At 68.4% G+C, this 56,998-nt stretch carries 49 protein-coding genes and 3 pseudogenes (1 of these 52 cut by a window edge); 28 read left to right on the forward strand and 24 right to left on the reverse strand.

Annotated features, from left to right (window positions below):
- The 3 genes from ACH4UM_RS12770 to ACH4UM_RS12780 all read left to right on the forward strand — a co-directional run.
- On the forward strand, window positions 1–33 hold the end of the coding sequence (locus tag ACH4UM_RS12770; protein ID WP_398177029.1) for a CocE/NonD family hydrolase. Its footprint begins 1,686 nt before the window's first position; 33 of the gene's 1,719 nt are visible here — the last part of the coding sequence; its start codon lies off the left edge, out of view; its stop codon occupies window positions 31–33.
- A 198-nt stretch (window positions 34–231) separates the two neighbouring features.
- Window positions 232–645: a DUF6069 family protein gene (locus ACH4UM_RS12775; protein WP_398177031.1), complete on the forward strand. Its 414-nt coding sequence runs from the start codon at window positions 232–234 to the stop codon at window positions 643–645.
- 97 nt (window positions 646–742) lie between these two features.
- Window positions 743–2,242 carry a long-chain fatty acid--CoA ligase gene (locus ACH4UM_RS12780; protein ID WP_398177033.1) on the forward strand — a complete coding sequence of 500 codons (1,500 nt, stop codon included), beginning with the start codon at window positions 743–745 and terminating at the stop codon, window positions 2,240–2,242.
- 210 nt (window positions 2,243–2,452) lie between these two features.
- Here the strand turns inward: ACH4UM_RS12780 and ACH4UM_RS12785 are convergent, their stop codons facing one another.
- Window positions 2,453–2,938 (reverse strand): MarR family winged helix-turn-helix transcriptional regulator, encoded by a 486-nt coding sequence (locus ACH4UM_RS12785; RefSeq protein WP_398177035.1) that lies wholly within the window; start codon window positions 2,936–2,938, stop codon window positions 2,453–2,455.
- 426 nt (window positions 2,939–3,364) lie between these two features.
- Here ACH4UM_RS12785 and ACH4UM_RS12790 point away from each other — a divergent pair, with 426 nt between their 5' ends.
- On the forward strand, window positions 3,365–3,934 hold the full coding sequence (locus ACH4UM_RS12790; RefSeq protein ID WP_398177037.1) for an isochorismatase family protein: 570 nt from the start codon (window positions 3,365–3,367) through the stop codon (window positions 3,932–3,934).
- A gap of 137 nt (window positions 3,935–4,071) precedes the next feature.
- Window positions 4,072–4,836: a GntR family transcriptional regulator gene (locus tag ACH4UM_RS12795; RefSeq protein WP_398177039.1), complete on the forward strand. Its 765-nt coding sequence runs from the start codon at window positions 4,072–4,074 to the stop codon at window positions 4,834–4,836.
- A 74-nt stretch (window positions 4,837–4,910) separates the two neighbouring features.
- On the opposite strand, the gene ACH4UM_RS12800 is transcribed toward ACH4UM_RS12795, so the two are convergent.
- The 7 genes from ACH4UM_RS12800 to ACH4UM_RS12830 all read right to left on the reverse strand — a co-directional run bounded on the left by ACH4UM_RS12800 (window position 4,911) and on the right by ACH4UM_RS12830 (window position 10,713).
- A complete protein-coding gene (locus ACH4UM_RS12800) occupies window positions 4,911–5,813 on the reverse strand; it encodes a VOC family protein (RefSeq protein ID WP_398177041.1) in 903 nt (300 codons plus the stop codon).
- A 46-nt stretch (window positions 5,814–5,859) separates the two neighbouring features.
- Window positions 5,860–6,555, reverse strand: a complete 696-nt coding sequence (locus ACH4UM_RS12805) for a class II aldolase/adducin family protein (RefSeq protein ID WP_398177043.1) — start codon at window positions 6,553–6,555, stop codon at window positions 5,860–5,862.
- Window positions 6,552–6,989, reverse strand: coding sequence for a nuclear transport factor 2 family protein (locus ACH4UM_RS12810; RefSeq protein ID WP_398177045.1), 438 nt, complete (start codon window positions 6,987–6,989; stop codon window positions 6,552–6,554). The genes ACH4UM_RS12805 and ACH4UM_RS12810 overlap by 4 nt, the downstream gene beginning before the upstream one ends.
- A 47-nt stretch (window positions 6,990–7,036) precedes the next feature.
- Complete coding sequence (locus ACH4UM_RS12815; RefSeq protein ID WP_398177047.1) at window positions 7,037–7,498, reverse strand: SRPBCC family protein; 462 nt, start codon at window positions 7,496–7,498, stop codon at window positions 7,037–7,039.
- Window positions 7,499–7,673: 175 nt separating this feature from the next.
- Window positions 7,674–8,573, reverse strand: a complete 900-nt coding sequence (locus ACH4UM_RS12820; RefSeq protein ID WP_398177049.1) for a VOC family protein — start codon at window positions 8,571–8,573, stop codon at window positions 7,674–7,676.
- Entirely contained in the window at window positions 8,570–9,766 is a 1,197-nt protein-coding gene (locus tag ACH4UM_RS12825) for an NADH:flavin oxidoreductase (protein WP_398177051.1), read from the reverse strand. Before ACH4UM_RS12825 ends, ACH4UM_RS12820 begins: the two co-directional genes overlap by 4 nt.
- Window positions 9,763–10,713: a fumarylacetoacetate hydrolase family protein gene (locus ACH4UM_RS12830; protein WP_398177052.1), complete on the reverse strand. Its 951-nt coding sequence runs from the start codon at window positions 10,711–10,713 to the stop codon at window positions 9,763–9,765. Before ACH4UM_RS12830 ends, ACH4UM_RS12825 begins: the two co-directional genes overlap by 4 nt.
- Window positions 10,714–11,005: 292 nt before the next feature.
- On the opposite strand from ACH4UM_RS12830, the gene ACH4UM_RS12835 reads away from it, so the two are divergent.
- Genes ACH4UM_RS12835 through ACH4UM_RS12860 form a run of 6 tightly spaced genes read left to right on the forward strand, consistent with a single transcriptional unit; the run spans window position 11,006 to window position 16,204 of the window.
- Window positions 11,006–11,800 (forward strand): 2-keto-4-pentenoate hydratase, encoded by a 795-nt coding sequence (locus ACH4UM_RS12835; RefSeq protein ID WP_398177054.1) that lies wholly within the window; start codon window positions 11,006–11,008, stop codon window positions 11,798–11,800.
- Window positions 11,797–12,702 carry an acetaldehyde dehydrogenase (acetylating) gene (locus ACH4UM_RS12840; RefSeq protein ID WP_398177056.1) on the forward strand — a complete coding sequence of 302 codons (906 nt, stop codon included), beginning with the start codon at window positions 11,797–11,799 and terminating at the stop codon, window positions 12,700–12,702. The genes ACH4UM_RS12835 and ACH4UM_RS12840 overlap by 4 nt, the downstream gene beginning before the upstream one ends.
- Window positions 12,699–13,754, forward strand: a complete 1,056-nt coding sequence (dmpG, locus tag ACH4UM_RS12845) for a 4-hydroxy-2-oxovalerate aldolase (RefSeq protein ID WP_398177058.1) — start codon at window positions 12,699–12,701, stop codon at window positions 13,752–13,754. Before ACH4UM_RS12840 ends, dmpG begins: the two co-directional genes overlap by 4 nt.
- Window positions 13,751–14,530, forward strand: a complete 780-nt coding sequence (locus ACH4UM_RS12850) for a 2-keto-4-pentenoate hydratase (protein ID WP_398177060.1) — start codon at window positions 13,751–13,753, stop codon at window positions 14,528–14,530. Before dmpG ends, ACH4UM_RS12850 begins: the two co-directional genes overlap by 4 nt.
- Before the next feature lies 1 nt (window position 14,531).
- Window positions 14,532–14,750, forward strand: coding sequence for a tautomerase family protein (locus ACH4UM_RS12855; RefSeq protein ID WP_398177062.1), 219 nt, complete (start codon window positions 14,532–14,534; stop codon window positions 14,748–14,750).
- Entirely contained in the window at window positions 14,750–16,204 is a 1,455-nt protein-coding gene (locus ACH4UM_RS12860; RefSeq protein ID WP_398177064.1) for an aldehyde dehydrogenase, read from the forward strand. Before ACH4UM_RS12855 ends, ACH4UM_RS12860 begins: the two co-directional genes overlap by 1 nt.
- 447 nt (window positions 16,205–16,651) lie before the next feature.
- Here the strand turns inward: ACH4UM_RS12860 and ACH4UM_RS12865 are convergent.
- The 3 genes and pseudogenes from ACH4UM_RS12865 to ACH4UM_RS12875 all read right to left on the reverse strand — a co-directional run.
- Window positions 16,652–18,352 (reverse strand): annotated as a pseudogene (locus ACH4UM_RS12865) (SpoIIE family protein phosphatase); the annotation flags it as partial.
- Between the two features lie 1,911 nt (window positions 18,353–20,263).
- Window positions 20,264–20,470: a hypothetical protein gene (locus ACH4UM_RS12870; protein WP_398177066.1), complete on the reverse strand. Its 207-nt coding sequence runs from the start codon at window positions 20,468–20,470 to the stop codon at window positions 20,264–20,266.
- A 1,162-nt stretch (window positions 20,471–21,632) separates the two neighbouring features.
- Window positions 21,633–21,803: a hypothetical protein gene (locus tag ACH4UM_RS12875; protein WP_398177068.1), complete on the reverse strand. Its 171-nt coding sequence runs from the start codon at window positions 21,801–21,803 to the stop codon at window positions 21,633–21,635.
- Between the two features lie 86 nt (window positions 21,804–21,889).
- Here ACH4UM_RS12875 and ACH4UM_RS12880 point away from each other — a divergent pair, with 86 nt between their 5' ends.
- Entirely contained in the window at window positions 21,890–22,216 is a 327-nt protein-coding gene (locus ACH4UM_RS12880) for a tyrosine-type recombinase/integrase (protein ID WP_398177070.1), read from the forward strand.
- 860 nt (window positions 22,217–23,076) lie between these two features.
- Here the strand turns inward: ACH4UM_RS12880 and ACH4UM_RS12885 are convergent.
- The 7 genes from ACH4UM_RS12885 to ACH4UM_RS12915 form a co-directional block, all read right to left on the reverse strand.
- A complete protein-coding gene (locus ACH4UM_RS12885; protein WP_398177072.1) occupies window positions 23,077–24,705 on the reverse strand; it encodes an NACHT domain-containing protein in 1,629 nt (542 codons plus the stop codon).
- Between the two features lie 426 nt (window positions 24,706–25,131).
- Complete coding sequence (locus tag ACH4UM_RS12890) at window positions 25,132–25,905, reverse strand: YceI family protein (RefSeq protein ID WP_398177074.1); 774 nt, start codon at window positions 25,903–25,905, stop codon at window positions 25,132–25,134.
- An 874-nt stretch (window positions 25,906–26,779) separates the two neighbouring features.
- Entirely contained in the window at window positions 26,780–27,238 is a 459-nt protein-coding gene (locus ACH4UM_RS12895; RefSeq protein ID WP_398177076.1) for an SRPBCC family protein, read from the reverse strand.
- Window positions 27,235–27,984, reverse strand: a complete 750-nt coding sequence (locus tag ACH4UM_RS12900; protein WP_398177078.1) for an SDR family oxidoreductase — start codon at window positions 27,982–27,984, stop codon at window positions 27,235–27,237. Before ACH4UM_RS12900 ends, ACH4UM_RS12895 begins: the two co-directional genes overlap by 4 nt.
- Before the next feature lie 23 nt (window positions 27,985–28,007).
- Window positions 28,008–28,646, reverse strand: coding sequence for a hypothetical protein (locus ACH4UM_RS12905; RefSeq protein ID WP_398177080.1), 639 nt, complete (start codon window positions 28,644–28,646; stop codon window positions 28,008–28,010).
- 54 nt (window positions 28,647–28,700) lie between these two features.
- The gene (locus ACH4UM_RS12910; RefSeq protein ID WP_398177082.1) at window positions 28,701–29,468 is read right to left on the reverse strand and encodes an SDR family NAD(P)-dependent oxidoreductase; all 768 of its coding nucleotides are present in this window, start codon (window positions 29,466–29,468) and stop codon (window positions 28,701–28,703) included.
- A gap of 362 nt (window positions 29,469–29,830) precedes the next feature.
- Window positions 29,831–30,616, reverse strand: a complete 786-nt coding sequence (locus ACH4UM_RS12915) for an IclR family transcriptional regulator (RefSeq protein ID WP_398177084.1) — start codon at window positions 30,614–30,616, stop codon at window positions 29,831–29,833.
- A gap of 187 nt (window positions 30,617–30,803) precedes the next feature.
- Between ACH4UM_RS12915 and ACH4UM_RS12920 the strand changes: the two genes are divergently transcribed.
- From ACH4UM_RS12920 to ACH4UM_RS12955, 8 genes are all read left to right on the forward strand, one after another.
- Window positions 30,804–32,933: a hydantoinase/oxoprolinase family protein gene (locus tag ACH4UM_RS12920; RefSeq protein WP_398177086.1), complete on the forward strand. Its 2,130-nt coding sequence runs from the start codon at window positions 30,804–30,806 to the stop codon at window positions 32,931–32,933.
- 101 nt (window positions 32,934–33,034) lie between these two features.
- Entirely contained in the window at window positions 33,035–35,173 is a 2,139-nt protein-coding gene (locus tag ACH4UM_RS12925; RefSeq protein WP_398177088.1) for a hydantoinase B/oxoprolinase family protein, read from the forward strand.
- A complete protein-coding gene (locus ACH4UM_RS12930) occupies window positions 35,170–36,297 on the forward strand; it encodes an iron-containing alcohol dehydrogenase family protein (RefSeq protein WP_398177090.1) in 1,128 nt (375 codons plus the stop codon). The genes ACH4UM_RS12925 and ACH4UM_RS12930 overlap by 4 nt, the downstream gene beginning before the upstream one ends.
- Complete coding sequence (locus tag ACH4UM_RS12935) at window positions 36,294–37,751, forward strand: aldehyde dehydrogenase family protein (RefSeq protein WP_398177092.1); 1,458 nt, start codon at window positions 36,294–36,296, stop codon at window positions 37,749–37,751. The genes ACH4UM_RS12930 and ACH4UM_RS12935 overlap by 4 nt, the downstream gene beginning before the upstream one ends.
- Window positions 37,748–38,476, forward strand: a complete 729-nt coding sequence (locus ACH4UM_RS12940) for a class II aldolase/adducin family protein (protein WP_398177094.1) — start codon at window positions 37,748–37,750, stop codon at window positions 38,474–38,476. Before ACH4UM_RS12935 ends, ACH4UM_RS12940 begins: the two co-directional genes overlap by 4 nt.
- A 298-nt stretch (window positions 38,477–38,774) precedes the next feature.
- Window positions 38,775–39,062 carry a hypothetical protein gene (locus ACH4UM_RS12945; protein WP_398177096.1) on the forward strand — a complete coding sequence of 96 codons (288 nt, stop codon included), beginning with the start codon at window positions 38,775–38,777 and terminating at the stop codon, window positions 39,060–39,062.
- Window positions 39,063–39,104: 42 nt separating this feature from the next.
- A complete protein-coding gene (locus tag ACH4UM_RS12950) occupies window positions 39,105–39,281 on the forward strand; it encodes a hypothetical protein (RefSeq protein WP_398177098.1) in 177 nt (58 codons plus the stop codon).
- A 116-nt stretch (window positions 39,282–39,397) separates the two neighbouring features.
- Entirely contained in the window at window positions 39,398–40,003 is a 606-nt protein-coding gene (locus ACH4UM_RS12955; RefSeq protein ID WP_398177100.1) for a hypothetical protein, read from the forward strand.
- Window positions 40,004–40,331: 328 nt separating this feature from the next.
- On the opposite strand, the gene ACH4UM_RS12960 is transcribed toward ACH4UM_RS12955, so the two are convergent.
- Window positions 40,332–41,087, reverse strand: a complete 756-nt coding sequence (locus ACH4UM_RS12960; RefSeq protein ID WP_398177102.1) for a TetR/AcrR family transcriptional regulator — start codon at window positions 41,085–41,087, stop codon at window positions 40,332–40,334.
- 499 nt (window positions 41,088–41,586) lie between these two features.
- On the opposite strand from ACH4UM_RS12960, the gene ACH4UM_RS12965 reads away from it, so the two are divergent.
- Window positions 41,587–42,606: an alcohol dehydrogenase gene (locus ACH4UM_RS12965; protein ID WP_398177104.1), complete on the forward strand. Its 1,020-nt coding sequence runs from the start codon at window positions 41,587–41,589 to the stop codon at window positions 42,604–42,606.
- A gap of 221 nt (window positions 42,607–42,827) precedes the next feature.
- On the opposite strand, the gene ACH4UM_RS12970 is transcribed toward ACH4UM_RS12965, so the two are convergent.
- A complete protein-coding gene (locus ACH4UM_RS12970; protein ID WP_398177106.1) occupies window positions 42,828–45,062 on the reverse strand; it encodes a SpoIIE family protein phosphatase in 2,235 nt (744 codons plus the stop codon).
- Between the two features lie 834 nt (window positions 45,063–45,896).
- On the opposite strand from ACH4UM_RS12970, the pseudogene ACH4UM_RS12975 reads away from it, so the two are divergent.
- Window positions 45,897–46,543: pseudogene (locus ACH4UM_RS12975) on the forward strand (aldehyde dehydrogenase family protein).
- Here ACH4UM_RS12975 and ACH4UM_RS12980 read toward each other — a convergent pair.
- From ACH4UM_RS12980 to ACH4UM_RS12995, 4 genes are read right to left on the reverse strand one after another with little or no spacing between them, the layout of a single operon-like run.
- Window positions 46,540–47,787 carry an FAD-dependent oxidoreductase gene (locus tag ACH4UM_RS12980; protein WP_398177108.1) on the reverse strand — a complete coding sequence of 416 codons (1,248 nt, stop codon included), beginning with the start codon at window positions 47,785–47,787 and terminating at the stop codon, window positions 46,540–46,542. The pseudogene ACH4UM_RS12975 and the gene ACH4UM_RS12980 sit on opposite strands and share 4 nt — an antisense overlap.
- A 38-nt stretch (window positions 47,788–47,825) precedes the next feature.
- Complete coding sequence (locus ACH4UM_RS12985; protein ID WP_398177110.1) at window positions 47,826–48,527, reverse strand: maleylpyruvate isomerase family mycothiol-dependent enzyme; 702 nt, start codon at window positions 48,525–48,527, stop codon at window positions 47,826–47,828.
- Window positions 48,524–49,366: a fumarylacetoacetate hydrolase family protein gene (locus tag ACH4UM_RS12990; protein ID WP_398177112.1), complete on the reverse strand. Its 843-nt coding sequence runs from the start codon at window positions 49,364–49,366 to the stop codon at window positions 48,524–48,526. The genes ACH4UM_RS12985 and ACH4UM_RS12990 overlap by 4 nt, the downstream gene beginning before the upstream one ends.
- Window positions 49,363–50,526, reverse strand: a complete 1,164-nt coding sequence (locus tag ACH4UM_RS12995) for a cupin domain-containing protein (protein WP_398177682.1) — start codon at window positions 50,524–50,526, stop codon at window positions 49,363–49,365. The genes ACH4UM_RS12990 and ACH4UM_RS12995 overlap by 4 nt, the downstream gene beginning before the upstream one ends.
- Window positions 50,527–50,609: 83 nt before the next feature.
- On the opposite strand from ACH4UM_RS12995, the gene ACH4UM_RS13000 reads away from it, so the two are divergent.
- From ACH4UM_RS13000 to ACH4UM_RS13025, 6 genes and pseudogenes are all read left to right on the forward strand, one after another.
- Window positions 50,610–51,383: an IclR family transcriptional regulator gene (locus ACH4UM_RS13000; RefSeq protein WP_398177114.1), complete on the forward strand. Its 774-nt coding sequence runs from the start codon at window positions 50,610–50,612 to the stop codon at window positions 51,381–51,383.
- A 445-nt stretch (window positions 51,384–51,828) separates the two neighbouring features.
- Window positions 51,829–52,206 (forward strand): hypothetical protein, encoded by a 378-nt coding sequence (locus tag ACH4UM_RS13005; protein WP_398177116.1) that lies wholly within the window; start codon window positions 51,829–51,831, stop codon window positions 52,204–52,206.
- A 122-nt stretch (window positions 52,207–52,328) separates the two neighbouring features.
- Window positions 52,329–53,302, forward strand: a pseudogene (locus tag ACH4UM_RS13010) (IS481 family transposase).
- 397 nt (window positions 53,303–53,699) lie between these two features.
- A complete protein-coding gene (locus tag ACH4UM_RS13015) occupies window positions 53,700–54,161 on the forward strand; it encodes an AMP-binding protein (protein WP_398177118.1) in 462 nt (153 codons plus the stop codon).
- A 74-nt stretch (window positions 54,162–54,235) separates the two neighbouring features.
- Window positions 54,236–54,544: a hypothetical protein gene (locus ACH4UM_RS13020; protein ID WP_398177684.1), complete on the forward strand. Its 309-nt coding sequence runs from the start codon at window positions 54,236–54,238 to the stop codon at window positions 54,542–54,544.
- A 327-nt stretch (window positions 54,545–54,871) separates the two neighbouring features.
- Window positions 54,872–56,944, forward strand: a complete 2,073-nt coding sequence (locus tag ACH4UM_RS13025; protein ID WP_398177120.1) for an AAA family ATPase — start codon at window positions 54,872–54,874, stop codon at window positions 56,942–56,944.
- Window positions 56,945–56,998: the final 54 nt, after the last annotated feature.

Raw genomic sequence — 56,998 nt, forward strand, 5'->3', positions numbered from 1 at the left:
CGACTTCTCCTCCCGATCCTGGAAGGAGAATGACCGGCGCCCGACGTCCCGCCCGGTCGGCACCCTCGCCTACGACCGGACACGGCAAGAGCACACCGGTGCCTGGCGGCACCCCGGCCCACGGACATCACGGCGGCCCACTTCCTCCCCGAACTCCGATGGCGCGCCGGGCCGTCGAGCTCGCCCGCACAAGCGGTGCGACCGTCCTCCCACCCATGAAGGAGCATTCTGATGACCACCTCTCCCTCCCGCCCGGCCACCCCGGACCTGCGCCGCACCGCATACGCGATCTGCGGCGCTGTCCTGGCCACGGCTCTGCTGTGGGCCGTCGCAGACGGTATGGGCGTCGATCTTCGCGTCGATCCCGGTAACGGACTGCCGACCCAGACCGTCGGCCTGCCCCTCGTCGCCGGTAGCACACTCTTCGCCTCCCTGCTCGCAGCGCTGACGCGAAAGGGACTGGACCGGTTGACCGACCGGGCCCGGACCGTGTGGACCCGACTGGCCGTCACCGTGTTGCTGGTGTCACTCGCGCCACTGACGTTCGTTCAGGCATCCGACGGCGCCAAGGCCACCCTTGCGCTGATGCACCTGGCCATCGCCGCCGTACTCATTCCGCTCCTGGGCCGCAGAGACGGCGATTGATCCAGGACGTGGCAACACGCCCGCAGCACCACGTCGATTCGTCGAAAGTTCGCAGCGTCTGCGGCCGTAGGCCGGAGACGCCGAAGGAGCCATGCACATGCCTTCCACAGCGCACGCCAACCTCGCCTCGATCCTGGTGGACTCGGCGGCGCGCCATCCCGACCGCCCGGCCGTCCGGCTCGACGGCGCCACCCTCACGTACGCCGAGCTTGACGAGGCGAGTGCCCGGGCCGCGTCCCTCCTGCTCAGTGTCGGGGTGAAGCCGGGCGACCGGGTCGGTCTGATGCTGCCGAACGTGCCCGCCTTCGCCGTTCTGTACTACGGGATCCTGCGCGCCGGGGCTGTCGTGCTGCCGATGAATCCGCTGTTGAAGGCGCGCGAGGTGGAGTACCACCTGGACGACTCCGCAGCCTCCCTCCTGTTCGCCCCGCATCAGGCCCAGGACGCGCTCCAGGGCGCACAGGCCGCCGGAACGGCGCACGTCGCGGTGCCGGCAGACGGAGTCGACGAGCTGGTGGCGGCCCACGACCCGGTGTGGGAGGTGGCCTCCCGGAAGCCGTCCGACACGGCGGTGATCCTCTACACCTCCGGCACGACGGGCCGGCCCAAGGGTGCCGAGCTCACCCACGACAACCTGGCGCGCAATACCGCGGTCACCCGCACCACGCTTCTGCAACTCACCGAGCGGGACGTGGTCTTCGGCGGCCTGCCGCTCTTCCACGCCTTCGGTCAGGTCGTCGGCCTCAACTGCGCTGTCGCCGCCGGTGCCTGCCTGACCCTGCTGCCCCGCTTCGACGCCGCCAGGGCCATGGAGATCATCGAACGGGACCGGGTCACCGCGTTCCTCGGCGTCCCGACGATGTACGGCGGCCTGCTCGCCGCGGCAGGCCGCGCGGACACCGCCTCGCTGCGAGTCTGCGTCTCCGGCGGCACCTCACTCCCGGTGGAGATCCTGCACGCCTTCGAAACGGCCTTCGACTGCGCGATCCTCGAAGGCTACGGCCTGTCCGAGACGTCTCCGGTCGCCTGCTTCAACCACCCCGACCGCCCCCGCCGCCCCGGCACCATCGGCACCCCGATCGAAGGAGTCGAGATGCGGGTGCTCGACCCGGACGGCGCCGAGGTGCCCGACGGCACCCCCGGTGAGATCGTCATCCGCGGGCACAACGTCATGAAGGGGTACTGGCGCAACTTTCAGGCCACCGCCGAGGCCGTCCCGGACGGCTGGCTGCGCACTGGCGACATCGGCGTGCGCGACCCCGACGGCTGTTTCCGGATCGTGGACCGGAAGAAGGACCTCATCATTCGCGGCGGATTCAACGTCTACCCGCGGGAGGTCGAGGAGGTCCTCTACGAGCACCCGGCCGTGGCCGAGGCCGCCGTCATCGGCGTGCCGCACCCCGTTCACGGTGACGAGGTCGCCGCCGTCGTCACCCTCAAGCCCGGCAGCGGGGCGGGGACCGATGAACTTCGCGAGTTCGTCAAGTCCCGCATCGCCGCCTACAAGTACCCCCGCGTGGTCCGGATCGTCGATGTCCTGCCCAAGGGCGCCACCGGAAAGATCCTCAAGCGTGAGATCGTGCTTCCGCCGAACTGAGGGACAACCGGCCCGGCCCCTGCGGCCCGGACGGGCCTGCCGGCGGCGGAGCCGGTTCCTGCTACCGGGCCCCGGGCCGGGCCCTCTCGTGAGATTGGGTCCGCAGCCGTAAGTGACGGCGCGTGCTGCCGAACAGCGCAGCCCGGACCCGTGACCCGCCGGAGTGGCCCGGACGACCGGGCCCCGTGGTCACGACGAAGCCGAGGGCTCTCAGTCAGCGGACGGCGTGCGGCTGAGGTTGGCCTCGATCCGGGTCAGGGCGCGCATCGCCTGCTCGTACTCCTTCTGCGTGAACCCCGCAGCGGTGATCGCCTCCAGGCCGCGCCAAGCCTGTTGGACCTGGTCTCGCAGGGCCTGGCCGGCCCGGGTGGGCTTCACCACGGCTGCCCGCCGGTCGTCCGGGGAGGGGCTGCGGGTGACGAATCCGGACTGCTCGAGGCGCTGGAGCATTTTGGTGACGGTGGAGGGATCAAGACCCAGCGTCTTGATCAGATCGGCCTGGCGCTGTTCACCCTGCGCCCAGAGCTGCATCATCAGCAGTTCCTGCCCGGGGTACAGGCCCGTTTCACGCAGCAGGTGGCCCGCCATGATCCGGTGCACACGGGCAGCGCGGAAGAGTGCCTCGCTCATCGGAGCGTCGGCGACGGTCGGTACCGCGTCGTCCTTGTTCCGGACCGATTCGGACGCTGGCGGCATGGTGGCTGTTCCTCCATGAAGGGCGGGCGAGTCGTTGGTCGACACATCATCCCATCCCTGTTGAATTGGCCGACCAACAGAGTGTGTCGCAGTGCAACTCCGACTGGCGGAGTGGCTCACCACCCTGTCTGTGCTCTTCGGTGTATCCGTCGATCCTGCGCGGGGGGCGGCCGCTGGGTCGGGTGCTCGGTTCCCGTGGTGGTCGGCCTGGCGTCGCGTCCACACGTGACGCCTGCGAAGGCTGCGGCCGGTCTCGACCCGTTTGTCGGGCGGCCGGCCCCGTACCGACCTCTGGGTGGGGGAGTTCCGCAGCGTGATCGCGGTCAATCAGCGGCGTCTGACGGTGAGATAATTGGTCGGCTAAATAATCGCGTACCGGTCCCCGCCCACCCGTGCGGTTGATCGGCTCGGCAGAGCGGTCTCCTCGTGTCCGCACCGTCCTTCACCGCCGGCAACACGGCGATGCTGCTCATCGCCCACCAGGTGGGCGACGTGGGGAGGGTCCGCGCCATCCCCTTTGAGCGGATGGAGGCCAACGCCATGGCTCTTGCCAGGACCGCCAAGGCCAATGGCATCCCCCTGCTCTTCGCCTCCACCATGGACGCGTACGTCCCGGGCCCGCTGCCGGCCGCACTGGAGGAGGACTCTCCCGAGGGGGTGAAGGCGCGCATCGAGCGTCAGGGTGGGGTCCATGTCGTGGACGAAGAGGACTTCGCCTCCGTCGTAGGGGAGACCGGGAGAAAGAAGCTGATCACCGCGGGCGTCAGCAACGACGTGTGCACCGTCCACCTCGCCCTGACGGCACTGCGCCCGGGGTACGAGGTCGAGGTCGTCGCCGACGCGGGCGGCCCCCCGCCGAAGATCGGGCAAGATTTCGCCCTGCGCCGTATGCGCGGGGCGGGGGCCGCCATCACCTCCACCGCCCAGATCATGGCCGAGCTTCTCCATGTCTGGGCCGGTCGGCGCGACGGAAAGATCGTCCCGTTCGTCATGTAGCTGATGCCGCAGCAGTGACGAAGTGGAGTGGCGAGCGGGTGGCCGCACCCGTCCGTCACTCCGCCAACACCTTCCCCTCCTCCCCATGCCCGGAGCCGTCGATTCAATCTGTATGCAGATACGCCATAATGGAGGGCATGCCTCAACCGATCATCGTCATCGACGGCATCGAGCCGCTGAACCTGACCGGCATCCGGCAGTCGATCGGACCGCTGCACGCCCTGCTGCGGGAGTGCATCCTCGACGGCCGGCTGGCGCCGGGCACCGTACTGTCACAGGTGGCGCTCGGACGCCAGCTGGGGGTGAGCCGCACCCCGGTGCGGGAGGCGTTGCGCATGCTCCAGGAGGAGGGCTTCGTCGAGGCCGAACCCAACCAGCGGATGCGGGTGGCGGGCCTCGACCCGAGCGCGCTGGACGCCGACTACGCGATGCGCATCACGCTGGAGTGCCTGGCCCTGACCATGACACTGGGCGGCTTCAGCACCCGGGCGAAGCGAGAGGCCAAGGCGCAGCTGACGGCGATGCGCCGGGCCACCCGCGTGAAGGACGTCGAGGGCTGGTTCGCCGCGCACCGTGAGTACCACCGCCTCCTCACCGCCGGGGCGGGCGAACCGCTGCGGCGCCAGCTGGAGGCCCTGGCCGACCGCAGCGTGCGCTACATCCGCATCACCCAGCGGCTCGACGCCGAAAGCTGGTCCGAAGCGGGCGACACCGAGCATCCCGCGATCCTGGACGCGGTGACCGCCGGCGACCGTGACGCCGCGGTGGCCCGCCTGGCTCATCACCTGGAGCGCACTGCGCTGAGGGTGCTCGGGGAGCAGGCCCCGGACTACGAGCCGGAGGCCGTGCCCAGGGCCATGGCTCTGGTCAGTGCCGGTCCGTCGCCCTGGGGTCGCAGCTGACCTCCGCGCAGCCCTCGGCGACAGCTGTGCGGGCGGCCCGGTGGCAGGAGCCAAGGCCCGCTCGCCCATGTCGACTACGGCTTCGGCTCGAGGTTCTTCAGGAACTGCTCCGGCATCAGCGGGCACCACACCGCGGGCGGGACGTCCCAGTCCTGCGCCTTCCAGTCCGCGGTGATCTGGTCGATGTCGGAGAAGTACTCGATCCAGCTGCCCCAGGGGTCCCGGACGTAGTGGAACAGGTTGGAGCCCAGGGTGTGCCGGCCCAGGCCCCAGCCGACGCTGTGGCCCTTGTCCGCCATCACGCGGGCGCCCATCGCCAGTTCGTCGATGCCCGCGACCTCCCAGCTGGAGTGGTGCAGGCCCGGGTGGCTGCTCTGGATGAAGCCGAAGACATGGTGGTCGCCGGGGCCGGGGTTCATGAAGACGACCTTGCCGGTGATCCGGTCGGACACTCTCAGGCCGAGGGCGCGCTCGTAGAAGTCCTGCGAACGGTTCACGTCCGAGGAGAAGACCAGCATGTGGCCCAGCCGCCGGGGGCGCGGCACCGTGTCCGCCTTGAGCCAGCTGGGCTCGTCGACTCGCCGGTAGTCACCGGCCACGTTCTGCTTGACGGGTTCCACCGGGCGTGGCGCGGCGAGTTCCTGCTCGCGCACGTTGACCGCGGTGCCGTCCGGGTCGCGGAACCACAGGCCGCCCTCGGGACCGCCGGCCGGGGCGTCCTGCAAGGGGATGCCGAGAGACTCGAGGTGACGCTGCAGCTCGGGCAGGGAGCCGTCCGGCGCCGCGAAGGCGACGTGGTGCAGACGCTTGTCGTGTCCCTCGACGAGCAGCGTCTGGTCCTGGTCGCGGCCGTCGCAGCGTACGACCAGCCGGTCGTCGCGTTCGTCGACCGTGAGCCCGAAGTCGGTGTAGAAGTCCTTGCCCTGGGCCAGGTCGGGCAGTTGCAGGCCGTAGTGGAGAAGTCCGCTGACGCGCATGGTGCTTTCCTTCGTTGGTCGCATGGGTTCCGGAGGGCCTCGTCGCTCACCGTGGTGGCGGGCCGCCTGGGTTTCGCACATGTGCCCAGAGCCGGTCGAGCAGGGGTGGGCCGGCGGCCCGCCAAGCCGTGATCTCTTCGCTGGTGAGGGCGTGGATCGCCCCGGCCTGCCGCGCCGCGAGGTGCAGTCGGCAGGTGGTGTCGAGCAGCCACATACGGGCGACGGCGTGCCCGGGTGTGCCGCCGGTGGTGAGGGCGCCGTTGCCGCGCAGGACGACTGCGTCGGCGTGGCCCAGCGTGCGGGCGGCACTTTCGGCGATGCCGGCCGAGCGCATGAGCCGCGCGTCGTCGTGGACGGGTACCGCTGCTCCGAGCAGTGCGCCCTGCCCGTGCAGGGGCGGGATGGCGCCGGATGCCACCGCACCGGCCGCGAAGGCGGTTTCCGGGGTGGCGCGGGCGACGGCACGTACGTCGGGTCGCACCCGGTAGACGGCCAGGTGCGCCCACGCCTCGCCCGGTGCGTGCGCGGGCAACGCCGTCGAGTCCAGCGGGATGTCCAGGAGAGTGCCGGCGGTGGCCCCGGCGAGATCGATCGGGGGTGTGATCAGCATGCGGTCGCCGTGCCGTGCCGATACATGCCCGAATGCCGAGACCAGGCCCAGTGCCGCGAGGGTGCGTGCCGCGACGGCCACCTCCCCGGGCAGGGTGGCTGCGTACGGCTCGGCCGCCGTCCGCTCGCTCATGCCGCGAGCCCGCCGGCGGCCTCGGGCGGCGCGGCGGCCGACTCGGCGGCGAGTGCCGCGAACAGCGGAGCGGGGTCGATGTGGATCCGCAGCGAGGTGACCGCTCCCGAGGGGGCGCGTGCGATGACCGTGACGCAGGGGAGCGTCAGCTCGGTGCCGCCGCGCGTGGTGTAGTGGACGCGGGCTTCGAACAGCACGGTTCCCCGGTCGTCCGCCTGCCAGCAGTTGCGCCACTCGTGTCGTATCCCGGAGAGTGCCGCGCGCAGGTTGTCCAGCAATTCACGTATCGCGACATGCCCGACTGCGGGTGGGTTGTTGCCGAACACCATCTCCCCGTCGGGGGCGAACCGGTCGAGGACGCGCTCGATCAGCTGTGCGTCGATGTCGGCGTAGAAGGAGTCGGTCCAGCCGATCCAGTCGGGCGTGCCGGGCATCCTTGTTCCTTTCGTCCGTGTCGGTGGGTTCCGCCGCTCGTGTCAGGTCAGGCGGTGTCGGTCGCGGAGCGGCGGCGCATGGCGTCGCGGGTCGCGGTGAGGGCCTGGAGGTAGTCACCGGTCATCGTCGCGGTGCTTGTCGCCTCGGCCTCGGAGCCGCCGGGGACGCCGGCCTGGACCAGGGCGAAGGTGAAGCGCAGCCGCAGGTCGTCGCCCTCGCCCTCGATCTCGTTGGCGATGGTGCCGAGCACCGGGCCCGACAGCCGGGTGAACACCACGCGATGCGGCTCTTCGAGCGTGATCCGCTCACGGAAGTCCACGCCCCGGTAGCGGATGTCGCGGTCGAAGGAGGTGTCGCCGTGCCGCTCGACGACGGTGCAGTGGCTCATCGAGGGGACGAACGGCAGGGCGTTGCTGGCCTTGAGTACCAGTCCCTCCCACACGGTGGCACGGTCCAGCCGGGGCTCGCCGGGCTCGTTGACGGGCACGACGTGGGTCACGAAGATCATCGTTTCTCCTCCGGCCGGCGGTACTGCCGGCCTGGTTGGGGATGTTTGCAGGCACGGCGTGCTGCCGGCCTGGTGAGGGTGGTCGGTGGACCGGCGGTGCTGCTGGCCCGGTAAGGGTGGTCTGCGGGGCGGCGCTGCTGCCGGCCCGGTACGGGTTTGTCCTCGGGCCGCGCGGCTACGAGGCCGCCGTGTGCACCGCGTGGGGCAGCTGGCGCTGCCGGGTAGTGGGCGCCACCGGCCCGCGCCACATGTCGAGCGACGAGGGCTGCTCGGGGTCGAACACGCGTGGGGTCCACGACGTGTCGTCCTCGATGGGCTGCCCGCCGACCGCGTATTCGTAGGTGAGGTTCTCGGGGCCGCGGAAGTAGAGGAACACCGAGCCGGAGGTGGGGTGCCGTCCCGGTCCCATGACGATCTCCACGCCCCGGTCGGTCAGGAAGTGCCAGTTGCGCATCAGCGCGTCGAGGGAGCCGACCTGGAAGTTGATGTGACAGAGGCCGGCTTCCTCGCCCCGGAACACGGCGAGTTTGTGATGGACGGGGTCGATGCGCATCAGACACGCGCGGTCGCCGACCCAGTCCGACACGCGCGCGTTGAACGTCGTGGACCAGAACCGGTGGGCCTCGTGCACATCGGGCGCGTCCAGGCACAGGTGCCCGAACTCGGTGATCCCCGAGTCGCGGGCCGGCCGCAACGGCTCGGCGGAACGATATTGCGCCGCGGCCAGTTCTATGCGGTTGCCGAAGGGATCGTCGAAGGCGATGTACTCCGGCACCCCGCGGGAGCGGGCCCCCGCCCGATCGCCGCGTTCGACCCGGAGGCCCTGCTTCTCCAGTTCGCTCTCCGCGGCGGCCAGGGCCTCGTGCCCGGCGACAGTGAAGCCGGAGGAGATGACGCCGGAGCGCCCCTGGACGAAGGTGAGGCAGTGGCCCCGGGGGTCGGCGCGCAGATGCGCCACTCCGGGCTCGTCGGAGTCGACCACTTCGAGGCCGACGATGTCACTGGCGAACCGGACGGCGCCTTCCAGATCCTCGGCACCCGAGCGCACGTAGGCGATGTCGGTCAGGGTGATCACGGGGTGGTCCCTTCGTCGTAGCCGAGGTAGCCGCGCGCCCGAACGCTGTCCGGCCAGCGTTCGCAGAGCGAGCCGGTCAGCTGGGTGCGCAGGCACAGCGATGTCTCGCAGCGGCAGGTGTGCAGGGTGTCGGCGGCGCCGGCCTCCACCTTGCGCGGCCAGTCGGGATCCACGAAGAGCGGCCGGGCCAGGCCCACTGCCTGTGCCTGCTCAGACCGGAGGACCCGCGCCGCCATCCTGGGATCGCCCAGGCCGCCGTTGGCCACCACGGGGATCCGCACCGCGCGTTGCAGCGCTGCCGTGTCGTGGAGCGAGTAGCCCGGCTCGCTGAGTATGTCCGCGTTGTGAGGAAGGCGCATGGTCTCGAACGTGGCCGGCACGGCGAACAGGAACGCGGCCCCTGCGTCCTCCAGCAGTGGAGCGAGCCGCACGGCGTCCGACAGGCTCCACCCGCCCTCCACACGCTCGTCGCTGAGCAGGTGCACGCCGACCGCGAAGTCCGCACCGGTGCTCGCGGTGACCCAGCGCACCACCTCCAGCGGGAGCCGGGTGCGCGCCTCGAAGCCGCCGCCCCACTGGTCGGTGCGCCGGTTGGTGCGCGGCGAGAGGAAACCGGACAGCAGGAAACCCTGCGCCATGTGGATGTCCACACCGTCGAACCCGGCGCGCTGGCACAGGTTGGCGGCCCGGACGAAGGCGTCGATGGTCTCCTCGATCTCCTCCGGGGTGATCTCCTGCGGGGTGACCACCCGGCCCGGCGTGAGCTCGAAGGGGATCGCGGACGGGGCGAGGCGGGGGCGGCTCTCGTACTCCTCCCAGGGCCCCGCGTACCGGCCGGCGTGCACGAGCTGCGCGATGGCGAGGGCACCGTGCACGCGGATCTCGGAGGCCAGCCGCCTCAGTCCGGGCAGTTGTTCCTCGTCGCTCACCAGTGTCTGCAACGGCATCTGCCGGCCCGTGACGCTGATCGCGAAGTTCTCCGTGATCACCACGCCGGCGCCGCCCCGGGCGCGGCGGGCGTAGTGCTCGATCTCGCGGTCGGTCACGGTGCCGTCCGGGTTGGCATAGCCGACGGACATCGGCGCCTGCACGATCCGGTTGCGGGCCGTACGCCCGCCGAGGCGCAGCGGCGTGAACAGCGGTGCGAGGTCCGCTGTGTCGGCCGTGCGGCTCGCGTCCGCGGTGGAGGTCATCCCTGCTCCATGGTGTTCGAGTGCGCGACGGCGTGGGGCGGCTCGGCCTGCCGTACGTCGTTGCGGAGCACGCCGATTGGTTCGATCTGGATGCGCAGCCGGTCGCCGTCCTTGAGCGCCATGCCCTTGGCGGCGCCGACGCCGGCCGGGGTACCGGTGGCGATCACATCGCCCGGCTCCAGGGTCATCAGCACGCTGGCGGCCGAGACGAGCCGCGCCACGGTGAAGATCATGTCCTCGGTGCTTCCGTCCTGTTCCAGCACGTCGTTGCGCCACAGCCGGATGGGCAGCGCCTGCGGATCGGGTACGAACCAGGACGGCGTCACGCCGGGCCCGATCGGTGTGAAGGTGTCGCGCCCCTTGGACGCGAGCCAGTCGTAGGCGAACGGGGGCGCCAACGGGTCCGGCCGGGCGTGCAGCCCGCGCGCCGAGATGTCGTTGACGATGGTGTAGCCCGCGACCGCCTCCAGCGCCCGCTCCACCGGCACCCGGTGGGCCCGTCGTCCGATCACCACGCCGAGTTCGGCCTCCCAGTCCACGCGGGCCTCGGGGTCACCGGGGATGGAGACCGCCTCTCCGGGTCCGGCGATTGCTGTGGGCGGGAGCAGGAAGAAGTACGGCTCCATGCCGTCCGGCACTTCCCCGACGCCCATTTCCCGCAGGTGGTCGCGGTAGTTGGCGCCGGCGAAGACCAGCTTGCCCGGCCGTGGCAGAGGTGACAGGAGGCGTACGGCTTCGAGGGGTTCGCCCTCGGTGGCCCGCCAGGCGCGCAGGACCGGCTCCAGCTCCGCCCAGTCCCGCAGCGCCGCCCCCACATCGGGATACCGCTCCAGTGTCGGGTGGCGTCGTACTCGTCCCTCGGTGTCGGTGTCGGTGTCGGCGGCGGCGACGAACGACGACGCTCCCGGCTCCTCGGGACGGCAGGTCACCAGGTTCCATACGGACATGCGAACTCCAGGCATCGATTGTTTGCCGCGCCATGATTCGGGAGCAGCCTGCTGAAGTGTGGAAGCCAGCAATGTGATGGTGGCTTGCTGGAACAGACTGCATACAGTTTCCGATCCAGTCAATAGGTCGACCAAGTGTTGACTTCGTCGGTCGAAAGTGTACACAGTTTGAGGGCGCTGCCCGCCTGGACGTGGCAGGCGGCGCACTCGACCGACCCGCACCGACCCGATCGGAGATCGCCATGACGGATGTCGCCGTACCCCCAGCGGGGCAGGCCGAGTGGGTGGCGTCATGACCGCAGCGCCCCTGGCCAAGGCGGCGGACGCCCTCCTCGCCGCTCACAGCAGCCGGGTCCCGGTCGAACCGCTCGTGGACACGTACCGGGGCCTGACGCTCGCGGACGCCTACGAGATCCAGCTGCTGCAGATCCGCCGCCGCGTCGCCGACGGCGCCCGGATCAAGGGCCACAAGGTCGGCCTGTCGTCCCCCGCCATGCAGCAGCAGTTGGGCGTGGACCAGCCGGACTACGGCCATCTGCTGGACGACATGTTCTGGCTGGAGAACGCGCCGGTGCCGACTTCCCGGTTCCTGCAGCCGCGGGTCGAGCCGGAGATCGCCTTCGTGCTCGGGCGTCCCCTGGCCGGACCGGGAGTCACGGTCGCGGAGGCCGCCGCGTCCGTGGACTTCGTCCTGCCGGCGCTGGAACTGATCGATTCACGCATCCGCGACTGGCGCATAGGGATCGTCGACACCATCGCGGACAACGCCTCCTCCGGGGGCGTCGTGCTGGGCAGCACCCCGGCCCGGCTGACGGACGTCGATCTCCGCCTCGCCGGGTGCACGCTGCACCGCAACGGCGACCTGGTCGGCACCGGGGCGAGCGGCGCAGTGCTCGGTTCGCCGCTGACGTCGCTGGTCTGGCTGGCCAACACCGTCGGCGCACGCGGTGTGGCCCTGGAGGCGGGGCAGGTCGTGCTGCCGGGTTCCATCACCGCCTCCGTCCCCGTCGGTGCGGGGGACACCGTCACCGCCGTCTTCGCCGGAATCGGCAGCGTCACGGCCCGCTTCACCGAGGAGAGAGCATGAGCAAGGTGACCGCGGCCATCGTCGGCCCCGGCAACATCGGCACCGACCTGCTCGCAAAGCTGCTGCACAGCCCGACGGTCGAGGTCCGCTGCATGGTCGGCGTCGACCCGGCATCGGACGGGCTGGCCCGGGCCCGCGACCTGGGTCTGGAGACGTCCGCCGAGGGAGTGGACTGGCTGTTGTCCCGTGCCGAGCCACCGCAGCTGGTGTTCGAGGCGACCTCTGCCAAGGCGCACATCGCGAACGCGCCGCGCTACGCCGCAGCAGGCATCCAGGCGATCGATCTGACCCCTGCGGCCGTCGGCCCGCTCGTCTGCCCGCCGGTGAACCTGGAAGAGCACCTGGGCGCCTCCAACATCAACATGATCACCTGTGGCGGGCAGGCCACCATCCCGATCGTGCACGCGGTCTCCCGCGTGGTGCCGGTCGAGTACGCGGAGATCGTCGCGTCGATCGCCTCCCGGTCGGCCGGACCCGGAACCCGCGCGAACATCGACGAGTTCACCGAGACCACCTCGCGCGCCATCGAGCGGGTGGGTGGCGCCCGCAGGGGCAAGGCGGTCATCATCCTCAACCCGGTCGATCCACCGATGATCATGCGCGACACGGTGTTCTGTGCCATCCCGGCGGACGCCGACCGGGACGCCGTCAGCGAGTCGATCGTGCGCATGGCCGGCGAAGTGGCCGCGTACGTCCCGGGCTACACGCTGCGGGCGGACCCCCAGTTCGACGATCCGCGCCCCGAATGGAGGGGACAGGCCCGGGTGGCCGTCTTCCTCGAAGTGCGCGGCCGGGGCGACCATCTGCCGCCCTGGGCAGGGAATCTCGACATCATGACGGCCGCGGCCGCTCGCGTCGGCGAGCTGCTGGCGGACGCCCGGACCACGGCGGTGACCTCATGACCACCCTCCCCGATGATCAGCAGCCGCGCAGGCTGCGGATCACCGACTCCACCCTCAGAGACGGCTCGCACGCCGTGCGGCACCAGTTCACCGAGGAACAGGTGCGCGGTGTCGTGCACGCCCTCGACCTGGCGGGCGTCGAGGTCATCGAGGTGGCCCACGGCGACGGCCTCGGCGGCTCCAGCTTCAACTACGGCTTCTCCAAGGTGGACGAGATCCAGCTGATCGAGGCCGCCGTCGACGAGGCGGCCCGGGCGAAGATCGCCGTACTGCTGCTGCCCGGCGTCGGCACGGTCACCGACCTGAAGCGCGCCCACGCCGCCGGTGCGCGGGTGGCCCGGATCGCCACCCACTGCACCGAGGCCGACACCTCCGTCCAGCACTTCACCGCCGCCCGCGAGCTGGGCATGGAGACGGTCGGCTTCCTGATGCTCTCGCACCGCATCGGCCCGGCGGAACTCGCCGCGCAGGCGCGGATCATGGTCGACGCCGGCGCCCAGTGCGTCTACGTCGTCGACTCGGCCGGAGCCCTGGTGCTGAGCGACGCACAGGCCCGGGTCCGGGCCCTGGTGCGGGAGATCGGGCACGAGGCCCAGGTCGGCTTCCACGGCCACCAGAACCTCTCCCTGGGAGTCGCCAACTCGGTGCTCGCCTACCAGGGCGGTGCCCGGCAGATCGACGGCGCCCTGTGCGCGCTCGGCGCCGGCGCCGGAAACGCGCCGACCGAGGTGCTCGCGGCCACCTTCGAACGCCTGGGCATTCCCACCGGCCTGGACGTCGGCCTCGCGCTGGCCGCCGCGCAGGACGTGGTCAAGCCGTTCATCCCCCGGCTGCCGTGGATGGACCGCTCCTCGATCGTGCAGGGCTACGCGGGCGTCTACTCCAGCTTCCTGCTGCACGCCGAACGGGCCGCGGAACGCTACGGCGTACCCGCCCACGAAATCCTCCAGCAGGTCGGCGAGGCCGGCTACGTCGGAGGCCAGGAGGACATGATCATCGACATCGCGCTGAGGCTGGCCGAGGAGCGCGAGAAGGCGGGCGCGGACCGATGAGCTGGGACATCGCCCGCGCCGCCACCGCCTTGCTGGAGGCCGAGGACAACCGCACCGACCGCGGCCCGATGACCGACGAGTGGCCCGGACTCGACCTGGACACCGCCTACGCGGTGCAGGACGAGACGCTGCGCCGCCGGCTCGACCGCGGCGAGCACATCGTCGGCGTCAAGCTCGGCCTGACCTCCCGTGCCAAACAGGAGCGGATGGGCGTCGCCGCGCCGCTGACCGCCTGGCTGACCGACGGCATGCTGCTGCCGGCCGGAGCGCCCGTCCCACAGGACCGGCTGATCCACCCGCGCGCCGAACCGGAGATCGTGTTCGTGATGAAGGACCGGCTGGCCGGCCCCGGTGCCACCGCCGCCGGCGCCCTGGCCGCCGTCGGCTCGGTGTACGGCGGAATCGAAGTGATCGACAGCCGCTACCGCGACTTCCGCTTCACCCTGCCCGACGTGGTCGCCGACAACGCCTCCTCCGGCCGCTTCCTCACCGGCCCGGTCGGTGTGCCACCCGGGACGCTGGACCTGGCGCTGGAAGCCTGCCTGGTCGAGGTCGACGGCCAGGTCGCCGACAGCGCCACCGGTGCGGCCGTGCAGGGCCATCCCGCCGAGGCCCTGGCCCTGGCCGCCAACGAACTCGGCCGCCGGGGCCTGGCGATCGAGCCCGGCTGGATCGTGCTCACCGGCGGCATGACCGACGCCGTACCCGTACCGCCCGGTTCCACCGTCGCGGTGCACTTCACCCACCTCGGTTCTCTCCACCTGACGGGAGGCTGACATGCCGCTGATCGAAGTGACGCTGGTCCACGGACGGGCACCGGAGGAGATCCGGTCGCTGATCCACGAGGTCACCAGGGCGGTGGTCACAGCGCTGGACGTATCGCAGCAGAGCGTCCGCGTGGCCGTCCGGGAACTGCCGAAGACCCACTGGGCGGCCGGTGACGTCACCCTCGCCGAGCGGGAAGCGGCGAGCACGACCGGGGGAGCGGCGAGCTGATGGAGTTCCACGGTCATGTGATCGACGGCGAGGAAGTGGCCTCGCTCTCGGGCGCCACCTTCTCGTCCACCGACCCCTACACCCGCCGACCCTGGGCGGAGGCCGCCCTCGGCGACGGCGCCGACGCCGACCGCGCCGTGAGCGCGGCACGCCGCGCCTTCGACCACGGCCCCTGGCCGCGCATGGGCGCGGCCGAGCGCGGCCGAATCCTGCACCGCCTGGCGGACCTGATCGAAGAGCACGCCGAGGAAATCGCTCTGGCGGACACCCACGACATGGGCAAGCCGATCGCCCAGTCACAGGGCAACGACGTACCGCGCACGGCGGCGAACTTCCGCTTCTTCGCCGACCACGCGAGGCTCTCCACCTCCGAGAGCTATCCGATGGACACCGGCCACCACGCGTACACCCGCTTCGACCCGGCCGGGGTCGTCGCGGCGATCGCACCGTGGAACTTCCCGATGATGCTGGAGTCCTGGAAGGTCGCACCGGCCCTCGCCTGGGGCAACACGGTGGTGCTCAAGCCGGCCGAGGACACCCCTGTCTCAGCCACGCTCATGGCGCGACTGGGCCTGGAGGCGGGCATGCCGCCGGGCGCGTTCAACGTGGTCCACGGGTACGGCCCCGACTCGGCCGGCCAGGCCCTCACCGAGCACCCGGCCGTGGACCGGATCACCTTCACCGGCGAGTCCGGCACCGGCCGCGCCATCGCCGCCGCCGGTGCCCGCAACCTCACCCCGGTCAGCCTCGAACTCGGCGGCAAGGGAGCGAACATCGTCTTCGCCGACGCCGACCTGGAAGGCGCCGTGGAGTGGTCGATCCGCGCCGTGTTCACCAACTCGGGCCAGGTCTGCCTGGCCGGCTCCCGGCTGTACGTCCAGCGGGAGGTCTACGACGAGTTCCTCACGCGGTTCGCCGCGGCGGCGGACGCGCTGGTCATCGGCGACCCCAAACACCCGGCCGTCCAGGTCGGACCGCTGGCCTCCGCCGAGCACCACGCCAAGGTCGCCGGCTATGTGGACACCATCGCCGAACAGGGCGGCACGCTCCGCACCGGCGGCCGGGACGACGGCTGGACCATACGCCCCACCGTCATCACCGGCATGGACCACACGGCCCGGCACGCCCGCGAGGAGATCTTCGGCCCTGTCGTCGTCGTGATCCCGTTCACCACCGAGGCCGAGGCGATCGAACTCGCCAACGACACACCGTACGGGCTCAACGCGATGCTGTTCACCGAGAACCTGCACCGCGCACACCGTGTCGCGGCGGCGCTCCGGGCGGGCACGGTCTGGGTGAACTGCTTCTTCGTACGGGACCTGCGGGCCCCCTTCGGCGGCGTGGGCGACTCGGGGATCGGGCGCGAGGGAGGCACGTTCAGCCGGGAGTTCTTCACCGAGCCCAAGGCGGTGGTGATGCAGATCGACCCGGCGGCCGATCCTGAGCGGCCTTGAGACAGCCGAGGCCGGTCAGCACAGTAACCGGCCACCGCTACCGCGACATCGGCGGGCCGGACCTCGACAAGCCGCGAGTTCAGCAACCTTGCAGGTACAGCGCCCTCCTGCAAACCCGGCCTGCGTGAAGCGGCGCATCAGAGTCCGTCCCCTTCCTCACTGCTCAAGGGGTTCCATACACTGGGGTACTCAACCGGCCGGCGTGTGGACAGCTCTGTCGACGTGCACATCGTCCCCCGGCTCGGATCGCGGAAGCTGAACTGGGTGACGCCGATCGTGGTGGAGCGTCTTGGGTGTGCAGGAACCGAAACACGTTCTAGTGGGCTACCGTCAGCAAGGCAGCGGACTGCATGAGTTGCGCGAGCGGGAAGTCGCCGAAGGGCGCCGTGACATCGGGACCGGGCGATCTTGTGCGGGGCGGGCGGCCGGGTCCGTGGGCGGCGCCGGTCAGCCGCCGAGCGTCCCCGGTGTCGCCTGCTCGGCCCAGATGACCTTGCCGTCCTTGGTGTAGCGCGTGCCCCAGCGCTCGGCGAACTGGGCCACGAGGAAGAGGCCCCGTCCGCCCTCGTCCGTGCTGGCCGCATAGCGCAGGTGCGGCGAGGTGCTGCTGTGGTCGGAGACCTCGAAGATGAGCGCACGGTCGCGGATCAATCGGGCCTTGATGGGTCCTGTGGCGTGGCGCATGGCGTTGGTGATCAGTTCGCTGCAGATCAGCTCCGTGGTGTCCACGAGGTCCTCCAGCTCCCACTCCATGAGCCGGGCGGAGACGGCAGCGCGTACGCGGCGAACGGCGGCAGGGTCGCACTCCACGTCCCACTCGGCGACCTGCCCGGGCCCCAGCACCCGCGTACGGGCGACGAGCAGCGCGATGTCGTCGCTCTGGAGCTCCGGGAGCAGGGCGTCGAGCACGGCGTCGCAGGTCTCCTCGGGCGACTGGTCCGCGCGCGCCAGCGTCTCGCGCAGCAGCCGGAGCCCGGTGTCGACGTCCAGGTCGCGGCGCTCGACGAGGCCGTCGGTGAACAGGACGAGCCTGCTGCCCTCGGGCAGACGCAACTCGGCGCACTCGAAGGGCAGTCCGCCGATGCCGAGGGGAAGGCAGGACGGCACGTCCAGGAACTCCACCGTCCCGTCGGGGTGTACGAGCGCGGGCGCCAGGTGGCCGGCGCTGGCGATGGCACAGTCGCCGGACACGGAGTCGTAGACCGCGTACAGGCAGGTGGCGCCGGTGACGGTGGTCTTGTCGCCGGCCGCGATCGCGTCCTGGTCGATGAGGGCGACCAACTCGTCGAGATGGCTGAGGAGTTCGTCGGGCGGCAGGTCCAGGGGAGTGGAGAAGTTGTGCACGGCGGTGCGCAGCTGCCCCATGGTGGCTGCGGCATGCAGTCCGTGCCCGACGATGTCGCCCATGACCAGCGCCACCCTGGCGCCCGGCAGCGGGATGACGTCGAACCAGTCGCCACCGACCGCCTGCGCGGGGAGGTAACGGGAAGCGACCTCGACGGCGTTCTGCTCGGGCAGCGCGCGGGGCAGCAGTCTCCGCTGCAGCGCCACGGCCAAGCCGTGCTCGCGGGTGTAACGGCGTGCGTTGTCGAGGGACACGGCGGCTCGGGTGGCCAGTTCGGCCGCGAGGGAGAGATCGTCCTGATCGAAGGGCTCGGGCATCTCGGAGCGCCAGAAGTGGACGACGCCCAGCAGCACGCCGCGGGCGGACAGCGGCGCCGTGATGAGCGAATGGATCCCGTAGTCGATGATGCGGGAGCCCCGCGCGGGGTCCACCTCCTGCCATCGCGTGGCATCACGCAGACGAGGCACCAGGACCGCCTGCCCGCTCTCGACGCTGCGGGCCTGTGGCGAGGACGGCCCGAAAGTGATCAGGTCACCGACGGCGAAGAAGGGAGCGTCGTCGCGGATGCCGCTGACGGCCGCGCGCTGCATCCGCTTACTGCCGGTGCTTGTGCCGTTCGTCCCCAGTTCCTCGTCCCGCAGCACGGACTCGGCCAGGTCGACGGCGACGTAGTCGGCGAAGCGCGGAACCGCGACCTGCGTCAGCTCTTCGGCCGTACGGGTCACATCGAGGGTGGTGCCGATGCCGCCGGTCGCGTCGTAGAGCAACTTCAGCCGCCACCGGACCAGCTCGACCCTCTGCGACGCCTCGCCGATCATCTCCATCACTTCATCGGTGCCGACCTCCTCCTCTCCGGCCACTGCGGCGACCGCAAGCCGCGCGGACGCGGCGCCTACCGAACCAGCGAGCTGGGCTTCCGCGTGATGGACCAGCTCCGGCGGCGCCTCGGCTGCCAGTGAGTCGGGTCTCCCTCCAGGGGAGGAGCGCAACGCCCGCTGGGCGCCCTCCCGCCCGAGGAAGCGCTCCAGCAGGTTCTGCAGTTCGCCGACCGTGGCACGGACCTGCCAGCGCCGCTCCCTGACAGGCTCTTCGAGGATTTCGACGAACTGCACCGCCTGCGCCCGCTCGGCAGCGTCCGGTCGGTCCGCGAGGGAGACTGCGACATACCCGCCGAAGTTCAGCAGTGCACTCCAGAACATCGCATGGCTGATCGGGTCCATTCCCGCCAGGCCGAACAGCTGCTGTGGCCGGAGCAGCCCAATGCCGAGCGGGCCCTCCCGCAAGAACGAAGCAGACAGCAACCCGGCATCGGCGAAGGTCGGCAGCACCAGGGTGTACGCCCACACGGCGAACCCCGCCACCAGGCCGACCAGCACGCCCCGGCGGGTACCACCCTTCCAGAACAGGCCGCCCAGGATGGCGGGCGCGAACTGTGCCACAGCCGCGAACGACACCAGGCCGATCGACACCAATGCCGTCTGCTCGCCCGCAACCCGAAAGTACGCGTACCCGAGCAGCAGGACCAGCACGATGGTCGCCCGGCGAATGCCCAGCACCATCCCGGCGAGGTTGTCCCGGTGCGCCAGCCGGGATTTGCTGCGCAGCAGCAGCGGCATCACGAGTGAGTTCGACACCATGGTGCTGAGCGCGGTCGTCTCGACGATGACCATGCTGGTGGCCGCGCTGAGGCCGCCGATGAAGACGAGCAGTGCGAGTGCCTGCTGGCCTCCGGCCATCGGCAGGGTGAGCACATAGGTGTCGGCGTCGACGGCCTTTCCGAACCGCAGAAGCCCGCCGGCCGCGATCGGAAGCACGAAGATGCTGATCGCGAGCAGGTACAGCGGGAACAGCCACATCGCCCGCTTGAGGTGCTTCTCGTCGACGTTCTCGACGACGCTGATCTGCCACTGCCGGGGCAGCAGCACGATCGCCAGCATGGAAAGCACCGTGAGCCAGACCCACATGCCGTAGCCGGTCTGCTCGCGCAGCGTGAACATCGTGGTGAGGCCGGCGTCCGCGGCCCGGGAGAACAGGTCGTGGAGCCCCCCGAACATCCAGAAGGCCACAAAAATCCCGGCCGAGAGGAACGCCACGAGCTTGACCACGGACTCGAACGCGATGGCGGCGACCATGCCCTCGTGGCGTTCGGTGGCGTCCAGATGACGGGTGCCGAAGACGATGGTGAACGCGGCGAGCACCAGCGCTGCATACAACCCGGTGTCCTGAAACAGCGGGATATGGCCCGGCTCGGAGGTGACCGCGGGGTGCCGCCGAATGACCGCAAAGGTGGTGGAGACCGCCTTGAGCTGCAGCGAGATGTAGGGAACAACCCCCACCACAGCGATGATCGTCACCAGGCAACCCAGCGCGGTGCTCTTGCCGTAGCGGGCGGAGACGAAGTCGGCCAGCGAGGTGATCCGGTGCCGGTGGCTTATCCGGATGATTCTGCGCAGCACCAGCCAGCCCAGCGCGAGCATGAGCGTCGGCCCCAGGTAGATCGGCAGGAAGCCGACTCCGGCCCTGGCGGCCCAGCCCACGCTGCCGTAGTACGTCCACGAGGTGGCGTACACACCGAAGGACAGCGCGTAGACCGTGGCATTGTTGATGATGCTCCGACCGGAATCCGCCCGCCGGTCACCGTAGAAGGCCACGGCGAAGAGCAGGCCGAGGTACCCGGCCGAGACGGCGACGATGAACCAGGTCTGGAGCACGGCCTACCTCGATCTGCCGCCGATCACGGCGACCAGACCGATCACGATCGCCCAGACGAGAAACAGGTAAGCCCAGAGAACCGGGACGCCGAAGACCAGGCCCATGTGATCGAAGCGCGCCAAGAACGGCGGAACGATCAGCACGAACCCCGACGCCGCTACGCCCGCCAGGCGCAGACTGAGCTGCTCGTCGTCTCGCGACTCCGCCATGAGCCGCCTCCACATCCTCAATGTCACGCTTTGTGACGGGCACCCGAATTTGACCGATGTCATACCGCGGTGTCGATCGGCGCCGTAGTGACGCGCACTCTGCTCAGTTCAACACGGCACCGAGACGCCTGCTACCTCGCCGAACCCCCACCTCCACCACCTGCTGTGCGTGAAGGACGGCCGGCCGACCCCGGCACGCCCATTGAACGTCGGCAGCTGTGTGCCCTTCTCGGCGGAGGAGGTCTGGCCGTTCATCGCACTGATCACTCGTCAGGAAGGTCAGCCCCGAGTCAGTGTGAGTCCTCGAACACCTGCCGACAGCTGACCGGACATGCGGAACGATGTAGCCTCCGGTGAACGCCCTTGACCTGCCGAAGCAGGCAGGGAGCAGACGAATCGGGAGTTTCTTCGTGTTTCGTACAGTATTCAAGTCCAAGATCTAGCGTTTGGGTATTTTCGCAGGTCAGGGGCATGATAGATGCCCCCCTGGTCAGCAAGGGGTCAGCATGCGTCGCATTAGCGTCTCCGCTTGCTGACCTTCCGCACGCTGCGCAGACGCGGGTGCGTGATCACTGACTTGCACTCGGGAGGTTCGATACGTGGCCCGACAGCTCGCCCGCGGCATGGGGTCCTTTTTCAAGGACGGCGATTGCGCGAAGCAGACTCGTTGCCCGTACCCGTACCGTACCCGTACATGATTCGATTCAAGGACGCTGCTCGGCAAGCAGCGTGAAGAGGTCGGCTACGGCACGCAGGACGACGCGATCGAGCGCCGCACGCAGATCTATGCGGAGAAAAAGAACACGGCACCATCCATTGCCGAGGCTCGCCGTGAGCTCGGACAGAAGACCGTCGCGGAATACGCGAAGCAGTGGCGACCCTGGCAGCGCAGGATGACGGAGTACTCCACGGACGAGCACGTGGACAGCTCCATCGACGTGTACATCGTCCCCCGTCTTGGACCGAGAAAGCTGAACTCTGTCACGCCGGTCGTGGTCGAGCTTCCTGGACGAGTTGGAGACCGGCGGGGTGGGCCGCGGAAACCAGGTGAACATATTCCGCGTCCTCAAGGCCATCCTGTGGGACGCTTATGGCAAGGGAGCCATGGCAGATGACCCTGTAAAGGGAGTTTAGGAGCCGGAATATGTCCGCGAGAGGGTGGTCATTCCCGTCTCTCGACTATGTGAAAACGGTGCTGACCGTCGCGGATCACATCCTTGCGCTCGAAATCGTCATGATGGTGGGCTGCGGTTTGCGAAATGGCGAGGCGCGCGCGGTGAATGTGAACAATGTCGTGGCGGATGACGTCTACCGGGTTCACGAGCAGATCCACTCCAACACACACAAGCCGGCGAAGCTCGAGCACCGCAGGGCGGGGAGTTCCGAGAGGTTCCTCTGTCGCGGTCGGTACGGGAGGCGATGGAGCGCTACGAGGAGAAGTACGGAGCCACGAAGGAGGAGTACCTGCTGCGCGGCCCGAGCGGCTACTACACGGAGCCGATGGAACGCCAGCGTGTCCAAGAGCTCTTCAAGGAGCTCCCTGCAGCGGAGGGCGTGGGGATTTACAGCTTCCGGCACTACTTCGCCTCAAACGCCCTGCGAAGCGGGATACCGATCACCGACGTGGCGGAATGGATAGGCCACAAGTCCATCGAGGAGACGTATCGCACCTACCGGCACCTGATGCCTGGGAGCGTCACGAAGGCGGCTCGCATTTTGGACGCAGGCTTGTGGGAAGCGGCCTGATTCCATGCTGAGGTCAGCAGGTTCTTCGTCTGCTGGTGGCACGCCCTGCATGGTGGTCTGACCAGGAAAGACAGGAGTCGGGTTCGCCACCGGAGGAGTGTTGGCCCGCGTATGGTCCGGATCTTGATTCAGAGTAGGCGGGACAGCCCGCGACCCGCATACGCCGCGTAGATCGTCCCCACGTGCCCAGGCATGACCAGTACGGCAGGGGCAGTCCGGCGCGGGACGGGGTCGGTGAACGAGCCTGTGGCGGACGGCGAGGTAGGCGCGGGTGAGGGCGGTGGGCGCGGCGAGTGCGAGTCCTGCGAAGGGGGTGGTGCGCAGCAAGAGGTGACGGAATGTTCTGCGGTCCTGGTGCAGCAGGGAATCGGGTGCCGAGGCGGTGGCTGCGTCGGCGGGGCGGGCCCGCACCGCCGCGGCCAGGCCGAGGCCGAGCCCGTCCAGGGTGGAGTACAGGATGTAGCTGGTCGGTCCGGTGGCGAGGGGGTGTCGGTTGCCTGCGATGAGTGCGGCCGGGTAGTCCATGAGGAGCAGTGCCGTTCCGAAGGCGGAGCCTGCGGCCATGCCGAGGGCGATGGTGCGGGGGTCGAAGGACCAGCGCAGTCGGGTGGCGGGGGCGGGAAAGTCGGTGTCCGTGCGGCGGGCCGCGGATCCGAGAAGGTCGCCGACGGTGGCATAGACGGCGGCGTTGACGAGGGCGACGGAAAGTGCGGTTGCGGTGCCGAGCCATGTGAAGGGGAACCACAGGGCCAGACCGGCCGCCAGACCACGTAGGCACATTCCCCGGTCCCAGGACCAGGGTGGCGCCGCAGGTGAAGAGCCGCGCGGGCGGGCGGTTCGGGCTCCGACGAGACTTCCGATCAGGCCAGCAGCGAATCCGAAGGCGAGCCCGCCGACCGGAACGTAGTCCGAGGGAAACGCGGCCCTGCCTTGGCGGGATCGACCATCCAGAACGCTACCGCGCTGGCGATCGTGGAGGTCATCCCGGCGGTTATGGCAGCGCTGACGTCGCAGGTCAGGCCGGCGGTCATGCCGGCGATCAACGCCGAGGGCGCTCCGACCACCCACCACAGTTGTGTGTCGCCGGTCAGACTGGTGCGGGTATAGGCAGCCAGCAGTGCGGTGGTCCAGGAAGCAAGTCCGAGCAGCACGCCGGTGATGTGGGCCTCAGGGTGGCGCGGCAGTGCGGAACGCAGTCGCCACCAGGCCAGATCGGTGCTACCGCCGTCGAGGCGGCTCAGGCGGGCGGCGAGGAAGCGCAGGGTGCGCACCGCTGTGCGGATGCTCCAGTGGCAGGGGCGGCGGGGGTGTAGCCGGTAGGCGGCGAGGACGGCCGCGCCCAGCAGGTGCCCGTCCACGTCGCGGCGCTCGGGCAGGCGCGCGCGGTCGCACAGTTCGGCCGGGTCTGGCAGGGCCGTAAGGTCCTCACCAGGACGGCCGTTGTAGACAGCGACGGCCAGTGCCAGCATCAGCGGCGTGGACAGGGCGGCCGCGACCGGTCGTGCTGGGTGGTCGAGTTGCGCAAGTACGGGCCGCCAGCGGGCTGCGGGGGCTCCTTCCGGGTCTGCAGCACCTTGTACGAGGTAGTCGGCAGCCGTCTGCCGGTCCAGAGGGCGCAGTTCCACCGCTGCGGCGGCCGCCAGCCGGACGGGCAGTCGACCGACGGGGTCTGCGGCGTCGAGGTAGGCGTCCCTCCGACTGGAGAGCACCACGGCCTGCCCCGGCGGCAGTGCCTCGTTGATACCGTCGAGCGCCAGTGCCCTGGTTTGCGGGGGCAGTTCATCGAGCCCGTCGAGCAGCGGCAGGACCAGGCCCGCCTCGGTCAACGCGCGCGCGGATACGTCGCGTCCGTGGGGCGCTTCCTCGGCGTGGCCCAGCATCGGGTGGTCCCGGGCGAGCTGTTGCGCCAGCCATCGGCCGAACGGGAGTGTGGCGGGGTCCCAGGATGCCAGTGGCAGCAGCACCGGAACCGGGTCTCCCTCGGCGCGTGACTCCACCAGCCCCAGGAGCAGCCGGATGAGCAGTACGATCTTACCCGATCCCGGTTCCCCCAGCACCATCAGGCGGCGGGTCGGGATGCGCCGCAGGAATACGTTGGTGAGCTCACCTTCCTGCCCTGCCAGCCCTGCCGGTTCCTGCGCCCAGTCCACCGGACTTGAGAGTGGGCCTCCCGGCCATCCGCGGGCCGTGCGCCGCAGCAGCTGCCAGGGCTCGGTCAACGCTGCTTCGGTGGGACGCCAGGAGACGGCCAGTGCGTACGGGGCGGTGACCCGCCGGGCCGTCAGTTCAGCCGTCCACTGCCCGCGCACTTCAGCGGCCAGTCGGTCGGCTGCCGCGGCAAGATCGGGGTCGGCCGTGTGGTCCGTCGCGCCAGTGTTGCGGAAGGCAGCCCACGCCAGGTACATCCCGCCCACCGTCGGCAGCAAAGTCGTGACCGTGGCCGCCACCGGCAGCCCGAAGCGCCAACTCACCCACACCGCACCAGCCATGCAGTGGGATGCAGGCGGGGGCCAACTCTTCCTTGCCTCCAATGAGCAGTACGTCCAGACGTTCGGAGTGGTCAAGGCCGCTCAGCAAAGGGCTGACCTACGAAGCCGTAACCGAAGCAGATTCCGCGGCAGATTCCACGGCGGCCGATGACACGGCAAAGCCATCGCCGGTACCCAGAGCACCCGCGGTACCCAGTGGTTCAGTCCGGAGTAGCGCTCCCTGGGCGTGGCCGGCCTGGTGACTCGGCTGGAGCCGTTGCGCCGTGCGCTGCAGTCCTCCCACGCGAGCCTCCTGCTTGTTCACAGCTAATTGTCTCGTCCGACACAGCGAGCGCATGCTCTACCAGCTGGGTGCGTCGATGAGGAGGGCATCGGCGGCGTGGTGGCACACCTGGCCCCCTTGCAATTCGACCTGACCAGAAGTGGTCAGTCGGCCCGGACCGCCTGAATGTCCAGCTCGATCTGAATGGTGGAGCCGATCGCGGCGATGCGGTGCGCGATCATCTGCTGCCAGTTGAGGGTGAAGTCCTCCCGGTGCAGCTCGGTGGTTGCCAGGCAGGCGACTCGTCTTTCGCCCTCCATCCCTGTTCCGGCGCCTAGGTAGCGGGTGTCGAGCGTAACCGAACGGCTCACCCCGTGCAGTGTCAGTCCGCCGTGGACCGCCCAGCGATCCGCGCTGATGTGCACAAACCGATCGCTGACAAATTCGAGGGTCGGATAATGGGCCACATCCAGGAAGTCGGCCGAGCGCAGGTGGTCGTCGCGTTGGTGCACCCCCGTGTCGATGCTGGCCGCGTCGATCACCACCTGCAGGGTGAAATTCCCTAGCTCGCCGACATGGATCTCCCCTTCGAAGGCGTTGAACCGTCCGTGCACCCGGCCCAGGCCGACGTGCCGGACGGCGAATCGCACTGCTGAGTGTGCCGGATCCAACCGCCACACCCCTGGCTCGGGCGCCTCCGGCAGCGGTACTGCGCCCAACATCACGTCGCCCAGTGAGACGAGCGCACCCGGCGCGACCTCGACCTCGGTCCGCAGGGGCATGAAACCCTCTTGGGAGACAACTACTTGGTAACGACTGGCGGGGACGGCGGCGACGAAGGCACCGTATGAGTCGCTGACGCCGCGCAGCACCCGGCGGCTCACCGCGTCGTGCAGCACGATCTCAGCCGGGCCCCGAGCCGCGGCGACCGGGTTCACGATGCGGCAACTCACAAATCCGGCATTGTGCGGGACCCTTGGGTAGGCGGCCAGCTGTCTCCGTCGGCCTATCGTTCTGAACATCGTTGACTCCCGTTGCGGTAGACCCGTTGATTGCGGACACCGGGCGGTGGATGAGTGACGAGCATGTGGTCACTTCCCCGCATGAATTACGCAATGTGCATGCTGTATGCCGAAAAATAATGCCATTCCGAGTCTCGGCAGAGACGTTCACGGGTTGGCATTACGGCGTCTGGCGAGTCGACCCTTGGCGACGAGAGCGGGTCGGTAGTGCATCAATTTGGGGTGGGGCTTCGCGATTGTTGCCAGCTGGCTAATGGTCCTGCTGGCGAGATTTGCCCGGCATTGCTCCAGCTGAGACCCAACCCTGCCTCGTTTACGGAGCCCAGCCGGGCCTAAGGTCCTCCGCCGGACTCTTGTGACGGGCCGCTGCTCGTCCTCAAGTGACGGCGACCTCCTCCCGGCGCAACTACTCACACCGCGCGACCTTGTGGCGCATGCAGGGCGGCTGGTTGCGCCGAGAACTGCCGCGGCATCCTGGCCGACGCTGTTCCCTCTTCAGAAACGCTGTGCAATTGGTGATCAGAACGCCGGGTCCCGAGCGTTTCACCTGTGCAGGTCGTCCCTGTCTCGTCGGGGTTCCAGCGGACACACGGACCAGTGAGTGCGGCAGCGACAGCGGGCCTTCCGGCCGATTGGCCGTGGGCCTGCATCCGGCAAGAGGGCACCTGGCCAGCAACGCTAGCGATCTGCCGCTGATGCCTAGGAAGTCGCTGGAGATCTTGCTTAGTCCGCCCGGCTCATCCCGGACTATCAGTAAATGTGAGGTAAGCCGGGCGTGATTTCGTGATCCTCAGGACCAGGGCTGTACGCTGGTGAGCGTCTCTGCCAGCCCGCGCAACGCGGCGGGCCAAACGGTCGATTCGGATACCGACACTGCGAGTTCCGCAGCGCCCGGCTCTCCGCCCGCGAATCTGCCCTCCATCGAAACGCGGCTGCGGCCGTCAGGAATCGACTCCACGCGGATTCGCACCTCGGCCTCAGCTACGGCCACCGGAGGTGTTCCGGTCCATTCATAGGCCAGAACAGTCCCCGGATCGGACAACTCGATGAGCCGTTCATTGATCACTACGCCATCGGTCATCGTCATCGTGCGTATGACGCCTGGCTGTGCCGGGCCGTCCTGATCGGTCACGCTGGAACGAACCAGCGGGTGCCACGCAGCTATGCGACCGAAGTCGCGGACAAGACCCCATACCTGCTCGACGGGAGCGTCGATTTCTAGTGCGGCGTGCGCTGTCTTTGTCGTCATACCGTCGCGGCTCCGTTCACCAGGATGCGTTCGCCGGATATCCAGCGGGCGGCGTCGCCGGCAAGGAAAGCTACGACATCAGCCGCATCGTCGACCGTGCCGACCCGGCCCAGGGGTGACTGCGCAGACAGCATCGCAACGACGTCCGGTGATGCGTCTTCCAGCAGGCCGGCTGCGATCGGCCCGAGGATCACGCTGTTCGCTGTGATCCCACGCGGGCCCAGCTCGCGAGCGAGCACATCGACAAAACTCAACGGGCCAGACTTGCTGCCGCTGTACACGGAAAATCCTGGGTTGGGGAAGCGCGTTGTCGAGGACGAGATGTTGACGATGCGTCCCCCGTCGTTCATTACCCGGGCAACGGCCTGCAGGGTGAAGAAAACGCCTCGTGTGTTGACTGCGAACACCCGGTCGAAGTCGGCCTCAGTGACCTGATCGACAAGCGGGCCGACGCCTGGCTCGACCCACAGGCCGACGCCAGCGTTCGTCACGAGGATGTCCGGTTGACCGTAGGCGTCGAGGGTGCTGCGGACCAGATCGTCCGCACCTTCGGCACCGACAAGGTCTGCTTCGACGAATACGGCCCGTCCGCCGTTCCTGGCGATGTCCGCGACAACGGCTTCGGCCTCGTTATTACGTGCCGACCCGTTGATGACGACAGCGGCCCCATCGGCGGCGAGCCGTCGTGCGATTGCGGCCCCGATGCCGCGCGACGATCCCGTCACGATGGCGACTTTCCCTGCCATCGGTGCAGCTTCCGACCCGCCGCTCACAGCGCGGCCGATCCGGCTGCGGAGCTACCCGCTGCCTGCGGCTGTACGACGCCTGGCGCTGCGTCCGTCGTGTTGAGGGGAGCGACGTCGGCCTTCTGCATACGTATGCCGTCCTGGATGACCTCGTCGTCGGGCAGCGGCGTGTAGATCGCACCCAGGTGCAGGCCGTAGATGACGTGCCAGACGAAGATCGCGAGAACTCCGTTGAAACCGAGTCGATGGCTGAAGAAGCCGGGGTGGAACTGGGGGTAAAACACCAGCGGCACCATGACCAGCGCGCTAAGTATCGCCAGCAGGACTGAGAAGGCGAGTGCCTTGGCGAGGTTTCCCAGCGCGGTATTGCGCCAGGTCAGGAAAGCATGCGGGCCGAATGCGAAGAGCAGGGCGAAGCAGACGCCCGTCGAGTAGTGGGCCAGGGCTCCAACGGCGAACTGCACGTTGTGTGATGCGTCGGGAAGCAGCTGCTGCCCGTTGGTGGTGTTCCAGTCGAGCACTGGGAGCTTCAGAGCGTGGAACCAGTACCCCCACATGGTGGCAATATGAGTCGCCACCAGGCCTGCTATCACCGCGGTAGCGACTTTGTGTCTTGTCGCGATGGCTCTGATCATGTAGTACTGGTTGGTTGCTGTTGTCATCATTGTCCTGTCCTCCAGATAGGAGTTTGATGGTTTGTGAGGCGTGAGTTGACGTCAGATGCGCCAGAGGCCGCCGTCGATGACGAGAGTCTGGCCAGTCATGAATGATGCGTCGTCAGATGTGAGGAACGAGACTGCGCCCGCGAGGTCGTCAGGCGTCCCGATCCTTTTGATCGATTGAGCAGCGATGAATTCGTCGAACTCCTCCTGGAGGGACTGCCCTGAGGCGCCGATCGAGCGGCTGAGGACGGTCTTGGTAGCGGTGAGACCTGGCGCGATCGCGTTCACAGTCACGCCCTGGGCACCGAACTCGCTCGCCAAGGAGCGGGTGAGCCCGATGATCCCTCCCTTGCTCGCGACGTAGGAGCTGAACGACCGGACAACGATCCCGACGGTGTTGGACGTCTGATTCACCACGCGTCCCCACCCGCGCTCCGCCATGGCCGGCACGAACGCCTTGCAGGTCAAGAACATTCCGTTGAGGTTGATCGACTGTGTGCGTTGCCACTCCGCGAGGTCGAGATCGGCGAAAGGCACGATGGGCATGACGCCCGCGTTGTTCACGAGGATGTCGCAGTGCCCGAACGAATCCACGACGCGGTCGCGAAGCGAAGCGACATCTGATTCCTGGGACACATCACAGCGCACGGCAAGTACCCGTCGTCCCGTGGCGCGCACAAGCTCGACGGTCTCTTCGGCGTCGGATACATCGGCGACGACCACATCGACGCCGTCCTCAGCCAGTCTTCGTGCGTATGCCTGCCCAATTCCGGCCGCCGCGCCGGTAATCACGGCAACCTTGCCGTCGTGCCCACGTGCCACGCTGATCAACTCCTTCTGCTTGTTACTTGCTCCCTTCCGTAGCGAAGTAGGGAGGTTGCGCATATAGCTTGAGCCGGCCGTCCTGGGGCGTTTGTTGAACCTGCCGATCGGTCGCGCGTGACCTCGCCCGAGTGAGGTGGCTGGTGACTCAAGAGCTGGATGCCGACTACACGCTTCGGTCAGAGCTGCCATTCGCACAGAGGTACTTCTCGAAGATGTAGCCCAGCCCTGTGGCGTGCGACACACGCTAGAAACCCAGACGACACTTGTCCATGCGGGTTTTCTGCTATGCGGAAAAAAATGAAAGCTGGTCCGCGCTGGTGCCGGCTGTCGAGTGCAGTTCGAGGGGCGGGCGTCGGACCTCAGGCGAGGCTGCCGGCGATCTGCTGGGCCACCCAGTGCATCGACTCGGCGATGGCCGCCATGGTCCTCGGTCGCATGCGAGAGCGGGGGCCGGAGACGGCCAGCGCCGCATGTGACGTGCCCCTGGCATCCCGCAGAGCGATACCAACGGCAGCGACATCCAACTCGCCTTCACCGTTCGCTACCGCGTATCCACGTCGCCGTACGCTGGCGAGCTCGCTCGCCAGGTCCTCGAGCGTGGCAATGGAGCGCGGCGTACGGACAGGCAGGTGCTCGGACGGGTAGAGCTTGTGGAGCTCCCTGGTTGACAGGTCAGCTAGCAGCGCTTTGCCCCCCGAGGAGCAGTGCGCCGGCATGCTCAGCCCCACCCTGGATGAGGTCCGTAGGGCTTTGGTTGTCTCGACGGAGGCGACGAACTGAACGTTTGCTCGATGCAGAGTCACCAGCTGCACCGTCTCGCCGACCTCTCGGCACAGGGTTTCCATGTAGGGGCGAACAAGGCTCTGGATGTTGACGCCATGTGTCGTCGGCGAGCTGAGGCCATGCATCGCGGAACCGATCCTGTAGGCCCTGGTCGTCTCGTCCTGTTCGACGAAGTCGCGGTAGACCAGCGCGCCCAGCAGCCGATGTGCGGTGGACACGGATACGCCCAGCTCGGATGCGATGTCCGAGACGCGTACGTGGGCGCGTTGCTGGAGGATCAACAAGACCTTCAGGGCGTTGTCGACCGAAGACAGCGGAGCGCCCTGCTCGGCCGGGTCCGGCTCGTCTGATCGCTGTGCCATGAGACGCAGGCTAGCTCCCGCCATGCGCCAGGTGCCAGGATACGGAACGCTTTTCTGCTATGCGGAAAGAGCCTATGTACCGCATGTTGCGGAGCTCCTACATTTCACGCATCGGCAACGGCGTGGCCACATGGTCCAGCCCTGCGACATGCAACCCCGCGGCAATAACGGAACGAGGCGTCATTTCATGAGCGAACCGTCCCTCAGCGAGCCCGAGGCTCTCTGTATTGGCATCGATACGGGTGGAACATTCACTGATCTTGTGGTGATGGACGGCTCGGGCCGAGTGATCACCAATAAGGCGCCGACCACGCCGGCCGCGCTGGACGAGGGGGTATTCGCGGCGCTTGAGCTTGCTGCGGCCGAGCGCGGCGAGACGCTGGAGCAGATGCTGGGCAAAGTCGTAAGCTTCGGTCACGGTACGACACAGGCAACCAACGCCCTCATCGAGCGACGCGGTACCACGACGGGCCTCATCACAACGCGTGGGTTCGGCGACACCCTGATCGTCCAGCGCCTGATGGGGTTCACCGCGGGCACGCCGACAGAGTCCCTCGGTCGGTTCCGAGACCGGCGTTACCCGGTTCCGATCATCCCGCGTCAGCGGATCGCCGAGGTGCCCGAACGCGTTGACCAGGCCGGAAATGTCGTTTTGCCTCTGGACGAGGGGGCGGTCAGATCCGCCGTCGAGGCGCTCCTCGCGCAGGGCGTTGAGTCCTTTGCGGTCTGTCTTTTGTGGTCGTTCCGGAACCCGGAGCACGAGACCCGTATCGGCGAGATCATCCGCCAGGTCGCAGGCGAGGACGTGTACGTCAGCCTCTCCAGTCAGGTGAGCCCTGTGCTTGGCGAGTACGAGCGCACCGCCACGACGGTGCTGAACAGCTACCTGGGCCCCATGGTCGATCGCTACCTCGGACGGCTTGAGCGTTCCCTGCGTGAGCGCGGCCTGCGTGGCCGGTTCAGCGTGCTGAACAGCATCGGCGGAGTCATGAGTGCCGGCGACGCGGCCCGACTCGCAGTGCTTCTGCTGGCAAGCGGCCCGACCGGTGGGGTGATCGGTTCGCTGCACCTCGCGCGCGAGCTCGGACACCCGAACGTCATCACCTCCGACATGGGTGGGACCAGCTTCGACGTCGGGCTGATCGTCGGCGGTCGCCCCGTGGTCTCGGGCATCACCGAGGTGGCCAAGTATCACGTCACCGCGCCGATGGTCGACATCACTGCGATCGGGGCGGGCGGCGGCTCGGTCGCCGAAGTAATAGCCGGCGAACTGCGCATCGGCCCCGAGAGCGCGGGCGCCTTCCCCGGGCCCGTGTGTTACCGGCGCGGGGGCAAGCGCGTGACGGTCACGGATGCCGACGTGGTACTCGGGATCATCGACCCGGACACCTTTCTGAATGGCCGCATGCGCCTGGACAAGGAGGCAGCTCAGGAGGCGATCCGAGAGCAGATCGCCAAGCCGCTGGGACTGGACGTGGTGGAGGCGGCCGCCGGCATCCGGCACATCGTCGACTCACGGATGGCAGACACGCTTCGCGAGCTGACCATCGGGCGGGGCATGGATCCCCGCGACTTCGTCCTGTACGCCTACGGCGGCGCGGGGCCGATGCACTGTGCCGGCTTTGGCGCCGACCTCGGCATACGGCAGATCCTGGTGCCGGCCACCTCGATGGCCCACTCGGCGTACGGCGCACTGGCCTCCGACATCCACCACGGCGCCGAGCGCTCGCAGCTCATGCGCAGCGTGCCGGGAAACCCCGCACCGTGGGACGACTTCGATGCCGGCGTCATCGCCTCGGTGTTCGCTGAGCTGGAAGCGACGTGTGTGCAACGCCTCGACGAGGCAGGGGTTCCGCCCGCCGACTGTGTGGTTACTCGCAGCGTGGACGTTCGTTACCGCAGCCAGACCCACGAGCTGATCATTCAGGTGCCGCCGGGCGAGTTCGACGCCGCGTCGATCAGTGCGGTGGTCGAGGACTTCGAGCGGACGTACGAGGACACCTATGGCAAGGGCGCAGGCTTCCGCGAGGCGGGTATCGAGCTGACCACGTTCCGTGTCGACGCGGTGGGTCGCACACCCAAGCCCGCCTTCGCGCCGCACCTGCCCCTCTCGAATACGCCGACGCGTAGCCGGCCTGTGTACGACGTCAAGAGCGGTGCATGGCTCGAGACCGACGTACTGCAGTGGCAGGGACTGGATACCGGTGCGGACATCGCAGGGCCGGTGATCGTTGAGCACCCGACCACCACCGTGTACGTCGCCCCGGGGCAGCGCGTGAGCGTTGACGGTGTCGGCAACCTGCTCATCAGCCTGTGATGACCGCGAGACCCCAAGTCGCCCCGTCCTGGGGGGCATCAGCTACAACCGAGAACCATCGAGGAGTGCACCCCGTGACCGTTCGGACAGCATCAACGCCGGTGACCGTCGACCCGATCAGTTTTGAGGTGATCCGCAATCGGCTGTCTGCCATCACCGAGGAGCAGGCGATCACACTCAAGGCGGTCTCCGGGTCGCCCGTTGTCACCGACGCCACAGATTTCAACGTCGGTACCTACCTGGCCGACGGCGCCATCGTCACGATGGGGCCACAGGTGTTGTTCCACTCGGGCTCGATGGCAAGCGTCGTCCGCAACATCGTCAAGGACTTCTCGATCAATCCGGGCATCGAAGAGGGTGACATGTTCATCCTCAATGACCCCTACCGCGGTGCCCTGCACCAGCCCGACGTCTCGATCGTTGCCCCAGTGTTCTACGGCGGCGAACGAGTCGCGTGGGTCGGCGCGTGCGCGCACCAGATCGACATCGGCGGCATGAACTTCGGCAGCTGGTCGATCGGCGCCACTGAGATTCAACAGGAGGCGATGCTGCTGCCCGGCGTCAAGCTAGTCGAGGGCGGCCAGGTGCGTGAGGACATCTGGCAGATGATCATGGGAATGACCCGGCTGCCGATGGCGGTCGGCCTCGACCTTAAGGCGATGATCGCCGCAAACACGGTGGCCGCACGGCGACTGGTCGAGCTGTTCGACCGCTATGGCATCGAGCAGGTGCTGCGCGTCATGGAGTTGGAGATCGAGCACTCGGAGGAGCAGCTGCGTGATCGGCTGCGCGGGTTGCCCGATGGCACGTTCCGCGCCGTGGACTATCTGGAGCACGACGGACACGAGAACCGGCTCTACGAGTACCACGTGGCGGTGACGAAGCGTGGCGACGAACTCGTCATCGACTTCGATGGCACATCGCCGCAGGCCCCCGGCTTCATCAACTGCACCTGGTCCGGCCTGGTCGGCGGGGTCTTCACTGCGGTGCTGCCGATTCTGGGGTCCGGCTTGCGCTGGAACGAGGGTGTGTTGCGGCCGCTGACGATCAAGGCGCCGCAGGGCAGCGTCGTCAACGCGACCTGGCCGGCCCCGGTCTCGTCGGCGACCATCGGCTCGATCTGGGTGGTGACGAACGTGTGCGTCGCTGCGCTGTCCAGGCTGGCCACCGCTTCGACGGAGACTGCCGAGGACGCCACCGCCGTGACGAAGGGGTCGATGACCGCGTTGATCCTGTCCGGACAGAACCGCGACGGGCAGCCCTACGGCAACTTCCTCCTCGATTCGACGGCCGGTGGTGGTGGTGCCTACCACGACCACGACGGGCTCACCGCATCTGGCGACTTCTGCGTGCCGCGGCCGGCCATCACCAACGTGGAGAGCCATGAGGCGACCGGTCCGGTGCTCTACCTCTACCGCAGCATCGTGCGCGACTCGGGCGGTCCAGGGCGTCAACGCGGCGGCGCTACGGTCGGTCTTGCCCTGACTCCGCACGACGCGGACGAACTGCGCACCATGATTGTCGGTCACGGCGTCGAGGTTCCCAACAGCGTCGGGCTCTTCGGCGGACTCGAAGGTGCCTGCAACCGCAATGGGATGCTCCGCGCAGTCGAGGATCGCTCCCCGGTCGGGTCGGTGGGCAACGTCGACGACCTCGCGACTTGGCCAGGAGAGTACATCTCGTTCAACGCCAAGCCCGGATTCTTCACACTCCAGCGCGGCGACACGCTGGCCTACAGTTTCCAGGGAGGCGGCGGGTTCGGCGACCCGATCGACCGCGTACCGGCTGACGTCATCGCCGACGTAACCGACGGCTATGTCAGCCGCGAACAGGCCGAACGCGTATACGGCGTCGTTCTGACAGCGGAGCCGGACGGCGGCTGGGCGGTCGACCAGCATGCCACGACACTCCGCCGGTCCGAGATCCGCTACACACGCACAGGGAAGCCGACGGCCGAAACCGAAACGGCGCCACCGCCCGGACGCACCATCACCCCGTCGCTGCGGTTCACCAATGCAGGGACCGTGGTCTGCCGGTGCGGCCATGACCTCGGCGCCGGTCCGGACTGGAAGAGCGGAGCCGCCAGCCGGGTCGTCCCGCCGCAGGACCACGGCCCGTTCATAGTCCTGCATCATGACCTTGAGATCCGCGAACATGCATGCCCGGCATGCGGGACGCTGCTCGAGTCGGAAGTAGCTCGGCACGACGCGCCCAACCTGGTCACCGCGGAGCTGGCGTGACGACGGCGGCAGAGCCGATACCGCCCCGGAATAAACGCTTCCACGTCGGCACGACGATCCTCAGCGGTAGGGGTTCACTCGGGCATCTCGGCGACGTGTTCACGGGACTGGACGCACGCCGAATAGCGGTTGTCGCCGACCACGGCATCGAGCGAGTGGGCTTGCTGTGGCAGATCCTGGGCGCCGCAGGCTCGCTGCCGATCGCGCACACGGCGCTGGTCATGCCCAACCCCGACGTTGCCGCAGTGGAGAGCATCGTCAGTAGCGTCCGGCGGGCCCAGTGCGACGCGGTACTTGCCATCGGTGGCGGCAGCGCACTGGGAGCGGCGAAGGCCGTCGCCATACGCCTCAACAATCCCGGACCCATCACCGCCTACGAAGGGGTGGACCGAGTACCAACGCCGCCTGTCCCCACTGTCGCGGTGCCCACCACCGCCGGCAGCGGCAGCGAGGTGTCGAACGCACTCGTTCTGCACGAGCCCGGCTGGCCGCGCGAGATCATCGTCCGCGGCCAAGGGTGCGAACCACGGGTCGCGATACTCGACGCGTCGGTCCTGCGCGGTCTACCGAGAACACCCATGATCGAGTCGGCAGTCGACGCGCTCAGCCACGCGTTCGAGGCGCTATGGGCCAAGGGACGCAGCATGTTCACCGATGCCCTCGCCGTACGAGCGGCCGACACCATCATCCGCGTTCTGCCACGAGCCCTGGACGAGCGCGACGACACACACCTACAACTGCTCCTCGACGCGAGCAGCGCCGCAAATCTCGCCTGCGGCAACAGTGGACTGGGGCTCGTTCACGCGCTCTCGTCCGCTCCCTCCATACCACTCAGCCACGGACACCAGAACGGTGCCCTACTGCTGCCCGTCGCCCGCTTCAACGCCCAGCACCTGGACGCCGAGTACCGCCCACTCATCGCACGTGCCGCAGACTTGTTCGACCGGATCGGCTTCGCCGCCCGATTCACCGAGGGAGAGCTCGACCACACACACCTCGCCGCGATGCTCGCCGCGAGCTCGGACCACCCCTTCCGAAGCAACAACATCCGCGAATCCACAGACGATGACGTGATTGCCATCCTCCATGAGGCCGGCGTTGCGAAAGAGGAGACTTCCCAATGACAGCGACCCAGCCTGACGTGCGGCCGATGTACTTCGGCGGACGGCCGCGTCTTGCCTCCGACGGCGGCACCATCGATGCCGTCAATCCTGCGACCGGCGAGATCATCGCCCGCATCCCCAACGCCACTTCCGACGACGTCGCCGCCGCTGTGACGGCTGCAGGCGATGCCTTCGGGGACTGGCGCCGCCGCGAACCGCAGGAGCGGGCTGCGCCTCTAAATGCCCTTGCCGATGCGATCGAAGCCGAGGCAACAGAACTGGCCATGCTCGATGTCCTCGACAACGGCAGCCCGATCCGCGAGATGCGCAACGATGCCGGTATTGCGGCGGCGCAGCTGCGCTATTTCGCAGGCCTCGTCCTTCAGGCACGTGGTGAGACCATCCCCACCTCGTTCGACCGTGTGAACTACACGCTGCGCCAGCCCTACGGCGTCGTCGGCCGGATCGTGCCCTTCAACCATCCGCTGATGTTCGCTGCGTCGAAGATGGCGGCGCCGCTCGCAGCGGGCAACACGGTGATCGTCAAGCCGAGCGAACACACCAGTCTCTCGGCACTGCGGCTCGCCGAGCTGGCCCACGAGATCTTCCCGCCCGGTGTGGTCAATGTGGTCACCGGGTACGGAACCACGGCAGGTGACGCCCTCGTCGCGCACCCCGATGTGAGGCGCCTGGCCTTCATCGGCTCTCCCGACACCGGGCGGGCCATCCAGGCTCGCGCCGCAGGGGTGAACGTCAAGACCGTCACCCTCGAACTCGGCGGCAAGAACCCACTCGTGATCTTCCCCGACGCGGACCTGGACCTGGCCATCACCGCGGCGGTACGCGGCATGAACTTCACCTGGCAGGGCCAGTCCTGCGGGTCGACGTCACGCCTGCTCGTGCACCGCGACGTATATGCCGACTTCATTCAGCGGCTGGCCACGCAGATCGAGGCACTGCGCTCCGGCGCTCCGGATGACCCGGACACCGAAACCGGCGCGATCGTCAACGCGCTTCAGCTGGACAAGGTCAATCGCTACGTTCAGATCGGCAAGGACGAGGGGGCGCGGCTGGTCGTGGGCGGCAATCAGCTGACCGGTGGTGACTTCGCCGCAGGCAACTTCGTGCGACCCGCGTTGTTCGCCGACGTCCGGCCGGACTCCCGGCTCGCGCAGGAGGAGATCTTCGGTCCGGTGCTCGCAGCGATGCCCTTCGATGACTACGAGGACGCGCTGCGCATCGCCAACAGCGTGCGCTACGGGCTCACCGCGAGTGTGTTCACCCGGGACCTCGCTACCGCCCACCGCTTCGCGCGCGACGTGGAGGCCGGTTACGTCTGGGTGAACGACGTCTCGCGGCACACTCCTGGTACCCCGTTCGGTGGCTTCAAGGACAGCGGCGTCGGACGCGAGGAGGACATCGAGGAACTGCTGTCCTACACGCAGCCGAAGAATGTGCATGTGAGCTTCGGATGATCTCCGCAGATCTCCGTGCCCTGGTCGCCACCGCCTCCCGCGTTCTCGGCGCGGCCGGCCATGCGGACCTGATCTGGGGACACGCCTCCACCCGCGATCCTCAAGATCGCGGGGTGTGGCTCAAACAGAGCGGCTGGGGAATGGAGGAGGTGACGCCCGAGTTGGTCCACCTCGTCGATCCTGACGGGGTCGTGGTGGAGGGCGTGGGGCCGCGGCACAGCGAGTACCCCATTCACACCGAGGTGATGAATGCCCGCCCGGACATCGGCGCCGTCGTGCATACGCACAGCCGCGCGGCGGTAGCCCTGGCCGCCACCGGTCAGCCCCTACGACCCGTCAGCCACGAGGCGAACCTGTTCGTACCGCCTGATGTGCCGAGATTCACCCACACGGCCGACCTGATCCTCACCCGCGAGCTCGGGCGCAGAGTTGCCGACGCGCTCGGTGATGCCCGTGCGCTGTTCCTCGTCAACCACGGCATCGTCTGCGTAGGGCCGGACCTGCCGACGGCTGTGGTGACCGCCGTGCTGCTGGACCGGGCCTGCAGCCAGCAATTGCTCACCCTGCAAGGCGGCGGATGGGCGACCTGGTCCGACGAAGACGAAGCGCTGGCCAAACGCGACCACATTTACAGCGAGGCAGCTATTCAGCAAGTCTGGGACTACCTGGTCCGGCGGCTGAAAGCCCAGGGCCAGACGGTCGACACATTCCGGGAGCGATCATGAGCAGCGCGATTGACAATGAGCTGGAACAGCTTTAGTAGGTGTTGTCGATCCGATCTTGAGGGGTCCGCGCCGAACGGGATCTCGATCGGGTGATCGCGGCTGGCGGCGGGCATGAGAACAGGGCCTCTTGGTAGCTCGGGGTTGCGAAGCCCACCGAGATCCAGGAGACCCTGTTGCCGCAGTTGTACGTGCTCGCGCCGGTGGAGTTCAACTCGGCTGTACCGACGTGTGATTGTGTCGCTCACCGGTTCGGGAATGCGGCCGATCACCCGGAACGTGTTCGGCGGTATCCCTCGGCATGACGGACGCGGGGTGGGAAGCGGTCCGACCGTTGCTGCCCGTGCCGGCCTGGCTGCGTGGCCGGCACGGGCAGCCGGAGGCGTACTGCCAACTCGCCGACTTCCGGCGCTCATGGGGCGGCCGGATCGGCCCCGACGCCCGGCCGTTCGTGCTCATCTACGTCTGCCTGCTCGGCGAGTTCACCGCCTCCGACCGGCTCGGTCGGTTCATACGGCCGACCCTGGCCCGTCGGGGCTTCGGGGCAGATCTCGTCGACGATGCCGTCCGGCGGATCTGCAAGGTTTAGGCCGACTCGGCCTATCGCCGTGACGCCGACAAACTGGCCGTGGTGATCTGCCAGCTGCTGCTGAACCGCAGCCCGCTGCTGGAGGACCTGTCCACCGAGGCCCTGGCCGCGCTGCGTGTTCCCCCGGCGATGAGGGGGCAGTGGGGCAAGGATCTCTACGGCCTCCACCGGGCGGTCGCGGCACTCGGCCGCGCAGACCCGCCACCGTCAGGGGCATGAGTCCGGACCGGCCGCGATGGAGGATGGAGGGAGTTCCAGTCCAGTGGGCGGCGTCGGTTGAGCATTGGTACGCGACATCGACGCTGACTCCGAAGATCCGCAGAGGCTACCGCAGCGTGCTCGCGAAGATCGGCCGCTGGTTGGCCGCCGAGCACCCCGAGATCGCCGAGCCCAGCCAGTGGACCCGCGCAGCTCTGCACGGTACCTACGTTCGGGTACTGGACGCGGCGATGCGGCCGGTTGCGCGAGGTGCCGCCGATCAGCTGTTCGCGGTCGGTGAGGGACTCGCCCGCAGATACCTGAACCGGCCCGGCCCGACCGCTGAACCGTTCAGGCCGGATCCGCTGGGCGGCCCGGGAGCGCGTCTGTACACGACCGGATTGTCGTGCGTGAACTGGCCGACGGGAAACTCGAGTCGTCGGACGGCTCGACCGGCAGGTCAAGATCCGGGGCTACCGCTGGAGCTCGGCGAGACAGAGGCCGAGCTGCGCCGGCACACCGCAGTCCGTGACGTGGTGGTCGCCGCGACCGGCGCGACGGGGGACGTCCGGTGCCTGAGCGTCTTCCTTGCGCTGGAGCGGACTGCTTACTGGGGCAGGCGCGCCGCGAGCCAGGCACGTACCCCGGCAGCGGTACAATCCGGTCTTCGGGCGCGGGTGATTCTTCTGCCCCCAGAGGCGGTTGATGACGTTCCTCCGGCTGACCAATGTGACGAATCCTGACCTCGCTTCGCCGAGGGTTTGGCACCCCGAACGCCAGGTGATCTCGGTGGCGTGAACGGCGACGGTCGGCCCGGTCCTGCTCGCGCTGCAGCGGGATTTGCGGTGGATCCGCCTCTGCTTCAGTCGGGCGAAGGCCCGCTCGCCCGGTGCGTGCAGCCGAGCGTGAACCCGGTTGAAATGGGCGTATTCCTTGGCCAGTTCACGGCCGTAGTACGGGGGTGCGGCTTGGCCGTGCCCGAGAGTCGCACAGCGGTGTGCTGTCCGGGGCAGCCACGACCTGCAAGTCAGCTCCCCCGCCTACGGCGCGCAGGCCGGTTGCTCCCCGGTGTCAGCCCACCGTCCTGCGCCTACTCCCCGCAGTCGGCCCTCCGCGGTGGGAGAGAAGGTGCAGCCACTCGGCCAGCACGATTCGTTCGCCGGTGGAAAGCGGTGACTCGGCAGGCGCTCCGCTCGTCGTGTCACCTGTCTCGCCGTCCGTTTGGTCGGCCAACAGGGCAGCGAGCTGCGTGGCAACGCTGGCGATCGTGCCGCGAGCCGGCTGTCGAGGCGGCTCCGTCAAGATCGAGGCGAGAACGGCCTCCCGTAGTTGTTCGGAGAGAACATGGTTGTCGCCGTCACGGATCAGCTGAAGCGTGACGCCGACGCTGGCGGCCTCGACGGAGCCGACGGCCAGGTCGAGGTCGACACTCAGCCGTCCGGCCTGGGCCACCCGGGTGAGCAGGCCCGTCAGAAGGGACCGGGCCTCAATCGCCGCAGTCGGCTTGGCGCGCATATGGGAGGTGCCGTACATCAGGGTGTAGAGCGACGGATTGCTGACACCGAACTCGATGTGAGCGTCCCAGCCGCGCCGCAGATCCTCGACCGGGTCGTCGGAGAAGGCCATCGCCCGCTTGGCGGCCAGATACGACTCAAAGCTCTGGGCTACGACCGCGTCGTAGAGCCCGTCCCTATCGCCGAAGTGGTGGTACAACGTAGGCGCCGAGACGCCTGCCGCCTCGCAGATCGCGCGGGTGGAGACCGGCACGCCCGGTGCGCCTTGCAGCAGATTGGCGGTGACGTCGAGAATGCGCTGCCGAGTGTCCATGCGCATAGCATACGGTACTTCATAGCATCGCTATAGTCCCTGGTGTAGGGCGATGGCGACGTGCAGAACAGCTCGGCGTCCAGCTGATTGACATCGCCTGCCCCAAAGCCGCGTATGGCCGCCAAGCTGGCCGAGCGGACCTGCACAGGTGGTCGAGCAGACCGTCACCGTGCCAGGCATCGACGCCGCCAGCATGATCATGTCCTCGGACGCCGGCCGGAACACTTGCAGGACCACGTTGACCTGCGGTGTGGGCGACCCGCCTCTCGCATCCTTGATGAGGCCGCCGCAGGCCAAGACCTGTTCGCAGTGCGGCCTCACTCCGGGGGTGCGAGTGTGAGGCCGCTCCCGTGGGCGGACATCCACCGCCACGCTGACCTGCTACAAGCCAGGACATTCTGAGTTCCACTGCAGGAGCCTCCCACCTTTCGATCTAGCGTTGATATATTAGACGTGCTAGCGTTGATACAAAGATTCAGCGAGGGACTTCGGAGGAGTCATGTCCATCATTCGATCCGCTCAGGTAGACCATCCGGGCGGTCCCTTCACGCTCGTCCACCGCGAGCAGCCCGAGCCCGGCCGAGGGCAGGTGCGCATAGCGGTGGAGGTCTGCGGTATCTGCCACGCAGACGCCGGCTTCGTGCACGCACACTTCCCCGGCGTTCGGTTTCCTCTGGTGACCGGTCACGAAATTGCCGGTCGCGTTGACGCAATCGGCGACGGCGTTGAGACCTGGAACGTCGGCGACCGTGTCGCTGTCGGCTGGTTCGGTGGCCACTGTGGCCACTGTGTGCCCTGCCGCAAGGGAGACTTCATCAGCTGCCGGAACCTGCAGGTACCGGGCTGGGCATACCCGGGCGGTTACGCCGACGCCGTGGTCGTGCCAGCCAGCGCCCTGGCCCGGATCCCCGACCAGCTCACCGCGGCGGAGGCCGCGCCCATGGGCTGTGCCGGCGTCACCACTTTCAACGCCCTGCGGCGCACCAATGCGAAGCCGGGCGATCTCGTCGCCGTCCTCGGCCTCGGAGGCCTCGGTCACCTCGGGGTGCAGTTTGCGAACAAGCTCGGCTTCGAAACGGTTGCCATCGCCCGTGGTTCCGACAAGGAGCAGTTGGCCACTGCCCTGGGCGCGCACCACTACATCGACAGTACTGCTGGCGATGTTGCCAAGTCCCTTCAGGCGCTCGGCGGAGCCACAGTTGTCCTGGCCACGGCCGCCAACTCCGACGCCATGACGGCGACGATCGACGGGCTGCGTGAACATGGCGAGCTCGTGGTCATCGGTGCCACGCCTGAGCCCATCCAGGTCAGCCCGCTTCAGCTGATCATGGGCAGCAAGGCCGTGCACGGCCATCCCTCCGGCACGGCCCGCGACATCGAAGAGACGATGCGCTTCGCTGCCCTCACCGGCGTACGACCGATGATCGAGGTGATGCCGCTCGAGCGTGTCGACGAAGCGTTCGACCGTATGGTGTCCGGCGCTGCCCGCTTCCGAATGGTCCTCGCCACCGGTCGATAGGTCCCAGCCAGCGTCCACGGCGCTCGCTGCCGGAGAGCGTATGTCCGTGGAAGGCGGTGTTCCGCCCTGGACGCAGCGGGGCGGAACACCAACCTGGCAGCAGCTGATTTCGATCGAAAATCCATCCGCCACGGACAAGCAGGAAGTCGCAGTGCGCTGGGGCACCCGTTGTTCATTCGGTATCGCTCCAGGACCCCATTCACCTGTTACGCAGACCTAGGTCAGGCTGCAGGGACCGTGATTTCGAACCACGTCGTCTTGCCGCGCCCGGTTGGCGAGCTGCCCCAATCGGACGCTATGGCGTCGACGATGAGGAGGCCACGCCCGGATTCCGCCGCGTCGTTACCAGTCTCCTCAATATCCAGGACTGCCGCGGGAATCGGCGGATAGGGGTCGTTGTCGCGTACCTCCACCCGCAACCGGTCGTCGTATTGCCGGATCCGGACGTCGACCTCGCTCTGAGCATGGATCAACCCATTCGTCACGACCTCCGAGACCAGCAGTTCCAGCTCGTCAACGAGCGTGTCCAGACCCCAGTCGACCGCCACATCGTGCACGAAGTGGCGAACGTCGCGCACCCGTCCTATGTCGTGGCGCTGGACGGAGGTGTCGGCAATCCGTGCGACGGCGCCGTGGGTACCCATGAAGCGCATGAGAAGCAGCGCGATGTCGTCGTCGCGCTGCGCTCGTGCATCGGAGTCTTCAATGAGTCGGTCCGCCAGCGTCTCCAGATTCTGGTCCACATGCTCGGCGACGCGGCGCCGGAGGCGCTCGATGACATCCTCGACATCCGCGGTCCGGGTACCGACCAGGCCGTCGGTGAAAAAGGCTGCAAGTCCGCCCGGAGAGATCACAAACTCTGTCTGCCGGTACACCGCATCGGGATCGACGCCCAGAGGCGGCCCCACCATGACTTCGGTGGAGACCGTACGGCCGCATGCATCGACAATGATGGGCGGATGATGACCCGCGCTGCTCAGTATGGCTGTACCGGACTCGAGGTCTAGCCACATGCAGGTGCATGTGGCGAACAGTTCTGTCTCCAACTCCGAGAGAAGACGGTTGCTACGGATGAGTACGCTGGCCGGGTCATGGCCCTCGGTTGCGTAGGCTCGAACAGCGCTGCGCAGCTGTCCCATGACGCCGACCGCGTCCAGGCTGTGCCCCTCGACGTCGCCAATGATCATCCCCAGCATGTTCCTGCGCGGCCTGATCACGTCATACCAGTCGCCTCCGACCTCCGCTCCGACTGTGGCCGGTAGATACCGGGCAGTGGTCTCCACTTCCTTCGCGTTCGACAGACCTCGCGGCAGCAGGGAACGTTGCATGCCGCGGGCGACTGCCTGCAGTACCTCAATACCGTGTGTGCGTTCCAGCGACTGCGCCACTTGGCCGAGCATGGCCGTGAGGATGGCGAGCTCGTCGTTGCGCAGGTCCGGCGGCCGATCGAAGACCATGATGCAGCAGCCCACTGGCCGCCCGTTCGACACGAGCGGCAGGAAAGCCCTCGGCCGTCCGTCGTGGTACCGGTCGAGATCGGGATAGGCCGCAAGCAACTCTTGTGACGACGCGAAGACCATCGGCTGGACGAGGAGTGCCGCGTCGGCTTCTGGCGTCCCCTCCTCGAGCAGGATCCCTTCAACACCGCGCAGGTCCTCCTTGCAGGCGCCCGACGAACCGGCGACCCGCAATCGCCCGTGCTCCAGAAGGCACAGGGTCACAGCGCGTCCGCCGAAAGGCCGCACCACCACCGACTGCGTGGCAGAGATGACGTCCGCCACCCGGCTTGCCGCGGTGAGCTTCAGTCCGAGCCGCTGTAGCTGAAAAAGGAACCGTCCGCTACTTGTCCGCTCCCTCCACTCCCCGGGTATCGTGCCGGACCGCACGTTGATCTCCGAGCTTGACCCGGCTCCCACTGGTATGTAGAGCGGAATGTCGGGGGCTTCCATCGATACACCCTGGGCGGCCAGGTGGTCCAGGGAAGCGGCGACCTCGTCGGCGAGGCTTATGAGGAAGTCCAAGGACTCCGTGGGTACGTCCCGGTCCGGAACCCACCGGACGGCGAGCACGCCAAACCGCCGCTGTGCTGTGCGTATGGGAGCGGAGGCCACCACCATGGCGGCGAATGGGGCCTGCAGAACCGTAATAGGGGCGGCCCGGACCACCTCATGGACCTCAGTCGGCCCCTTTACAGCCAGCTTGCCGCTGCGATGTGAGATGGCCACGGTCATGTCCCTGTCGGTGACCGCGACGAACGGGGCCACTGTGAAGGCGAGCGGCGTGTCCAGGACCGTGGACGCTGTCAGGGAACCGTCCGAGGAGAGTAGGTAGGCCGCCGCAGCGCTGGGCAGCAGTCGCTCGTGTACGGCGGTCAGTGCCCGTGCCAACACCGCGTCGCGGCATCCGCCCTGCGGATGGTTCGGGGCGCCGGAAGGAAGGAAGTGCTTCTCGTCCATTCGCGATACCAGACGCAATAGACCGGACCACAGGCGCTCGTCACGCTGGTGGCGGAATCCATGCCAAGCCAGTATGTACTCCGGCACCCTCCTTTTCTACTTTTCGACGTATGTTGACCAGAGGGCGCCTGCACTGCCAGCCCCGACTCGCCCGGTTGGTGTACTTATCCGGTGGGAGTCCACGAAAGCGGCTGCGGTGGCGCGACAGTCGACACGCCACCTCGCCGTACACGGTGGCCACCAGGCAAGGCGTATACAGGCCCACGGGCCGGCGATGCTGGTTGCTTCGTGATCGTGACTGCAGGGCGCCGCCGGCGTGCCGTCCCGCGGGCAGCGGCACATCGTCCTCGCGCGGTTTCCGCCCTGTGACGGCACCGGGCGTAGTGGTCGCTGTTTCCGTACTCCGCAGTTGCCGAGGGGGGCGAGGACGGCCGCTCGGACATGATTGCCGCGACTCCTGACTATAGTGTTGACTTTTCGACAGTAACGTCGATTATGGCGGGTCCATGGTGAAGGCGCACCGTCTCAGCGGACCGAGACAGGACCGGTGGCCATCGCCTGAGACGAGGCATGCAGGGGAGAGTGTCATGCCCGACAGTCCGTTCTCGTTCGCCGAAGAGTGGGACGGCAAGACCTACATCGGCGGCTGGGAGGAGTCGGAGGGGGCACTTCGCCGGTTCTTGAGAAGGCCATGGGGGCGGTCCTGGCCCGCACGGGCATCGCTTCCGAGGACGACGTGGCCCGTGCCGCGGTCGCCGCCCAGGCCGGCCGGTGGGGTGGGGCAGGGTGCCCGGACCGCAGCGCGGCGATGTGCTGCGCAGGTTCTCGGAACTTGTGACCGAGCACTCGGCCGCGATCGTCGACCAGATGATTCGAGAGGCGGGCGCGATCAGGGCCAAGGCCGAGTGGGAAGTGCGGATGACCGCCCGCGAGATTCTTGAGGCAGCGATGCTGGGCAGCCAGCCGTCCGGCATTCTGGTGGCTACCGCGGAGCCTCGGCAGAGCGTGGCCCGCCGGATCCCGGTCGGAGTCGTCGGGATCATCACCCCGTGGCACTCGCCACTGCTGCTGGCGGCCCGCGCCGTTGGCCCAGCCCTGGTGATGGGTAACGCTGTCCTGCTCAAGCCCGACGTCCAGACTCCGGTGGTCGGAGGCGGGCTCTTAGCCCGGCTGTTCGAGGAGGCTGGTCTTCCGTGCGGGCTGCTGCACATCCTTCCGGGAGCCATCGAGACCGGTCAGTCACTGGTCAGGCCCCGGGCGTGGACATGGTGAGCTTCACCGGCTCGACCCGTGCCGGGCGGGAGGTCGATGCCGTCGCCGGCGGCCTGCTCAAGCGTCTATCCCTGGAGCTGGGTGGCAACAACGCGTACATCGTGCTGGACGATGCCGACATCGAGCGCGCCGCCGACGCGGCCGGAGGGCGTCCGGACGGCCGCGTACAGGAAGGCGTCAGTCACTTGGCCGCGCCCCCGGCGAGCTAGACCGGCGCCGAGGCCAGCGGGACCGGGGTGAACATGGCGGGCTCCTCGTCCGGGGTGAGCGCGGTCGGGCCGTACACCCAGTCGGTGAATCCGTAGTCGCAGGTGTCCCGAGCTCGCATGATCGCGTTGCGTTGCAGCCGCTCCATGCCGTCGAGGTGCCACAGTTCGCCCCAGGCGCGGGCGGTGGTCTGCACCCGGCGGCAGTGCTCGACGCGGACCGCCTGGTAGGCGGCGAGGGCCGCGTCCCAGTCCGACGGGTTCCGGGCGAGGTGGTGGGCGAGCACCCAGCCGTCCTCGATCGCCATGATCGCGCCCTGCGCCATGTACTGAAGCGGCGGATGCGCGGCGTCGCCGAGCAGGGCGACACGGCCGTGCACCCAGGTGTCGACGGGGTCCCTGTCGAGCATCTGCCACCAGCGGTCGCGCCACATCAGCGGGATGGCCTCGCGGATGGTGTCGCAGGTGCCCTCGAAGGCCGCGTCGAGCTCCTCGGGCCCGCCCCACTTCTCCGTGCCGGAATCGGCTGTCGGCGATGCGAACACGGCGACCTGGTTCAACATCTCGCCGCCGCGCAGGGGGTACTGGACGAAGTGGCAGCGTGGCCCGACGTAGACGAGGACGTCCCGTTCCGCGACACGGTCGGCCCGCACCTGGTCGAAGGGGACGGCCGCCCGATAGGCGACGTAGCGGGAGCTGACCACGTCGTCTCCGACGAGCACGTTCCGAGCCACCGAGTGGAGTCCGTCGGCGGCGATGATGAGGGGAGCCTCCTCGACGCTGCCGTCGGTCAGGCTGATTCGGGCTCCGGTAGTGGTGTTGTCGTAGCCGACGACCTTGCGGTCCGTCAGGAGTTCGACTCCGGCCCGGCGGCAGGCGAGTAGAAGCAGCGCGTGCAGGTCACTGCGGTGGATGACCAGGTACGGGTAGCCGTAGCGGCGTTCGAGGTCCGTGAGGTCGAGCCGGGTGAGTTCGCGGGCGTCGAGGGCGTCGCGCATCACCATGTTCTCGGGGTGCACGCCGAGGCTCTTGGCCTCGTCGAGCAGGTCGTACTCGTCGAGGATGCGAGTGCAGTTGGGCGCGAGCTGGATGCCGGCGCCCACCTCGCCGAATTCCTTGGCCCGTTCCAGGACGCGCACGTGCAGTCCTTCCCGGGCGAGGGCGAAGGCGGAGCTGAGGCCGCCGATGCCGCCGCCGACGATGATCACGTCGGGTCGGCCGCTGTTGGCGAATGAAGCAGGGGACATGGCCTCTTCCTCGAGCGCCTGGGTCGTCGCGGGTGGGCTCACAGCCACGGGGCCAGGGCTGGAGCGGGTTCGCCTCCGGGGGTGGCAAGGCCGATGGCCCGGCCCGTGAGGTAGGCCGCGATCTCGTGGAGTTCTCCGACGAGTTCGACGGGCTGCCCCTCTCCGGGCAGCTCCCAGTGGGTGTCGGAGGTCTTGAGGACGAGCGCCGGTCCCGGGGCCGCGGCGCGCTTGCCGACGACGTCGTCGCACAGCGCGGTGAGGAAGCCGGCCGGCAGGTCGGCGAAGGTCGGTCCGGTTGCCAGGTCGATCGAGTGGACGCAAACCTCGCGGGCACGCATCCACGGCAGTTCGGTCGCAGGCACCGTACGGCCCTGGGCGGTCACCACGGGCGCCTGCCACTGCGTGTCGTCAAGGACGTCCATCACCGAGGCGAGCGTGTCGGCGGACAGGCGCAGCCATGCGGTAAGTTCGGCGGCCAGCAGTCGGGTGCCGTTCTCGATCCCGGCGGTCCGCTCCTCGGGCGAGGAGTACATCGGCGTCGGCTCGCCGGTGGCAGCCCAGTGGACCAGGTTGCACAACGCGTCGGCGTTGGCCGCCACGTGGGCCACGACGTGTTTGCGGCTCCAGCCGGGCAGGGCGCTCGGCACGTCCAGCCCGGCGTCGTCCAGGTCCGCCGCCCTCACGAGCAGATCGGTGCCGAGCCGCGTCCAGCGGCGGGCGTCGTCGAAGGTGCGGCTCATCGGGCGGATGTCCCCTTGACCACGCGGTTCTCCAGGCGGCCGATGCCGTCGATCTCCGTGACCACCGTTTCGCCGCCGAGGAGGAAGCGCTGGGGCCTGCGGGCGTGGCCGACGCCACCGGGTGTGCCGGTGGCGATGATGTCGCCGGGGTTGAGCCGAACGACCGTGGAGACGTACTCCACCAGCGCCACCGGGTCGAAGAGCAGGTCACCGGTGGAGTCGGACTGCATCACCTCGCCGTCGACGGACAGGCGCACGTTGAGGGTGGGACGGACACCGCCCGGTAGCTCGTCGGGAGTGACGAGGTACGGCCCGACAGGCGTGCTGGAGTCCCACATCTTGCCCTGCAGCCACTCGCGGGTGCGGAACTGCCAGTCGCGGCAGGTGATGTCGTTCAGGACGGTGAAGCCGGCGATCGCGTGCTCGGCCTCGGCGCCGCGGGCCCGGCGTACCGGCTTGCCGACGACCACCGCCAGTTCGACCTCCCAGTCGAACTCTTCGGTCTCGTCGGGCCGAACGATGTCATCGTCCGCGCCGATCAGGCAGTCGGCGAACTTGGCGAACAAGGTGGGGTGTTCGGGCAGGTCACGGCCCATCTCCTGAATGTGGTTGCGGTAGTTGAGGCCGACGCACACCACCTTGGAGGGGGCGGGCACCACGGGCGCGTAGTCGGCGTCGGCCACGGGGTACGTCGTCCCGGTCGCGGCGGCGGCCCGCTCGGCCCAGCCGTTCTCGCGCAGCAGGGCGCCGACGTCCGCTGCGTCGAGGTCGACCAGGACATCGCCGTCCAGCTTCACAGCGCGGGTGGCGCCGTCGAGGCGGATGGTCGCGAGCTTCATCGGGTGGTTCCTTCCATGTGGGTGCGGTTGAGCCGGAGGGCCTCGAAGACGGGGGCGTCGCCGAACCGGAACAGGTCCAGGGCGCCGGAGTCGGAGTCGGTGGAGCCGGCCTCGGAGCGCACGGAGAACGGCTGCCAGGACGGCACGACGAACAGGTCGCCGCGCGTCACGGACCACGTCCGGTCGCCGACGGTGACGCTGCCGGAACCGTCGAACACCTGGTAGACCGACGAGCCGGTCTCCCTGGTGGGCGCGGTCTCGGCTCCGCGCGCGATCCGGTGCATCTCGGCGCGGAGGGTGGGCAGCACGTCGGCGCCACTCGCCGGGTCGGTGAAGCGGACGGCCGCGTGCCCGGGCTCGACGGTGCCGTCGAATCCCTCGGCTTCGAGGGCGAGCTGGTCGGTCAGGGCTTTCTCGGTGTGCTCCCAGCGGTAGGCCAGCAGGGGGGTGCCGGGAGCCGTCGTCCCCGCCGCGACGGGCCGCAGACCGGGATGGCCCCATAGGCGCTCGGAGCGCGAGCGGTCGGGGGTGATGCGTTCGGCGGCGCTGATCTCGTCGCGTCCGAACTCGAAGAACTGGGACTCGGTGACGTACTGGAACGGGATGTCGAGGCCGTCGATCCACGCCATCGGCTCGGCGCTGGCGTTGTGGTGGGCGTGCCAGTTCCAGCCCGCCTGCGGCAGGAAGTCGCCGCGCCGCATGGCCACCGGGTCGCCGCCGACGACCGTCCACACACCTTCGCCCTCGACGACGAACCGGAAGGCGTGCTGGGTGTGGCGGTGCTCGGGGGCGTCCTCGCCGGGCATCAGGTACTGGATGGCGGCCCACAGGGTCGGCGTGGCGAATGGCCGTCCGCCCAGCGCAGGATTGGCCAGCGCAATGGCGCGGCGCTCGCCGCCCCGGCCCACCGGGACCAGCTCGCCGGCCTGGGCCGCCAGCGTCCGCAACTGCTCCCAGCGCCACAGGTGCGGCACGGCTCGCGAGCGCGGGTGGGCGGGCATCAGGTCGCCGATCTCGGTCCACAGCGGGACGAGGAGTTGCTCTTCAAAGCCCCGGTACAGCTCTTTGAGCGCCGGGGTGACCTGGGGCTGGTCCGGCGCCGAGACGGCTTCGAGGCGGACGGGGGAGCCTGTAGCTATGTCGGATGCGTCGGATGCGATGGAGGTATCGGTCACGGGGCTCAGCGTGCGCCGTGTTCGTGCCGAAGACATGTAGATTCTGGAGAGCAGAACAGGGAGCCGCCTTGGACAAGCCGCTGAAGAATCCCCCGCCGTACGCCATCGCGAGCGTCGACCACGCCCTGCGGGCCGCGGCGATGCTCCAGCTTGAAGGCGGCCTGACCGTGTCGCAGGTCGCCGAGCGCCTCGGTGTGGCCCGGTCGACCGCGCACCGGCTACTGGCGATGCTCGTGTACCGGGACTTCGCCGTGCAGGACGAGAAGCGGGTCTATCGCGCGGGCCCAGTTCTGGAGCTGGCCGCGCACTCGCAGTCGCAGGTGTCCCGGCTGCGCGCCGCCGCGCTGCCCCATCTGCAGCGCCTGGTGGACCTGCTGGAGGAGACCGCGAACCTGACGATCCGCACTGGTGACACGGCCCGGTTCATCGCCAGCGTCGAGTGCGCGCAGGCGCTGCGCGTGAGCTCCCGCGAGGGCATGGTGTTCCCGGCGCACCGGACGACCGCCGGTCTGCTGTTGCTCGCCGAGCTGGGCGAGGAGGAGCTGACGGAGGTCTACGCGGCCGAACGCTACCGCGACCGGCCGGGAGAGCGCCCCGATCTCGCGGCGCTGCGGAAGGAACTTGCGCGAGTGCGCCGCGGCGGGTTCGCGGTGAACCAGGAGCGCTCCGAGCGGGGACTCGTCGCCATCGGGGTGCCGGTGCGCGATGCGGACGGGGTCGCGCTGGCGGGGGTGTCGGTGTCCCTGCCGGGCGTGCGCTACGACCCGGGCGGACTGCAGTCGCTGGTCGCGACGCTGAACGCGGCCGCGCGCGGCATCGAGGCGGATCTGGCCGCGGGCTGACCTTGACCTGATGGGCGGGGAAGCGCGCCTGGCCACGGGCTCACGCCAACCGGATGGACCCGGTGCCCCCTGGCCGTCGGCTGCCCAACGGCCGGGGCTTCGCGCCGACCCGATCCCCGGCTGACCGGGCTGGCCAGTTGGCTCGTGGTGGCCCGTGGTGTGGAACCGGGGACTGACCACCGGGAGGGGGGATTCCCGCCTGCCCTTGCTGCGGGTTCGGCTTGAGCAGCGCGAAAACCACACCCGAGGTGTCCGTCAGCCACGCGAACCTGCCGACGCCCGGCACGTCGGCCGCTGGCATCAGCTCTGCTGGCAGCTTGCCTCAGGGACATCGCACTGGGCGGACTGACCGTGGCAGAGCCTCGTCGCCCGCCTGGTGGAAGTGGTGCAGGAGGTGAGCGCCTGGGCCGCTCGCGCGGCGGGCTCACCAGCAAGCTCCACCTGAGTGCGGACGGCCACTGCCGCCACGCTGCTGGAGAAGATCCGCATCCCGCGGATCGGGCCGGGCAGGCCCCGCAGGAAGCCCGACAGCCTTGCGGCGGACGAGGCCTACAGCAACGGCCCGTGCCGCATCTGCCTGCGCCGCCGCGGCATGACACACATCATCCCGGAGAAGACCGACAGCGAAGCCGCCCGCCTGCGCAAGGGCTCACGCGGCGGATGGCTGCCCGGCTTCGACGAGGAGCGGTACAAGAATCGCCACAGCGTCAAACGGGCGATGAACAAGCTCAAGCAGTCCGCGGCCACTCGCCACGACGAACACGGCTACGCCTTCCTCGGCGCTGCCACCGCCGCAGCCCTGGTCATCTGGCTTCGCACATGATCGCCCGGACAAGTCCCTAACTGTATTCCGCCAAGAGGTTGGTGACTTGAGTCGGTAGTTGATCAAGAGAAGACCTCCGGGCGTAGTGGAGATGCCTGTCTTCACCACAACCGGAGGTCTTGATGACCCGCGCTAATGCCCGGCTGACCTTTCACGGCAGATGTCTGGTGGTGCGCCGTGTCGTGCACGACCTGCGCCAGGTGGCACACGTGGCCAGGGAGCTAGGGGTGTCGCGTCAGTGCGCGCACCGGTGGGTGGCCCGTTTCCGGGCCGAGGGATGGGGCGGCCTGCACGACCGTTCCGGTCGCCCCGCACCTGCCCGAGGCGTACCCCCGAACACGTCGAGGCCGCGGTGCTCAGTGCACGGCGCGCTCACCGGCGGGGTCCGGACTTCCTCGCCGCGGAAACCGGCGTCCCCGTACGGACCGTCAGCCGCATCCTGCGCCGCCATCAGATCCCTCACCTGGCATCCTGCGACCCGCTGACCGGACTGCCCATCCGTGCCGAACGCCGCAGTCACGCCCGCTACGAACGCGCCCGGCCCGGCGACCTCGTCCACATCGGCGTCAAGAAGACCGGGCGGATCCCGGACGGCGGAGGACGGCGGGCCCACGGCCCCCAAGCCGGCAAGACCTACGCGCAAAAAGAGGCCCGGACCGGCTACGACCACGTCCACGCCGCCCTCGACGACCGCATCCGCCGGGCCTATGCCGAGATCCACGCCGATGAGAAGGCCGACACGTGCGCCGGCTTCCTCACCCGCCATCGTCGCGTTCTTCGCCGCTCACGGCATCGACCGCATCGAACGGGTCATCACCGACAACGCCTGGACCTACCCGCAAGAGCACGGCATTCCGCCGGGCCGTGACCGACCTGGGCGGCCGGGCAACGGTACATCCGCCCCCACTGCCCCTGGACAAACGGTCGAACCTTCAACCGCACACTGCAAACGGAATGGGCATACCGCCAGGTGTTCGCCGGCAACACCGAACGCGACCACGCACTGGCGCCGTGGCTGAGCTTCTACAGCACTCGACGCCGACAATCCGCGCTCGCAGGCCGGCCCCCTATCAGCCGACTGTCACCAAAATCATGACCGAGTACACCTAGCGGCTGGTGAATGACCTGAAGTGACTGCAATGTTGATGATTCGACACGAGTGTGGACCCCGAGTCTGGGGGAGCGCTACATTGCTGAGCATGGAGAACGCGATGTTGTGTCCCCTCCCCGGCGGCAGTAGCTATGAACCGGGGCTGGTGCCATACGCGCAGGAGGCCGTGGTTCGGTACCGGGCTGCGGGCTACTGGAGCGGTCGATCGCCGCCCGCTGAGCTCGTGTCGGCAGCGGCCGCACACCACACCCGGACGGCACTGGTGACTCCCGGCGGCAGCTGCACGTGCGCCGAACTGCTCTCCGACGCACAAGAGTCGCCGCTGGCCTGCTGGAGAAGACCGGCCTGGCGCCCGGTGACGCGGTGATGTTCCAGATGGGGAATGTGGCCGAGACCATCGTCTCCCGCTGGTGCCGCCCGCTCTGGCGGTCCGCCTTCTGGACGACCGCGGAGCCGCCGTACCGACTTCTCCATCAAGGACTTCGTCATCGGCGGGCAGAAGCTCCCTGTCGAGGTGGCCGAGCGCCTGCGGGACGAATTGGGCATCGCCGACCGGCAGAAATTCGGCATGGCGGAGGGATGGCCCGGCGACGCGGGGGAGTGGGTGCGCTTTCACACCGTCGGAACGCCCCTGTCGTCGGCCGACGAGGTGCGCATCCTCCAACCGTACGGGGACCGCGAGGTCCCGGCCGGGACGGCCGGTGAACTCTGTGTGCGGGGCCCGTACACCATCCGCGGTTACTACCGGGCGGAGCGGCACGACGCGCAGGCGTTCACGTCCGACGGCTACTACCGCACCGGTGATCTGGCTCGTCGGCATGCCGTCGACGGCCGGGACTACTAGTCCATCGAGGGACGTATCAAGGACGTCATCAACCGCGGCTGGAGAAGATCCACGCCGAAGAGGTCAAGGACCTGATCATGCGTCACTTGCACGTCGCCAACGTCGCTGTCGTGGCGATGCCCGAGAAGGTGCTCGGTGAGTGGGCCTGCGCCCACCTCGTCATGGAACCGGGCGTGCCTGCCCTGACCGTAGCCTCACTCGGACGGCTCCTGCTGAAGCAAGGGCGGGCCAAGTACAAGTTGCCGGAGCGGGTTGAGATCGTGGCGTCGCTGCCGCTGTCGAACATCGGCAAGGTGTCGAGCGGACCGCTGCCATCCCGACCGGTTCGCATCGACGCCCCACCACAACCCAGGTACAGGCTCGGAATTCTGGAGAGATCATGAATCGCAAACTCCATGTCGTCCTTGGCTCTGGCCCGGCCGGCCTTCCTCTGGCCGAGCGACTTCTTGTCCAGATGAGGCTGTACGCATCGTGAACCGGTCGGGTCGCACTGCGTTTCTCCCCGGTGCAATCGCGGACGCTGCCGACGCGGGCCAGATGCGCCGGTTCTGCACCAGTGCCGCCACCGTAGACAACTGCACGCACGCGCTCTGCCGCTGGAGGGAGGAACTGCTGCCCGGCTGCAGTCCGCGGTGCTGGCCGGGGCTGGCGCTGGTGCAAAGACCGGCATCGGCGGTGGTGGAGGCGGCCGCGAGGCGGGTAGGCCTGCCATGACCCCGGGGAACGACGGTTCGCTCGGCTGGCAGCTGATCACTGCGCGCGACCGGGCGTTCGTTGGACGGACGGCAGAACGAGCACTGTTCCGGGCGGCGTTGGCGGGAGAGCCCGGCGCCTGCCCCGTGCTCTATCTGCACGGGCCCGGCGGAATCGGCAAGTCCACCTTGCTGCGACGGTTCGCACAGATGGCACGGGAATCGGGACGCCGTGTTGTCGAGGTGGACGGCCGGACGGTCTCCCCCACGCCGGAAGGCTTCACGGAGGCCGCCGGGAAGGCGGTCAGCGAGCCGGAGACGGTTCTCCTCGTCGACACGTTCGAGCGTTGCCGGGGCCTGGAGGGATGGCTGTGGGAGCAGTTCCTCCCGAGGCTGCCGCTGGGAGCGGTCTCCGTGGTCGCGGGACGGGAGGCACCCGATCCGGGCTGGATCTGCGACCCGGGATGGGCGGACGTCCTCCACTTCAGGGCGCTGCGGAACCTCTCCCCCGACGACGCCCTCGTGTTCCTGCGGATCCGTGGCGTACCGGCGACGGCACATCACGCGCTATTGTCCTTCGCCGGCGGCAACCCGCTCGCCCTGGCGCTGGCCGCTACGGTAGCCGTCAGGGACGTCTGCAAGATGCCCGAGCTGCCTCAGGATTGGCTACCGGGCCAGGATGTGACCGCGACGCTGATACCGCGGCTCGTGGGCTACCCGCCGAGCCCCGAACACCGCAAGGCGCTGGAGATATGCGCTCACGCCTACGTGACGTCGGAGGCATTGCTGCGCGCCCTGCTCGGCGACTGTGCCCCCGAACTTTTCGCCTGGCTGCGCGCTCAGCCGTACATCGAGTCCACCCCCTCCGGGCTGTTTCCGCACGACGTGGTACGCGAGACACTTGTGGCCGATCTGCGCTGGCGCGATTCCGATGGATTCACCGCCCTGCACAAGCAAATGCATCAGTACCTGTTCGAGCAGCTCCGTACCGCCCCCGCCGCGCAGATCCTCCCGGCGACCGGTGCCCTGTTGTACTTGTACCGGAACGACGGCCACACGGCCCACTTCCACGACTGGCGCAACGCCGGCCTCGTCTACGATCAACCTTGTGTTGCCGCTGACGAGGCCCGTGTACTGGAGCTGATCGAGGAAGCCGAGGGATCCGAGTCCGCCGAGATCGCCAGGTACTGGCTCGACCGGCAGCCCGCCGCGTTCCGCGTGTACCTCTCGGCGCAGACCGATGACATCATCGCCTGCTCCGCATGGCTGCAGCTCAACGAACCGCAGGGTGAGGAAGTGGACCCGGTGGTGGCTGCGGCCTGGGCTCACGCCCGCGCCAACGAGCCGCTGCGCGCGGGGGAACACCTGGCCGTGGCCCGCTTCAACGTCCACCCACCAAAGTACCAGCGGCCGTCGCCGCCCTTGACCTTGACCCAGTGGCGTGCGATGGGTGAGATCTTCCGCGCGGACCGACTGGCCTGGTCCTTCCTCGTAACGCGGCACGATGGCTATTGGGACGACCATCTGGCGCACTACGACATGTTCCCTACAGGCATCACGCCGACGGTCGGCGAGCACCCGTACCGCCTGTTCGCGCACGACTGGCGGGCGCAGCCCGTCATCCCATGGCTGATGGCGAAGACCGACGCCACACTGACGGGCATCGCCCCGGGCGTGGACACGATATTCGGCGTGCCGGGCCAGGAGATGCCACGGCAGCAGAGCGAGCTCGTCGTACTGTCCCGGCCGGAGTTCGACACGGCCGTACGGGACGCGCTACGCGCCCTGCGGCGGCCCGATGCGCTCGCCGAGAACCCGCTCAACCGCTGCCGACTGGTCGTGGAGAACGGCGGGATTCTCATTGATGTCCTGACCCGTGCCATCGAAGCCCTCCCGCAGGAGCGCGGCGGCGACAAACGCCATCGTGCCATCACGACCGCCTATCTCGGGGCCGTACCCACCCAGGAGGCCGCGGCCGAACGCCTTGGGCTGCCCTTCAGCACTTTCCGCCGCCATCTCACCTCGGCGGTGACGCGCGTCAGCGACGCCCTGTGGCGCCACGAACTCAGCGGAGCACGAGTCTATAAATAGAATGACCCTATCCCGCTTTGGGGCGTTCTCGGGGTTGTTCCCCCTGATCATCGA

Source organism: Streptomyces sp. NPDC020801 (genome assembly GCF_044334385.1).
GTDB lineage: Bacteria > Actinomycetota > Actinomycetes > Streptomycetales > Streptomycetaceae > Streptomyces.

Bases quoted from the DNA above. Each gene is read 5' to 3' on its own strand.
- ACH4UM_RS12935 (WP_398177092.1), top strand. From the start codon at position 36,294: ATGACAGCGACCCAGCCTGACGTGCGGCCGATGTACTTCGGCGGACGG.
- dmpG (WP_398177058.1), top strand. From the start codon at position 12,699: ATGACCACCCTCCCCGATGATCAGCAGCCGCGCAGGCTGCGGATCACC.
- ACH4UM_RS12960 (WP_398177102.1), bottom strand. From the start codon at position 41,087: ATGGACACTCGGCAGCGCATTCTCGACGTCACCGCCAATCTGCTGCAA.
- ACH4UM_RS12785 (WP_398177035.1), bottom strand. From the start codon at position 2,938: ATGCCGCCAGCGTCCGAATCGGTCCGGAACAAGGACGACGCGGTACCG.
- ACH4UM_RS12900 (WP_398177078.1), bottom strand. From the start codon at position 27,984: ATGGCAGGGAAAGTCGCCATCGTGACGGGATCGTCGCGCGGCATCGGG.
- ACH4UM_RS12800 (WP_398177041.1), bottom strand. From the start codon at position 5,813: ATGCGCGTCAGCGGACTTCTCCACTACGGCCTGCAACTGCCCGACCTG.
- ACH4UM_RS12775 (WP_398177031.1), top strand. From the start codon at position 232: ATGACCACCTCTCCCTCCCGCCCGGCCACCCCGGACCTGCGCCGCACC.
- ACH4UM_RS12835 (WP_398177054.1), top strand. From the start codon at position 11,006: ATGACCGCAGCGCCCCTGGCCAAGGCGGCGGACGCCCTCCTCGCCGCT.
- ACH4UM_RS12885 (WP_398177072.1), bottom strand. From the start codon at position 24,705: ATGGCTGGTGCGGTGTGGGTGAGTTGGCGCTTCGGGCTGCCGGTGGCG.
- ACH4UM_RS12830 (WP_398177052.1), bottom strand. From the start codon at position 10,713: ATGTCCGTATGGAACCTGGTGACCTGCCGTCCCGAGGAGCCGGGAGCG.
- ACH4UM_RS12805 (WP_398177043.1), bottom strand. From the start codon at position 6,555: ATGAGCGAGCGGACGGCGGCCGAGCCGTACGCAGCCACCCTGCCCGGG.
- ACH4UM_RS12980 (WP_398177108.1), bottom strand. From the start codon at position 47,787: ATGTCCCCTGCTTCATTCGCCAACAGCGGCCGACCCGACGTGATCATC.
- ACH4UM_RS12810 (WP_398177045.1), bottom strand. From the start codon at position 6,989: ATGCCCGGCACGCCCGACTGGATCGGCTGGACCGACTCCTTCTACGCC.
- ACH4UM_RS12905 (WP_398177080.1), bottom strand. From the start codon at position 28,646: ATGACAACAGCAACCAACCAGTACTACATGATCAGAGCCATCGCGACA.
- ACH4UM_RS12920 (WP_398177086.1), top strand. From the start codon at position 30,804: ATGAGCGAACCGTCCCTCAGCGAGCCCGAGGCTCTCTGTATTGGCATC.
- ACH4UM_RS13025 (WP_398177120.1), top strand. From the start codon at position 54,872: ATGACCCCGGGGAACGACGGTTCGCTCGGCTGGCAGCTGATCACTGCG.
- ACH4UM_RS12895 (WP_398177076.1), bottom strand. From the start codon at position 27,238: ATGACGACAAAGACAGCGCACGCCGCACTAGAAATCGACGCTCCCGTC.
- ACH4UM_RS12945 (WP_398177096.1), top strand. From the start codon at position 38,775: ATGACGGACGCGGGGTGGGAAGCGGTCCGACCGTTGCTGCCCGTGCCG.
- ACH4UM_RS12915 (WP_398177084.1), bottom strand. From the start codon at position 30,616: ATGGCACAGCGATCAGACGAGCCGGACCCGGCCGAGCAGGGCGCTCCG.
- ACH4UM_RS12970 (WP_398177106.1), bottom strand. From the start codon at position 45,062: ATGGACGAGAAGCACTTCCTTCCTTCCGGCGCCCCGAACCATCCGCAG.
- ACH4UM_RS12940 (WP_398177094.1), top strand. From the start codon at position 37,748: ATGATCTCCGCAGATCTCCGTGCCCTGGTCGCCACCGCCTCCCGCGTT.
- ACH4UM_RS12990 (WP_398177112.1), bottom strand. From the start codon at position 49,366: ATGAAGCTCGCGACCATCCGCCTCGACGGCGCCACCCGCGCTGTGAAG.
- ACH4UM_RS12985 (WP_398177110.1), bottom strand. From the start codon at position 48,527: ATGAGCCGCACCTTCGACGACGCCCGCCGCTGGACGCGGCTCGGCACC.
- ACH4UM_RS12860 (WP_398177064.1), top strand. From the start codon at position 14,750: ATGGAGTTCCACGGTCATGTGATCGACGGCGAGGAAGTGGCCTCGCTC.
- ACH4UM_RS12780 (WP_398177033.1), top strand. From the start codon at position 743: ATGCCTTCCACAGCGCACGCCAACCTCGCCTCGATCCTGGTGGACTCG.
- ACH4UM_RS12795 (WP_398177039.1), top strand. From the start codon at position 4,072: ATGCCTCAACCGATCATCGTCATCGACGGCATCGAGCCGCTGAACCTG.
- ACH4UM_RS13015 (WP_398177118.1), top strand. From the start codon at position 53,700: ATGTGGCCGAGACCATCGTCTCCCGCTGGTGCCGCCCGCTCTGGCGGT.
- ACH4UM_RS12840 (WP_398177056.1), top strand. From the start codon at position 11,797: ATGAGCAAGGTGACCGCGGCCATCGTCGGCCCCGGCAACATCGGCACC.
- ACH4UM_RS12815 (WP_398177047.1), bottom strand. From the start codon at position 7,498: ATGATCTTCGTGACCCACGTCGTGCCCGTCAACGAGCCCGGCGAGCCC.
- ACH4UM_RS12855 (WP_398177062.1), top strand. From the start codon at position 14,532: ATGCCGCTGATCGAAGTGACGCTGGTCCACGGACGGGCACCGGAGGAG.
- ACH4UM_RS12825 (WP_398177051.1), bottom strand. From the start codon at position 9,766: ATGACCTCCACCGCGGACGCGAGCCGCACGGCCGACACAGCGGACCTC.
- ACH4UM_RS12965 (WP_398177104.1), top strand. From the start codon at position 41,587: ATGTCCATCATTCGATCCGCTCAGGTAGACCATCCGGGCGGTCCCTTC.
- ACH4UM_RS12870 (WP_398177066.1), bottom strand. From the start codon at position 20,470: ATGGCGGAGTCGCGAGACGACGAGCAGCTCAGTCTGCGCCTGGCGGGC.
- ACH4UM_RS12880 (WP_398177070.1), top strand. From the start codon at position 21,890: ATGGAGCGCTACGAGGAGAAGTACGGAGCCACGAAGGAGGAGTACCTG.
- ACH4UM_RS12850 (WP_398177060.1), top strand. From the start codon at position 13,751: ATGAGCTGGGACATCGCCCGCGCCGCCACCGCCTTGCTGGAGGCCGAG.